This is a genomic window from Streptomyces sp. NPDC059371 (genome assembly GCF_042751995.1).
In the GTDB taxonomy this organism is placed as follows: domain Bacteria; phylum Actinomycetota; class Actinomycetes; order Streptomycetales; family Streptomycetaceae; genus Streptomyces.
The window spans coordinates 39,799-81,759 of the sequence record NZ_JBHYXD010000011.1 but is presented as its reverse complement, the minus strand read 5'-3'; the positions used below and the strand labels follow the sequence as shown (position 1 = coordinate 81,759).

Genomic DNA, 41,961 nt, shown 5'->3' with positions numbered 1-41,961 from the left:
GACGCGCCGGGCACCGGGGCGCCCATTTCTAGGCCCCGGCGGCGGTCGCCGCGTGGCCGCACGATATCCCCCCCCCCCGGATCTACCCGCCGGCCCACGGCCGCGCCGATGCCGGAACCGGCCCCGGTGATCACATGTGTAGCCATGGACGCCATGCTCGCATCACCGGGCGCCGGTCCCGAACCGCCTGCCCGGCACCTCGGCGGGTGCCGGTCCCGCGCCGCCCGCGAACACCTCAGCGGATGCCGGCGCTCTCCTCCAGGTAGGCCAGTGCCCCCACCGGCTCCTCGGCGAAGAACACCAGGTCGGTGAGGGGGCGCGGCAGGAAGCCCTCGGTGTCCATCCGCCGGAACTGCTCCTTGAGGCCGTCGTAGAAGCCGGCCGTGTTCAGCAGGACCACCGGCTTCTCGGTCTTCCCGTGCTTCTTCAGCTCCAGGATCTCGGTCGCCTCGTCGAGGGTGCCGGTGCCGCCGACCATGACGACCACCGCGTCGGCCTTCGCCAGGAGCAGCGCCTTGCGCTCGGCCAGGTCACGGGCGACGACCATCTCGTCGGCGCCCGGGCGGGCCCTGTCGGCCAGGAAGTCCACGGAGACGCCCACCAGCCGTCCGCCCGCCTGCTGCACCCCGTCGGCGACGACCTTCATCAGTCCGACGTCGGAACCGCCCCACACGAGGGTGTGGCCGCCCTTTCCGAGGAGTTCGGCGAACTCCCGCGCGGGGCGTGTGTAGCGGTCGTCGAGGTCGGCGGCGGAGAGGAAGACACAGATGTTCATGGCTTCACCGTACGCGGGAACGATTCGGGGCCCGCGAGCGCTTTCCCTGTATGGCTGAAGGACACACGATCACCATCGAGCAGAGCGCGCGGAGCCTCCGCGTCGTGCACGGCGGCCAGGTCCTGGCGGAGAGCGACCGCCCCCTGGTGCTGCGCGAGACGGGCTGTCCGGTGCGCTACTACATCCCGCCCGAGGACGTCCGACTGGACCTGCTGACGCCCTCCGACACCCACACGTACTGCCCGTTCAAGGGCACCGCGTCCTACTGGTCGCTTCCCGGCGCGGCCGATCTCGTGTGGGCCTATCCGGATCCCAAGCCCGATGTCGCCGAGATCAAGGACCATCTGTGCTTCTACGAGGTCGACGTGTCCTGAGATCCGGGCGGACGCGGGCGTGGTGACGCGATGAGTTCCCGGGCTGCGGGCAGTCTGTGGAGACATGGACAACAAGACCATCTCGCGCGACGGAACACCCATCGCCTACGAACGCCACGGTGACGGCCCGACGGTCGTCCTGGTCGGCGGTGCCATGTGCACCGGCGCGACGCTCGCGCCCCTCGCCGAGGCCCTCTCGGACCGCTTCGGCGCCGTCACCTACGACCGGCGGGGCCGCGGCGACAGCGGCGACACGGCGCCCTTCGCGGTGGCCCGGGAGATCGAGGACATCGCGGCGGTGATCGGGACCTTCGGGGGCAGCGCGGCGCTCTACGGCATCTCGTCGGGCGGCGCGCTGGCCCTGGAGGCGGCCATGAGCGGGCTGCCCGTCCGCGAAGTCGCCGTCTACGAGACGCCGTTCGCCGTCGACGACGTCGCTGGCAAACAGAGGGCCGAGTACACCGAACGGCTGACGGAACTGCTCGGACAGGACCGGCGGGGCGACGCGGTCGAGCTGTTCCTGACCCTCGTGGGCACGCCCCCGGAGATGATCGCCGGGGTGCGCATGTCCCACGCCTGGCCCGGCATGGAGGCCATCGCGCCGACCCTCGCGTACGACGACGCCGCGCTGGGCGCGAACCGGGTGCCCCGCGAACGGCTGGCCGCGCTGTCCCTGCCCCTGCTGTCCGTCGCGGGCGACGCGAGCCCCGCGTGGATGCGTGAGGCGGCGCGGAGCATCGCGGACGCCGCGCCGAACGGGTCGTACCGCACGCTGGAGGGGCAGAGCCACATGGTGGATCCCCGGGCGCTGGCGCCGGTGCTGGCGGAGTTCTTCGGCGCGGGCGGGTAAGCCGGGCCGCTTGAGCAGGCCGGGCCGGTCGGGCAGACCGCGCCGCTCGGGCAGACCGCGCCGGTCCGTCTAGACGTCCGCCGTCGCGCGCGTGGTCGTCGCGATCGTCGCCGACCCCACCACGCGGGTGCCGTCGTACAGGACGATCGCCTGGCCGGGTGCGACGCCGCGGACCGGCTCGGTGAAGGCCACCCGCAGCTCGCCGTCGACCAGGTCGGCGCTGACCTCGGTCTCGCCGCCGTGGGCGCGGAGCTGGGCGGTGTAGGTGCCGGGGCCGACCGGGGCGGCGCCGCACCAGCGGGGCTTGATCGCGGTCAGGGCGGACACGTCCAGGGAGGCGGCCGGGCCGACCGTGACCGTGTTGTTCACCGGCGAGATGTCGAGGACGTAGCGCGGCTTGCCGTCGGAGGCCGGGGTGCCGATGCGCAGCCCCTTGCGCTGGCCGATCGTGAAGCCGAACGCACCCTCGTGGGAGCCGATGACCGCTCCGGCCTCGTCGACGATGTCACCCTCGGCCTTGCCGAGCCGGCCCGCGAGGAAGCCCTGGGTGTCGCCGTCGGCGATGAAGCAGATGTCGTGCGAGTCCGGCTTCTTGGCGACCGCCAGGCCCCGGCGCTCGGCCTCGGCCCGGATCTCGCCCTTGGTGGTGACCGTGTCGCCGAGCGGGAACAGCGCGTGGGCGAGCTGGCGGTCGTCCAGGACACCGAGGACGTACGACTGGTCCTTGGCCATGTCCGAGGCGCGGTGCAGCTCGCGGGTGCCGTCCTCGCGGACGATCACCTGGGCGTAGTGGCCGGTGCAGACCGCGTCGAAGCCGAGCGCGAGCGCCTTGTCCAGCAGCGCGGCGAACTTGATCTTCTCGTTGCAGCGCAGGCACGGGTTCGGGGTGCGGCCGGCCTCGTACTCGGCGATGAAGTCCTCGACCACGTCCTCGCGGAAGCGCTCGGCGAGGTCCCAGACGTAGAACGGGATGCCGATGACGTCGGCGGCCCGGCGGGCGTCGCGCGAGTCCTCGATGGTGCAGCAGCCGCGCGCGCCGGTCCTGAACGATTGCGGGTTCGCCGAGAGGGCGAGGTGCACGCCCGTCACGTCGTGCCCGGCCTCGGCGGCACGGGCGGCGGCTACGGCGGAGTCCACTCCGCCCGACATGGCGGCGAGGACGCGGAGGGGGCGCTGCGAGGTGTCAGTCATAACCCCTCCAGGGTACGGGGCCGCGGGAACCGGAACCCGCGAGTATCCGTTGAAGATCGCATGGGGGCGAAAAAGGGGAATCCGGGAGCGTCGCGGAGCCGTGGAGCCGCGGCGGGAGCCGGGGACGGCGACAAGCCGGTCGGCCGCCGGGTGCTGCTGATCGGCGGTCTGGCGGCCGCCGTGAGCGCGGCCGGTCTCGCCCGGGAGGAGCTGTCGCACCTGTGGTGGCGGCTGCCCGGCGTGGAGAAGTCACGTGTGGCGGGGGCGGTGGACTTCCGGGGCGCGCGCTGGGTGGCGGCCTCCGCGGCGAACTGGCGGCGGGCCGACCGTCCCGACGACTACGGGATAGACCGGGTGGTCATCCATGTCACCCAGGGCAGCTTCGCGAGCGCGGTGCGGGTCTTCCAGGACCCGAAGCACGGGGCCGCCGCGCACTACATCGTGCGCAAGGACGGCCGTGTCACGCAGATGATCCGCGAGCTGGACGTGGCGTTCCACGCGGGCAACCGCTCGTACAACGAACGCAGTGTCGGCATCGAGCACGAGGGATTCGTCGACCGCCCCTCGTCGTTCACGGACGCGATGTACGAGGCGTCGGCGCGGCTGACGGCCGGGATCTGCGGGCGGTACGGCATCCCCGTGGACCGCGAGCACATCATCGGGCACGTCGAGGTCCCGGGCACGGACCACACCGATCCCGGACGGCACTGGGACTGGGACCGGTACATACGGCTCGTACGGCGGGCACACACGGCGACCGCCTGACGGGGCCCGCTCGGTCCCGCGTCGCCTTCCCGCCCGGGCCTTCCCGCCCGGGCCTTCCCGCCCGGGCCTCGCGGTCCCAGGCCTGGCGGTCCCAGGCCCTCGCGGTCCCAGGCCCTCGCGGTCCCAGGCCCTCGCGATCCCAGGCCTCGCGGTCCCGGGCCCCACCGGGTGAGGTCAGGTGAGACCCGCCCTGCGCGCCCGTTCCACCGCCGGACCGATGGCCCGCGCCACCGCGGCGACGTCCGCCCGCGTGGAGGTGTGGCCGAGGGAGAAGCGCAGGGTGCCCCGGGCGAGGTCGGGGTCGGTGCCGATGGCGAGGAGGACGTGGCTCGGCTGGGCCACCCCCGCCGTGCAGGCCGATCCCGTGGAGCACTCGATGCCCTGCGCGTCGAGCAGGAGGAGGAGCGAGTCGCCCTCGCAGCCGGGGAACGTGAAGTGCGCGTTGGCGGGCAGCCGGCCCCCGGGTGCCGGGTCGCCGCCGAGGATCGCGTCGGGCACGGCCTTGACGACGGCGTCGGCCAGGTCGTCGCGCAGGGCGCCGATCTCGCGGGCGAACCACTCCTGGCGCTCGGCGGCCAGCCGTCCGGCGACCGCGAAGGACACGACGGCGGGCACGTCGAGCGTGCCGGAGCGGACGTGGCGCTCCTGACCGCCGCCGTGCAGCACGGGCACCGGGCTGTACTCACGGCCGAGGAGCAGCGCGCCGATCCCGTAGGGACCGCCGATCTTGTGGCCGGACACCGTCATCGCGGCGAGGCCGGAGGCCGCGAAGTCGACGGGGACCTGACCGAAGGCCTGGACCGCGTCGGCGTGCAGCGGGATGCCGAACTCGGCGGCGACACCGGCCAGTTCGCGGACCGGCATGATGGTGCCGATCTCGTTGTTGGCCCACATCACCGTGGCGAGGGCGACGTCCTCGGGGTTGCGGGCGATGGCCTCGCGCAGCGCTTCGGGGTGGACGCGGCCGTAGGCGTCGACGGGCAGGTACTCGACCGTGGCGCCCTCGTGCTCGCCGAGCCAGTCGACCGCGTCGAGAACGGCGTGGTGCTCGACGGGGCTCGCCAGCACGCGGGTGCGGGCCGGATCGGCGTCTCTGCGGGACCAGTACAGGCCCTTCACCGCGAGGTTGTCGGCCTCGGTTCCGCCGGAGGTGAGGACCACCTCGCTGGGGCGGGCGCCGAGGGAGTCCGCCAGGGTCTCGCGGGCCTCCTCGACCGCGCGCCGCGCGGTGCGGCCGGCGGCGTGGAGGGAAGAGGCGTTGCCCGTGACGCTCAGTCGGGCGGTCAGTGCCTCTACTGCCTCGGGAAGCATGGGGGTGGTCGCGGCGTGGTCGAGGTAAGCCATGGTGGGCTCGATTCTACGGGCCCGCTCCCCCTCTCCCCGGCCCCCCGGTGCCCTGGCCGTCGCGGCGGCCTCAGAAGCTCCAGGACACCGTGTTGTCGACCTGCATGAAGGCGACCAGGACGACCAGGTCGGCGATCCCCAGACCGAGGCCGAGGAAGGCGCGGCCCCGGCGGGCCGTGCCGCGCCCGAGGGCGACGGAGGCGAGGACGATGGCGATGGGGCCCAGGAAGAGGTTCAGCACGAGCAGGCCGAGCAGGCCGAGGACGAAGGAGGCCACGGCCATGCCGTCGGCGTCCTTGACGCCGGTCCGGCGCGTGGCGCGGACGGTCTCGGTGGCGCTCTCGGTGCGTACGGCCTCGGCGGTGCGGTCGGCGCCGGTGGTGCGAGGCGCGGCGGCGGTGGGGGCCGTGCGGGTGGAGCGGGTGGTGCCGGTGGTGCGCGCGGTGAGTTCCATGACGTGAGTCAGCTCCCAACGGTCAGTTGGTGAAGGGGTTGGACCAACGGCCGGTCGGCAAAGGTGCGGGACCAACGGTCAGTTGGCGGAGGAGTGGCGTCGGCGGGCTCCGCGCTCGCGCAGCGCGAAGACGACCAGCCAGACGCCGATGACGGCCGCGGCGGCGAGGGTGAAGCTCAGCGGCGCGTGCGCCACGGAGCCCATCACAACGCCGAGCAGCAGGAGTGCGGCGACGAGGAACAGCATGAGATGCCTCTCGAAGAAGTCTCGAAGTCCGGTCCCGGAACGTCCGGCACCTCAACGGTGAGGGCCCGATGTTTCCGGGACTTGACGACTCAGTGAACGGTTGTAGTAACACTTGTTCACTGACTCTGGAGTCTAACGTGCTCCACGGCTTTTAAATTCCAGAGAACAGTTGTTAACTGCATGGCATGAGTCACACTCTCGGCATCCGCCAGGCGCAGAAGCAGAAGACCCGGCAGGCCCTGCTGGAGGCCGCGTTGGGGCTTCTGGAGGATCAGAGCCTGAGCAGCCTGGGGCTGCGCGAGGTCACCCGTGCCGTCGGAGTGGCCCCGACCGCCTTCTACCGGCACTTCCGCTCGACGGCGGATCTCGGGGCGGCGCTGGTCGAGGAGGCGCTCGGAAGCCTGCACCCGATGATCGAGGACACGCTGACCACGGCCGGGGACAGCGACGAACGCATCGCCCGCGCCGTGCAACTGATCGCCCATCACGTCGCGGCGCATCCGGCGCACGTCCGCTTCATCGCGCGCGAGCGGCACGGCGGGGTCGCTCCGGTGCGGGAGGCGATCCGCGAGCAACTGGCCCGGTTCGCCGAGGAGGTCAGGGACGCGCTGGCCGAGCACCCCGAGTCGGCGGGGTGGAGCGACGACGATCTGCTGATGCTGGCCGGCCTGTATGTCGACCACATGCTGATGGCGGCCTCGGCGTTCCTGGAGGCGCTGGACGGTTCCGAGGCGGAACGCGAACGGGTGGCCGGGGTGGCGAGCCGCCAGATGCGGCTGATCAGCATCGGCCGCCGCCACTGGCTCGGCTGACCGCCGGGGCGACCGGTCGGCGGCTGTGGCCCCGGGTACGAGTCCGGGGCGACCGGTCGGCGGCCCCGGCCCCCGGCACTGGGCTGCACCGCAAGGAGCCCCGAGCGGGGCTGGCCACGGTTCAGGGAGTGGCCCTGCCCGGGAATCGGCAAGGCGGGTGCAGGACCCATGGAGAAGCCCCGCCCGAGACTCCGCAAGGTCGGCGCGGGCCTGGGAGCGGCCCTGGCCGGGATCCGGCAAGGCCGGTGCAGGACCCGGGAAGCAGCCCCGCCCGCGACTCAGCCAGGTCGGCGCGGGCCTGGGAGCGGCCCTGGCCGGGATCCGGCAAGGCCGGTGCAGGACCCAGGGAGCAGCCCCGCCCGGGACTCCGCAAGGCCGGTGCGGGGCCAGGGAGCAACCCCGCCCGGGACTCCGCAACGCCGGTGCAGGGCCGGGGAGCCGGCTTCATGTGGCCGGCCCGCCCGCACCCTGGGCCCAATGCTCAGCCCTGGCCCTGGCCCTGGCCCATCTGGCCGCCTCCGGGGCCGCCGCAGCCGCCGCCCTGGCCACCGCCGGGGGCGCCGCTCGGCATGCCCGAGGGGAACCCGGAGGGCGCCTTCCCGGTGGGCTTGCCCGAGGGGGTGCCGGACCGCGAGGGCATGCCCGTGGGAGCGCCGCTGGGGCGGCCGCCCGGCCCGCCGCTCGGCATCCCGGACGGGCGGGTGCAGTTCTGCTCGCCGGAGGTGGTGCCGTCCGAGGACGACGAGTCACCGGAGCCGCAGGCCGCCAGGAGCGGCGAGAGCGCGAGGACGGCGACGAGGGGAACAAGTCGTGTACGACGGTTCATTGGGGCAACTCCCAGTCAAGTCACGTGGATCGGCCGACGAGAGCCGGACGAGCGGGAGACAGCGGACCAGATCCACGTAGGGCCGCGCTGTGCCGAAGCTGTGCCTTGCTGTGCGACGCGGTCCCGGCGCGGTCCCGGCGCCGGGTTCTCAATCCCCCTCGTACACCGCGCTGATGGCCGCGGCCGTCGCGGCCAGCTCCCGGCGCGCCTCGGCCGGAGCGAGGACCTCCAGCGCGTCCCCGAAGGCCAGCAGAGTGCGGGACTCGCGCACCGAGCCGAGCACGAGGCGCGCGGTCACCCACTCGCCGGCGCCGTCGTCCTCGGGCAGCTCGGCGAGGGAGGCCGCGTGGAGACGTACGAACATGTCGAGGCGGGAGCGCCGTACCCGAACCGTGACATCGACACCGCCCGGCCGCTCCTCGACCTGACGGCGCAGCACCTCCCAGGCGTCGGCGAGTTCGACGCCGGGACGGCGCCGCACCGGGTCCGGCAGCAGGGTGGCCGAGCGGACCCGGTCGGCGCGGAACAGTCGCGGAGCGCCGCGCCGGTCGGCGACCAGGTACCAGACACCGGCCTTGGAGACGAGGCCGTACGGGTCGACGGTGTAGGTGCGCGGTTCGGCGTCGCCGCCGTGGCGGTAGCGCAGCCGGAGGCGGCGGTCGGAGAAGACGGCGTCCTGCAACACGTCCAGATCGACGGCCCGCCGGGGACCGCCCCTCCAGCGGGTGGCGTCGACGAGGACCCGTCGGCCGGCGACCTCCGCGGCGGGTCTGAAGGGTGCGGGCAGCGCGGCCATCACCTTGCGCAGTGCCGAGCCGAGCGCCGAGTCCAGGCCGAGGGCGGCGTGCGCGCCCCGCGCGGCCAGGATGAACAGCGACCGGGACTCGTCCGCGGTCAGTCCCGTGACGTCCGTACGGAATCCGGCGAGCAGCTCGATGCCGCCGTGCCGCCCGCGTTCGGCGTAGACGGGGACGCCGGAGGCGGACAGTGCCTCGACGTCCCGGTAGACGGTGCGCACCGACACCTCCAGCCGGTCGGCGAGTTCGCGGGCCGGGACGCGGCCGCGTGTCTGGAGCAGCAGCAGGATCGAGAGCAGGCGGTCGGACTTCACGCGCCCAGGATCGCGCCCGCGCCGGGCCGTCACAAATGTTGACGGAAACTGTCAGGTTATGCGTCGAGAGTGAGGGCACACCGACACACGGAAGAGGTAGTCATGAACGCGATGGACCCCCGCCCTCTGTACGCCCGCGCCGCCGCTCAGATCGCGTCGCTGATCGCGGCCGTCCGGCCGGAGCAGTTGGACGGTGTCACTCCGTGCGCCGAGTTCGATGTACGTCTGCTGCTGTCGCACATGGTCGGCGGCACCCGGCGGATCGCCGTGATCGGGGCGGGCGGCGACGGGCTCGCGGTGCGGCCGTTCGCCGACGGCGTGCCGGACGACGGCTGGAGCGCCGCGTACGACGAGGCCGGGGAGCAGGTCCGCGCGGCATGGGCGGACGACGCGCGGCTGGACGCGGCGGTGCGGGTGCCCTGGGGCGAGGCGACCGGGCGGATCGCCCTCGCCGGATACGTCATGGAGGCGGTGACCCACACCTGGGACCTCTCGGAGGCACTGGGGCGGCCCCTCGAACTCGATCCGGAACTGGCCGAGTTCGCGCTCACGATCGCCGCCCGCGTGCTGCCCGACGAGGGACGCGAGGACCCCGGGCTGCCGTTCGGCACCGTGGTGCCGGCTCCCGAGGGCGCCGACGCCTACGGGCGGCTGGCGGCCTGGACGGGCCGCCGCCCACTGGTGACCGCCTGACGGCGCGGGACACCGCGCCGGGGGCATCCGGCAGGAGGGGTGCCCCGGGGACGGCGAGCGCGCCGCGGCGGACCCCCGCCGCGGCCGCGCTCACGGCTTCGGGCCGGTGCGCGGACGATCGTGACAGGTCAGCCGAGGCGGGCGCGGGCGAGCTGGCGGGACTGGGCGACCAGGCGGTCCTCGGTGTCCCAGACCTCCGCGTCCTCCTCCAGGAAGCCCCCGGCGAGGTTGCGGGTGGTGATCGACACGCGCAGCGGGCCGGGCGCCGGGCGGCACCGCACGTGCACGGTCAGCTCGACGGTCGGCACCCAGCCGGAGAGGCCGATCTCGAAGGCCGTCGGCGGCAGCGCGTCGACCGCGAGGAGCAGCGAGAGCGGGTCGGCGTCCCGGCCGTCGGCGAGTCCGAACCACGACCGCATCTCGCCCTTCCCGGACGGAGCGCCGAGCGCCCAGCCGAGGGTCGCGGGGTCGAGCTTGAGGAACAGCCGGTCGGTGATCGCCGAGCTGCCGGGGATGGGGGCGGGGGCGTCCTGCGGGCCGAAGCACTGGTCCATGGGCGGGATCGCCGGCGGCAGCGCGGTCGTGCGGACGTCGTCGGGCAGGGAGTCGAGGTCGCCGTAGGAGGCGAGCACGCGGATGCGCTCGATCTCGCGGCCCTCGTCGTCGTACTGGAAGAGGGAAGCCTGTCCGGTCGACAGCGTCCGGCCGGTGCGTACGACGTCCGTGCGGACGACCGCGGGGCCCGGCTGGGACGCGGTCAGATAGTGCGCGGAGACCGTGAAGGGATCGGAGTGCGGGAGGGCGTCGGCGAGCGCGCGGCCGAGGACGGCCAGCAGATAGCCGCCGTTGACGGCGCTGATGATCGTCCACCCGGCGGAGAGGTCGACGTCGTAGACCCCGTTCCCGCGCGGGGTGACGGCGGTGTCCCGGTCGAACTCGCTGTCGCCGATCGTGGCCCGTACGGCCTGTACCGAAGCTGCTTCTGGCATACATGAACGGTACAACAGGAAATTACTAAGCGGTAGCTTTCACTCGTTCAGGCGTACGGACACCACCGTAGTCCGGCCATCCAGGTGAGGATTCGGCAATTTCTTGTCAAGTGTCCGCAATCATCCGTGACCAATCGGTCCGGGTTCTCCTCTGATGGGACATGAGCCTCACCGGGACATCGTTCCTCCTGACCTCCTTCGTACTGTGCGCCGTCGCCCTCCTTCTGCCCCTGGCACTGTGGTCCCGGGTGCCCGGACCGGCGCCGGTTCGCGCCGCGGCCCGGCTCCTGATGCTGCTCTTCGTCCAAGGGACGGCGATCAGCCTGGTGTTCGTCCTCGTGAACAACGCCAACAACCTGTACGACGACTGGGCCGACCTCCTCGGCACGGGAAACCATGTCCAGCAGGCCGCCGACCTCGGCGCGGACGGCACCGGTGGGATCTCGCTGAAGGACCTGCCCCGGATGCGGCAGACCTTCCGTCCGGCCCAGGGGCCGCGCATGCGGCAGGCCGGCGGGGTGCGCGTCACGGACCTGAGGGGACGGGTGTCGGGGGTGAACGCCGAGGTCTACGTCTGGCTGCCGCCGCAGTACGACGAACCCGTTTACCGGCACCGGCTATTCCCCGTCGTGGAACTGCTGCCGGGATACCCGGGCTCCGCCAAGGCGTGGTTCGGGTCCCTGCGGGTGCACGAGCAGTTGCGGCCGATGATGCTGGACGGCCGGGTCGCGCCGTTCATCCTGGTCGCGCCGCGCACCAACCTGCTGGCCAGGGCGGACACCGGCTGCGCGAACATCCCGGGGACGGTGAACGCGGAGAGCTGGCTCAGCATCGACGTGCCGCGGATGGTCATGGACAACTTCCGCGCCGAGCCCGCCCCGCGCGGCTGGGCCGCGGCCGGATACTCGGCCGGGGCGCACTGCGCCACCAAGCTGGCCGTCGCCCACCCCGACCGCTACCGGGCCGCGGTGAGCATGTCCGGCTACAACGACCCCAAGGGCGAACGCAGTTCACTCGCCGGGCGGAGCCTCGAACTGCGCCGGCGCAACAATCCCTACCTGGTGCTACGCGCCGAGCGCGTCCACCCCCGGATCGCCCTCTACTTCTCCGGCGAGTCCGGTGACGGCTACCAGGCGGGCACGGCGATCCAGACGATCGCGAAGCCGCCGACGAGCGTGGACGTGGTGCTGCTGCCGCGCAGCGCGGGCGGTCACGACATGGGGCTGTGGCGGCCACAGCTCCCGGAGGTGTTCCGCTGGCTGACCGAGCAGTTCGACGGCGACAGGGGGAGCACCGCGGACGCCGGAGGCACCGCGGACGCGGCGGGCGTCAGGAAGTCTCTTCCTCCCGTACCGTCGAGCGGCGGTTCCACGCGCGCGGAGCTCGCCAGTGGTACCGCATCGCGAACAGGCGCAGAACGAAGGCCGTGACGATGGCGAGGCCGCTGGTGAACGGGGTGAGCGCGTCGTAGCGGATGCAGAGCACCACCATCGTGGCGCCGACCATCGCCGGGACCGCGTAGAGGTCACGGTCCCAGCGCAGCAGGGAGGGGACCTCGTTGGCGAGGACGTCACGCAGCACACCGCCGCCCACGGCGGTCGCGAGGCCGAGGGCGGCGGAGGCGGTCAGGCCGAGCCCGTAGTCGTACGCCTTGACGGTGCCGGTGACACAGAACAGCCCGAGCCCGGCCGCGTCGAAGACGTTCACGCCGACCTGGATGCGCTCCACCTGCGGGTGCAGGAAGAACACGAGCAGGGCGGCGACGAGCGGTGTGGTGAAGTACCCCAGGTCGGTGAAGGCGGCCGGGGGTACGGCACCGATGATGATGTCGCGCAGCAGCCCTCCGCCCAGCGCGGTGATCTCCGCGAGGACGGCGATGCCGAAGACGTCGAAGTTCTTGCGGACGGCCAGCAGAGCGCCGGAGATCGCGAAGACGAAGATGCCGATCAGATCGAGCGTGTGCTGGACGGAGGGGCTGAACAGTTGCTGGAACACCCCCACATTCTCACCTGTCGCGGGGTGTGCGCCTTACGAAGGAAGGTCTAGAGGGTCGGCTTGCCTGTGGTGAACAGCCAGGTCTGGAAGAGATCGTCGAGCTGCTGCCCGGAGATCTTCTCGGCGAGGGCGATGAAGTCGGCGGTGCTCGCGTTGCCGTACCGGTGCAGCTTCGTCCACGCGGGCAGCAGCTTGAAGAAGGCGGTGTCGCCGATGCGCTCGCGCAGCGTCTGGAGCGTCATCGCGCCCCGCTGGTAGACCGCCGAGGCGAACATCGTGTCGCGCTGCGGATCGCCGACCGTGGTCTGCCAGAAGGCGGATTCCGCGGGCCGCTGGTTGTACCCGGCGAGGAACGAGTCGTGCGCCGACCGGGTGCCCTTGTGCTCGGCCCACAGCCACTGGGCGTAGGTCGCGAAGCCCTCGTTGAGCCAGATGTCCTTCCAGTGCGCCACCGAGACCGAGTCGCCGAACCACTGGTGGGCCAGCTCGTGCACGATGGTCGTCTCCGACCGCACCGCCGAGTACGCGGGCTTCGACTGGACCTCCAGCGAGAAGCCCGCCTCGGGCATGTCGTCGACGATGGCGCCGGTCTCCTCGAACGGGTACGGCCCGAACACCTGCGACCAGTAGTCGGTCGCCTCGGCGGTGACGGCGTACACGTCGACGCTGTTGCTGTTGGCGAGCACCGGGTCGATCGCGACGTAGATCGGTGTCCCGCCCGGGGTGGTGCCGGTCTTCACGTCGAACGTCCCGATGGTCGCCGTCGCGAGATAGGTGGCCATGGGCCGGCTCTCGCGCCAGTGGGTGACCGTGGAGGCGCCCTTGTCGCGGGTCGATATCAGGCGTCCGTTGGAGACCGCCGTCAGGCCCTTGGGCGCCGTGATGCGGATGTCGTAGGTCGCCTTGTCGGAGGGGTGGTCGCTGGAGGGGAACCAGGTGGAGGCGGCGTTGGGCTCGCAGGCGACGAACACGCCGTCCGCGGTCTTCATCCACCCGTAGTCGGAGCCGAACACGATCGGGCCGTTGAGCGGCTCGGGGACCCCGCCGTAGGTGACGGTCACCGTGAAGTTCTTGCCCCTGGCCAGCGGGCCGCGCGGGGTGACGCGGATCTCGTCGCCCTCCCGCGTGAAGTGGGCCGTTCTGCCGTTCACCTCGACCTTCGTGACGTCCAGTTTCTGGAGGTCCAGGTCGAAGGAGGAGAGGTTCCGGGTGGCGCGGGCGGTGAGGGTCGTGACGCCGTCGAGGCGGTCGGTGCCGGGGTCGTACGCCACGTCGAGGGCGTAGTGGCGGGCGTCGAAGCCGCCGTTGCCGAGCTGGGGGAAGTAGGTGTCACCGATGCCGTCCGCGCCGGGGGTGGGGGCGGAGGAGGCGGCGACGAGGAAGAAGGAGGCCGCCGCTGTGGCGAGCGCGCCTAAACGTGCCGAACGGGAGAGTGCCATTTCGCGTCCCTTTCGTACGTGTGCCGATCGTTTCCGATCAGACGGTCACGCAGGACTCTGCACTCTCCCGCTCAGGCATGTTCATGACTTTGCCAAGTCGTCACGGCCTACTTGCCGGTTGACTCCTGACGATCGGCTTCCGCAACCGCGGAGTCCTTCGTCGAGCCGGCCGCGTCACCGGTGGCGGTGTCCGACGCCGTGCCGGCCTCGTCACCTTCGGCGGCGAGCTCGGCCGGAGCCTTGCCCGACACCTCGGCGGACTCCACACCGGACACCAGCTCGACCGCTTCGCGGGCGGCCGAGAGCAGGACGATGTCCTGCGGAGCCTGGTCCGGGGCGTTCTCCGGGTGGTGACAGGCGACGCGCTGACCGGGCTTCAGCTCGATGAGCGGCGGCTCGGTCGTCTTGCAGACCTGCGTGGCCTTCCAGCACCGGGTGTGGAACCGGCAGCCACTCGGCGGCGCGATCGGCGAGGGAACGTCGCCGCGCAGCAGGATCCGCTCGCTCTTGGCGCCCCGGCGCTTGGGGTCCGGCACCGGCACGGCCGACATCAGGGCCTTGGTGTACGGGTGCATCGGCGCCTGGTACAGCGAGGCGCGGTCGGAGAGCTCGACGATCTTGCCGAGGTACATCACCGCGATGCGGTCCGAGACATGGCGCACGACGGAGAGGTCGTGAGCGATGATCACGTACGTCAGACCGAGCTCGGACTGCAGGTCGTCCATCAGGTTCACGACCTGCGCCTGGATCGACACGTCGAGCGCCGAGACCGGCTCGTCCGCCACGACCAGCTTCGGCTTCAGGGCGAGCGCGCGGGCGATGCCGATGCGCTGGCGCTGGCCGCCGGAGAACTCGTGCGGGTAGCGGTTGTAGTGCTCGGGGCTCAGACCCACCAGCTCCAGGAGCCGCTGGACCTCCTTCTTCACACCGCCCTCGGGCTCGACGTTCTGGAGCCGGAAGGGCGCCGAGACGATCGAGCCGATGGTGTGACGGGGGTTCAGCGACCCGTACGGGTCCTGGAAGATCATCTGGATGTCACGGCGCAGCGGACGCATCTTCGAGGCGCTGAGACGGGTGATGTCCCGGCCCTCGAACTCGATGGAGCCGCCGGTCGGGTCCTGGAGACGGGTGATGACCCGGCCCATGGTCGACTTGCCGCAGCCGGACTCGCCGACGACGCCGAGCGTCTCGCCCTTGCGGACCTCGAAGTCGATGCCGTCGACGGCCTTGACCGCGCCGACCTGACGCTGGAGAACGCCCTTCCGGATGGGGAAGTGCTTCTGGAGCCCCTGGACCCGGAGGAGGACCTCACTGCTGTCCGAGGACTTCGCGCGGTGCGCGGGAGCCGCGGCCTGCTGCGGAATCACCGCGCCGGCGCCGTCCGTCTTGTTGTTCTCACTCACAGCTTCGGCGCAATCTCTTCGGTCCAGATCCGCGTGCGGTCCTCCTGCGAGAGGTGGCAGGCGGTGTAGTGACCGGTGCCAACGAGCTGCAGGTCGGGACGCACGGTGCGGGTGACATTGCCCTTGGGCAGGTCCGCGTACGGGCAGCGCGGGTGGAACGCGCAGCCCGAGGGGACGTTGATGAGGCTCGGCGGCTGGCCCTTGACGGGGATGAGCCGCTCTGACGTCTCACGGTCGATACGGGGCATCGAGCCGAGCAGACCCCAGGTGTAGGGGTGCTGCGGCTGCTCGAAGACCCGCTCGGCGGTGCCGCGCTCGACGCACCGGCCGCCGTACATCACGAGGACGTCGTCGGCGATCTCGGCCACCACACCCAGGTCGTGGGTGATGAGGACGACCGCGGAGCCGAACTCCTTCTGCAGGTCGCGGATGAGGTCGAGGATCTGCGCCTGGACGGTGACGTCGAGGGCGGTCGTCGGCTCGTCCGCGATGAGCAGCTCGGGGTTGTTGACGAGCGCCATCGCGATCATCGCGCGCTGGCGCATGCCGCCCGAGAACTCGTGCGGGTAGCTGTCGACGCGCTTGCCCGGCTCGGGGATGCCCACCCGGTCGAGCATCTCGATCGCCCGCGTGCGGGCGGTCTTCTTGCTGACCTTGTGGTGCGTGCGGTACGCCTCCACGATCTGGTTGCCGATCGTGTAGTACGGGTGCATCGCGGACAGCGGGTCCTGGAAGATCATCGCCATCTCGCGGCCGCGGAGCTTGCGCACCTCGTCCGGGTGGGCGTTGACCAGTTCCTTGCCGTCGAGCCAGATCTCGCCCGACATCTGGACGTTCTTGCCGCGCGCGCCGAGGCGGTGCAGGCCCATGATCGCCAGCGAGGTGACGGACTTGCCGGAACCCGACTCGCCCACGACGCAGAGGGTCTTGCCCTTCTCCACCGAGAAGCTGAGCCCGTCGACGGACTTGACCAGACCGTCGTCGGTCGGGAAGTGCACCTTGAGGTCGCGCACTTCGAGGAACGCCTTGGGAGCGTCCGAGGGTGAGGAGACGGGCTCGCCGACAGCGGCGCCGGTCTTGGAAAGTTCGGTCACGAGAGCCTCACCCGCGGGTCGGCGGCGGCGTACAGCAGGTCCACCAGAAGATTTGCCACGACGACGAAGGCCGCGGCGAGAAGAGTCACGCCGAGGATCTTCGGCAGATCGTTGTCGGTGATGCCCTGCACCGCGTACTGGCCGATGCCGTGCAGAGAGAAAACGGATTCGGTGATCACGGCACCGCCGAGCAGCAGACCGAGGTCCATGCCGAAGACGGTGATGATCGGGGTGAGAGCGGCGCGCAGTCCGTGCCGGACCACGACCTTGCTCTCGCGCAGGCCCTTGGCGCGGGCCGTGCGGATGAAGTCCTCGTTCATCGTCTCCAGCATGCCCGAGCGGGTGAGCCGCGCGTAGATGGCGGAGTACAGGAGAGCGAGAGAACACCACGCGGGGAAGAGGGTGTTGGCCCATTCCGCGGGGTTCTCGGTGAGCGGGACATAGGTGCGGCCGAAGATCGGCCAGTTGACGGTGAAGAGCAGCAGCGCCAGGTTGCCCGTGAAGAACATGGGCAGCGAGACACCGGCGAGCGCGATGCCCATGAAGGCGCGGTCGAAGATCGAACGCGGCTTGAGGGCGGAGATCACACCCGCGGCCACACCGGACAGCAGCCACAGCACCGCGGCACCCGCGGCGAGCGACAGGGTCACCGGCAGACGCGAGGTGAGGTCCGGCCACACGGCCTGGTGGGTCTTGAAGGAGTACCCGAAGCACGGCGCGTCACAGTGCGCCGTGGTGGGACCCAGGTCGTAGGTAGCGCCGCTGACGATCCCCTTGATGAAGTGCCAGTACTGGACGTAGACGGGCTGGTCCAGACCGAGGTTGTGCTTGACCGCGATGATGTCGGCCTTCGTCGGGCTCTTCCCGATGTACTGCTGCGCGAGCTGGTCGGGCGTCTGGCCGGCCAGTCTGGGCAGCAGGAAGAAGATGGCGAAGGTGACCGCGGAGACGACCAGGAGCAGGATCGCTGCCGCTGCCGTCCGACGGAGGATGTACGAAATCACGGGGATCGGCGCTGGTGCCCGCGGGCTGAGCCCGCGGGCACCAATGCCTTCACCTGCCTTCCGGGGCTACTTCTTCGTGGTGCCGATGTTGAGGTAGTCGTACTGACCGCTGAAGGCCGCCGTGGAGACCAGGTTGGTCGCGTACTGCGGGCGGGCCAGCAGAACCTTGAAGTAGGTCAGCGGCACGAGGACGGCGTCGTCCATGGTCTTCTTGTCGATCTGCGTGTACAGGGCGAGACGCGCGGCGTCGTCCTGCGTGCCGATCGCCTTCTCAAGGAGGGCGTTGACGTCCTTGTTGTTGTACTGCGACAGGTTGGTGTTACCGGAAGCACCGATCGCGGAACCGTTCAGGATCTGCTGCTGGAAGCCGTAGCCGGAAGGCCAGTCGGCACCCCACTGCATCATGATCAGACCGATGTTGTTCTTCTCGGTGAACTTCGGGACACCCGCGTAGTCGGTGAAGTACTTGCCCGACGGGTACTGCTTCAGGCTGGCGTTGATGCCGACCTTCTTCAGCGAGGCGATGATCGCCGTGGCGGCGTCGATCTCCTGCGGGCGGTCGCTGCGGGCGGAGATGTTGGTGTTGATGGTCTCCTTGCCACAGGCCTTGAGCTGCTCCTTGGCCTTGGCGGCGTCACCCTTGTTGCCGGCCGACGCGTAGACGTCCGACTTCTCGTAGCCCGGGATGTCCGGCGGGAGAACCGTGGAGGCGATGTCGCCGCGGATCGGGCCGCCCTCGGCCGTCTGGACCGAGACCTTGTCGATCGCGAACTGCACGGCCTTGCGGCACGCGACGTTGTCGAACGGCTTCACCTTGGTGTTGATCGCCATGTAGACGAGACGGCCACCGTAGGTGTTGTCCGTGTCGGCCTTCTTGGCGGCGGAGGTGAGCACGTCCGCCTGGGTCGCGGCCTGGACACCGCCACCACCGAGGTCGATCGCGTCGCCCGCGAGGACGTCCTTGTCGATCGTCTCGGCGTTGACCTTCAGGTTGACGACGATCTTGTCCGGGTACTGCTTGCGCAGCGGGTCGGTCGCCGCGTCCCAGTTCTCGTTGCGCACGAGGACGGCCTGCTTGCCGTCGGCGTAGCTCTGGAACTTGTACGAGCCCGAGGACACGATGTTCTTGACGTAGTCGACGCCGTTGTCCTTGGCCTGCGGGACCGGAGCCGTCTGCGGCGCGGCGACCAGGTAGTCGAACTCCTGGAAGGCCGTCTTCAGGTGGAAGACGACAGTGGTGTCGTCCGGGGTCTCGATGGACGAGAGGCCCTTGGCGCTCTTGTCCTTGTAGGGACCCTTGTACTTGTCGCCGCCCACGAGGAACTGCTGGAAGTAGTTCGGGCCGAGGGAGAGCACGTCACGCGCGAAGTTGGAGCGCTCGACCGCGTACTTGACGTCCTTGGACGTGATCGCGGAGCCGTCCTGGTACTTCAGGCCCGAACGCAGCTTGTACGTCCAGGTCTTGCCGCCGTCGCTCGGGACACCCTTGGAGGCCGCGAGGTCCGGGACAAGGGTGTTGCCCTTCTCGCCGGCACCGGGCTGGAACGTCATCAGCGGGCGCGCGTACAGGCGGCTGAGGTTGTACATGTACGCGTAGTACGTGTTGCCCGGGTCGAAGGAGTCCGGCACGTCCGAGTACTCGTACGTGACCGTGCCCCCCTTCTTGGTGGAGGCGTTGACGACGTCCTTGGTCGCTGCGTTGGCCCCAGCTGACTTCGTGTTGTCGGTGTTCTTGTTGTCATCGGCCTTGCTGCAGCCTGCAACGAGCAGACTCGCGGAGCCGATGGCCGCAATGGCGGCCAGCGTTGACCTACGCATGATGGGCGGGTTCCCCTCCATTGTCGGAAACTTGGTGATCTCTCGGTGTCCGTCAGGCATCAGCGGCTGCGCGGGTCGAGAGCGTCGCGGAGACCGTCGCCCAGAAGATTGAAGGCGAGGACGGTCACGAAGATGGCGAGGCCGGGCACGATCATGAACTGCGGGTCGACCTCGTAGTAGGTGACCGCTTCACGGAGCATGCCGCCCCAGGACGCCTGCGGGGGCTGGATACCGACCCCGAGGAAGCTGAGGGAGGCCTCGAAGAGGATGTTGGTCGGGATGAGCAGCGTCGAGTAGACGATGATCGGGCCGACCAGGTTGGGCAGCAGCTCCCGGAACAGGATGTACGGGCCCTTGGCGCCCATGCCCCGGGAGGCGTCCACGAATTCCCGCTCGCGCAGGGCCAGGGTCTGACCGCGCACGATCCGGCCCAGGTAGGGCCAGTTGAAGAAGCCGATCACGAAGATCAGCACGCTCAGGTGGAGCGGGAGCCCTTCGAGGCCGAAAGCGCCGCCCTGCAGGGTGGCGGAGATGGCGATCGCGAAGAGCAGGAGGGGGAAGGCGAGGAAGGTGTCCATCAGGCGGCTGATGATCGAGTCGACGCGCCCGCCGTAGAAGCCCGCGACGACGCCCAGGATCGCGCCGATCACGTTCGACAGGATGGTGGCGCCGAAGGCGACGACCAGCGACACCCAGGAGCCCTCCAGGAGGCGGGTGGCGAGGTCGCGGCCGAACTTCGGGTCCACACCGAGCGGGTGGTCCGCGCTCATGCCGCCCATCCCGCCCTTGGGCAGCGAGGTGTTGGCGTCGATCAGGTCCTGGTGGAAGGCGTTCGGGTCCAGTCCCAGCATCGACTGGATGGGCCGGGCGAGGACGGCCATCAGGATGAGCAGCACGACGATGACACCGCCGGCGACCGCCACCTTGTCGCGCTTGAAGCGCGTCCAGGCGATCTGTCCCAGGGAACGGCCCTCGATCCGCCCCTTGCCGGCTCCGGCAAGCACAGCCTCAGGCTGCGCTTCCGATGCCGCCGCGGTGGTCTCGATCGGTGCGGTCACAGTGACCCGACCCCTCTCGCCGGTGGTGACCGGCCTACGACTGCCGCTGTCTGCGGCTTGGTTCACTTGCGCGCCGGGAAGTTGACCGCAGGTGGTGCGGTCCGGTGACCCGGCTGATGATTCGGCTTGCACTCGCTCACAGGATCGACGACCCCGTGTCTGATGGGCGAGTCTTCAGTGCCGCCACGATCAGTTGCCAGGCCTCATGGAGAAACTATGCGCAACCGTGATGCTTGTTGGGGGATTCCGTTATCCGAACAGTGGGTAACGGGAGCCGGACGACTGCCAATTGAGCTCAAAGGCCTCGAAAGAGTCTTTTTGATCAGAAGTCCCGCCAAAACGGGACAATGGGCACATCTGTCCGCTTCCCCGCAGGTCAGCAAGATGGAACGCACGCCTCGTGAAGGCCGTGTGCAGAATCATGATGCCAGCCGTTCTCGCACTGGCATCCGACAGGTCCGGGATTCGGGACGCCCTCAGTAGCCGCCGCGGGCCGGCGGATAGCCGTAACCGCCCGCAATCGGCGCCTGCGCCGGAGCGGCGTGCGCCTCGCGGTCGTAGAACGGGCGGGCGTTCGCACGCAGCCACATCGCCACCGGGTCGAACTCGTCCGACATCGCGACGGTGGAGACGGGCAGGCCGTCCGGAACCGCGCCGATGGACTGCTGCATCATCGCCCGCACCGAGTCGACGGCGGGCGGCGAGGTGTCGTACACGTCAAGGCCGATGGCCAGATACGGCGCCCCGAGCGTGGGTTGGACCCAGGCTCGGCGCAACGACCGTACGGCCGGGGTCAGATGGGCGTTCTGCGTGATCAGGGCGTAGAACTGCGGGATCTCGATGGCCGGTTCGGACAGCCGCAGCGGGCCCGCGGGCTGCCGCTCCAGGCCCGTGGCGATCCGGCGCAGATCCAGCCACGGAATGCCGAGACCGCCGTTCGGGGCGTGCGGGTTGAGCCAGAGGCCGAAGTGGTCCGGGTACAGGGTGCGGGCGACGTCCAGCCCGTCCACGACCTCGTAACTGCGGTTCCAGCCACTGGCCGAGAGCTCCTGGGCGGAGGTGACGCAGGGCGCGTAACCGAAGCCGTCCACCTGCATGTTCCCGTACTGGGCGTCCGGGGAGCCGGCCTGGCCGTGCCACAGCAGCATCCACACCTGGCCGGACGACGGGGTCGCGAGCGCGCGAAGGAGCGCCTCGTAGGCGTCATAACGCCCGGGAGTCACCTGGCGCAGCATGTGCTCGACCTGCCCGGCCGCGGCCGTGCCCGACGCGCTCACCCTCAACCGCCCCTTCGCGAACAATTCACGACGAACTCATCCCTTACGCCCGAGGCACCGGTTACCGACATGCGTCAACACCTCGCCAGGCCATGAAACCAGCTTATGCGGCCATCGTGCTCCGCCGGGGAAGCAGTCCGGAGCCGGGAACCGCCGCGCGGGGCGGCCGGAGGCCCCGCGCGGCGGGCGTACGGTCCCGTGGGGCACCCCCGCCACCCGCGCCGTTCAGTGACCGTGCTGGTAGAAGGGCCGCACCGTCGCCCGCATCCAGTCGCCTACCGCGTCCTGCGCCACGTCGAGGAGAACCAGGTTCACCGGAATGTTCACCGGGACCCGGCCGAGGGCACGGCCCAGGGCGTCCAGGGGCAGGGTGCGCGCGTCACCCTCCCACACCGAGAGCTCGACGCCGATGAACATGACCGGCGCGTCGCCCTCGACGCTGGCCAGACAGCGCCGCGCGCTCAGGACCACACCGGTGGCGGCGAACTCCGCCGAGGCCGCGGCGAGGAAGTCCATCGGATCGTCCTGCCAGTCGGGCTCGAAGAGCCGCACGCGGCCGCCGCCGGCCGCCCCGTCCAGCTCGGACCGCCCGGCCCTGCACAGCTCGGCGACGGCGGGCGGCGGCAGCGGCACGCCGACCACGCCGTCCGGGTTCACCACGATGCCGGCCTGCGGGGGGAGCCCGCGGGCGAACTCCACGGCGGGCGCGATCGTGTACGACATGTGACCGCCGACGACCTGGCGGAACTGCTCCTCGGAGCTGAAGACGGGGACGTAGACCTGCCCGCCGATGTCCATCGTGGGCAGATCGAGCGGACCGCTCCGCGGACCGCCGCCGTTGGGCAGCGGCACCCACACGAAGCTGCGGCCGAGCACCTCGACGATGCGGGCGGCCGTCGAGGGCCCGGGCACGCCGAGGGACGCGGACAACACCTCCTCCAGCTCGTTGCCGGGCCAACCGCCGTGCGGATGGGGGTGCGCCTGTGCCGGAAAGTCCATCTGTCTACCGTCCGCTTCGAACCATTGTTCCGGCTGGTTAGGTTAATGGGCCACCACAGCCGGTCAGTGGCCGAAGTCGATCCCGCGGCACGCTGCCGCTCAAGGGCCGAAGTCGATCCTGTGCAGCACGTCCGCCGCGTCGCGGTCGATCAGCACCGCGGAGCCGCACCCCTCGGGCAGGTCTCCCCGCTCGGCGGACCGCAGCAGCCGGGCGACCCCGCCGCGATGGCGGGCGAAGGCGTAGCGCGAGACGCCCCGGCCGCGCTCGCGCTGGCCGTCCAGCGCGGCGCCGGGCGTGACGTCGAGCAGCAGCAGGTGCAGCGCCCCGCCGCGGCGCCGGGCCTCGCGGGCGAGCCAGCGGCGTACCCAGGCCTGCGTGCCGCAGTCGTGCACGACGACTCCCCCGCCCTCGCGCAGGGCGCGGCGCAGGCCGGCGTAGTGCGCGAGGCGGACGAGGGGGCGGTAGAGCGCGTACGGCAGGAGCCCGGACATCCGGCCGTCCCAGCGGTCGCGGGTGTCCTGGGAGTCGACGCGCGCGCCCAGCACGGCCCGCCGCATCAGCGTCGACTTGCCGCTGCCGGGCAGTCCGCTGACCACGATCACGTCGTGCGCCCCGAAGCGGAGACCGTGCGGACTGTGCCCGACCCGGTCGCGGAGGTCCCGCACGACGGCCGCGGGACGCGGTCCGCGGGCCTCCCGGGCCGGTGCGCCGGGCTGCTCGGGCAATGCGAGACCCGAGGTCGTCGCGTACGCCGTGGTCCTGTTCACCCTGGCCGTCCTCCCCTTCGATGTGGAGTCCCATCCCCGTCGAGTGTAAAGAGAAGGTAATGCCCGGCGCTTCCCCATTTCGTACGCGGACTGCCACAGCACGGTCACAGATGGCGGGCTGCCGTGATCCGGCAGCGCGTGCGATGATGGCCGCGCCAACTGCATACCGGCCGCTTGAATCCGCGCGGGAGAGTCCTGGGTACGTGTACCCGGGCGCCGAAGGAGCAAGTCCCTCCCTTGAATCTCTCAGGCACCGTTACCGCGCGGGCGAGGCACATCTGAAAAGCGGGCCGCTCCGTCGGCCCCACCCAAGGTGCAAGTCAGGACCACCGATTCGTGGGGTCTTGATGAACCTCTCAGGTTCCGATGACAGATGGGGAGGAACGACCTCGCCGTCATGCCTTGGGAGCCAGACCGATGAGCAGCAACGCACCCCGTCACACCGCGCTCGATGCCCTGCATCGTTCGCTCGGCGCGACCATGACCGACTTCGCGGGCTGGGACATGCCCCTGCGCTACGGCTCGGAGCGCGACGAGCACCTCGCCGTCCGCACGAAGGCCGGTCTCTTCGACCTCTCCCACATGGGCGAGATCACCGTCACCGGACCGCAGGCGGCGGCTCTCCTGAACCACGCGCTGGTCGGCAACATCGCCACCGTCGGCGTCGGCCGCGCCCGCTACACCATGATCTGCCAGGAGGACGGCGGCATCCTGGACGACCTGATCGTCTACCGGCTCGCCGAGAACGAAGCCGGTTCCCCGCACTACATGGTCGTCGCCAACGCCTCCAACGCCCAGGTCGTGCTGGACGCCCTGACCGAGCGCGCCGCCGGTTTCGACGCCGAGGTGCGTGACGACCGTGACGCGTACGCGCTGATCGCCGTGCAGGGCCCCGAGTCCCCCGGCATCCTCAAGGCGGTCACCGACGCCGACCTCGACGGCCTGAAGTACTACGCGGGCCTGCCGGGCACGGTGGCCGGCGTCCCGGCCCTGATCGCCCGCACCGGCTACACGGGTGAGGACGGCTTCGAGCTGTTCGTCGCCCCCGCCGACGCCGAGAAGGTGTGGCAGGCGCTGACCGACGCGGGCACCCCGGCCGGTCTCGTCCCCTGCGGTCTTTCCTGCCGCGACACGCTGCGCCTGGAGGCGGGCATGCCGCTGTACGGGCACGAGCTGACCACCTCGCTGACCCCGTTCGACGCCGGCCTCGGCCGGGTCGTGAAGTTCGAGAAGGACGGCGACTTCGTGGGGCGCGCGGCGCTCGAGGAGGCCGCCGCCCGCGCCGAGCAGAACCCGCCGCGGGTCCTCGTCGGCCTGATCGCCGAGGGCCGCCGTGTGCCGCGCGCCGGGTTCTCGGTCGTCGCCGGCGGCGAGGTGATCGGCGAGGTCACCTCCGGCGCCCCCTCCCCCACGCTGGGCAAGCCGATCGCGATGGCGTACGTCGACGCCGCGCACGCCGCGCCGGGCACGGCCGGTGTGGGCGTGGACATCCGGGGCAGCCACGAACCGTACGAGGTCGTGGCACTGCCGTTCTACAAGCGTCAGAAGTGACACTGGTCCGTAAGGGCCGGACATGACACGGACGCCTTCCGGGCGCCGCCACTGACGGATGTCCCCCCGGGCTTCGGCACTGACGGGCGCCCGCCGGGGCGCCGGACGTGACCCTGGGCACATCGGCCCGGTCACCCACGCTTCCCTCCATCAGCACTCCACCGCGTACAGGAGAATTCAGGTCATGAGCAACCCCCAGACGCTGCGTTACAGCAAGGAGCACGAGTGGCTGTCGGTCGCCGAGGACGGCGTCGCGACGGTCGGCATCACCGAGTTCGCGGCCAACGCGCTCGGCGATGTCGTCTATGCCCAGCTCCCGGCGGTCGGTGAGACGGTGACCGCGGGCGAGTCCTGCGGCGAGCTGGAGTCGACCAAGTCGGTCAGCGACCTGTACTCCCCGGTGAACGGCGAGATCACCGAGGCCAACCAGGACGTCGTGGACGACCCCGCGCTCGTGAACTCCGCCCCCTTCGAGGGCGGCTGGCTGTTCAAGGTGCGCGTCGCCGGCGAGCCCGAGGACCTGATGTCCGCCGACGAGTACACCGCCTTCACGGCCGGCTGAGGAGTCACCCGCATGTCGCTGATGAACACCCCCCTGCACGAGCTCGACCCCGACGTCGCCGCCGCCGTCGACGCCGAGCTGCACCGCCAGCAGTCCACGCTGGAGATGATCGCCTCGGAGAACTTCGCTCCGGTCGCGGTCATGGAGGCCCAGGGCTCGGTCCTGACCAACAAGTACGCCGAGGGCTACCCGGGCCGCCGCTACTACGGCGGCTGCGAGCACGTCGACGTGGCCGAGCAGATCGCCATCGACCGGGTCAAGGACCTGTTCGGCGCCGAGTACGCCAACGTCCAGCCCCACTCGGGTGCCTCCGCCAACCAGGCCGCGCTGTTCGCGCTGGCCCAGCCCGGCGACACCATCCTCGGCCTGGACCTGGCGCACGGCGGCCACCTGACCCACGGCATGCGCCTGAACTTCTCGGGCAAGCAGTTCAACGTGGTGGCCTACCACGTGGACGAGGCCGGCCTGGTCGACATGGCCGAGGTCGAGCGGCTCGCCAAGGAGCACCGCCCGAAGGTGATCATCGCGGGCTGGTCGGCGTACCCGCGTCAGCTCGACTTCGCCGAGTTCCGCCGGATCGCGGACGAGGCCGGCTCCCTCCTGTGGGTCGACATGGCCCACTTCGCGGGTCTGGTCGCGGCGGGTCTGCACCCGAACCCGGTCCCGTTCGCCGACGTGGTCACCTCCACCACGCACAAGACGCTCGGCGGCCCCCGCGGCGGCATCATCCTGGCGAAGAAGGAGTTCGCGAAGAAGCTGAACTCCTCGGTCTTCCCGGGCTTCCAGGGCGGCCCCCTGGAACACGTGATCGCGGCCAAGGCCGTCTCCTTCAAGGTCGCCGCCTCGGACGACTTCAAGGAGCGCCAGCAGCGCACGCTGGACGGCGCGCGCATCCTGGCCGAGCGTCTGGTCCAGGACGACGTGAAGGCCGTCGGCGTGGACGTCCTGTCCGGGGGCACGGACGTGCACCTGGTCCTGGTCGACCTGCGCGACTCCGAGCTGGACGGGCAGCAGGCCGAGGACCGCCTCCACGAGGTCGGCATCACGGTCAACCGCAACGCCATCCCGAACGACCCGCGCCCGCCGATGGTCACCTCGGGCCTGCGCATCGGCACGCCCGCCCTCGCCACCCGCGGCTTCACCGCCGAGGACTTCACCGAGGTCGCGGACGTCATCGCCGAGACGCTGAAGGCGCCCTCCCCCTTCGGGGCGGCCGAGGTGGAGGCCCTGAAGGCCCGGGTGTCCGCTCTGGCCGACAAGCACCCGCTGTACCCCGGCCTGAAGTAGTTCCGCAGGGTTTCTGTCCTGTGTTTTCACCCCGTACGGTTGTTTTCGTACGGACATCCGGGGCACCGCGCACACTGGAAGCAGAGCGCGGTGCCCCGTTCCATGCAGTCCCGCACCACCTCCGTCGGACAACGGCGTCCGGCGAAACCAGCAAGGAGTTCCCGTGGCCATCTCGGTCTTCGACCTGTTCTCGATCGGCATCGGCCCGTCCAGCTCCCACACGGTGGGTCCGATGCGCGCCGCGCGCATGTTCGCCCGGCGGCTGCGCAACGAGGACCTGCTGGCCCCGGTCGCGTCGATACGCGCCGAGCTGTACGGCTCCCTGGGAGCGACCGGCCACGGCCACGGCACCCCCAAGGCGGTGCTGCTCGGTCTGGAGGGCGCCTCGCCGCGGACGGTGGACGTGGAGGGCGCCGACGAGCGGGTCGAGCAGATCAAGACCTCGGGCCGGCTCCGGCTGCTCGGCGAGCACGAGATCGGCTTCTCCTTCGACGACGACCTGGTCCTGCACCGCCGCAAGGCCCTGCCGTACCACGCCAACGGCATGACGATCTTCGCGTACGACGCGTCGGGCGGACTCGTCCTGGAGAAGACGTACTACTCGGTGGGCGGCGGCTTCGTGGTCGACGAGGACGCGGTGGGCGAGGACCGCATCAAGCTCGACGACACGGTCCTGAAGTACCCGTTCCGCACGGGTGACGAGCTGCTGCGGCTCGCGAAGGAGACCGGTCTGTCGATCTCCGCCATGATGCTGGAGAACGAGCGGGCCTGGCGCACCGAGGAGGAGATCCGCGAGGGGCTTCTCGGGATCTGGCGCGTGATGCAGGCGTGCGTCTCGCGCGGCATCACCCGCGAGGGCATCCTGCCGGGCGGGCTGCGGGTCCGCCGCCGTGCCGCCCTCTCGGCCCGCCAGCTCCGTGCCGAGGGCGATCCGCTGGCCCACGCGATGGAGTGGATCACCCTCTACGCGATGGCGGTCAACGAGGAGAACGCGGCGGGCGGCCGGGTGGTCACCGCCCCCACCAACGGCGCGGCCGGCATCATCCCGGCGGTGCTGCACTACTACATCAACTTCGTGCCGGGCGCAGACGAGGACGGGGTCGTTCGGTTCCTGCTCGCGGCCGGGGCGATCGGCATGCTCTTCAAGGAGAACGCCTCCATCTCGGGCGCCGAGGTCGGCTGCCAGGGCGAGGTCGGCTCGGCCTGCTCCATGGCGGCCGGCGCGCTCGCCGAGGTGCTGGGCGGCAGCCCGGAGCAGGTCGAGAACGCCGCCGAGATCGGCATGGAGCACAACCTCGGCCTGACCTGCGACCCGGTCGGCGGTCTCGTCCAGATCCCCTGCATCGAGCGCAACGGCATGGCCGCGGTGAAGGCCGTCACGGCGGCCCGGATGGCGATGCGCGGCGACGGCTCGCACATGGTCTCCCTCGACAAGGTCATCAAGACCATGAAGGAGACCGGCGCCGACATGAGCGTGAAGTACAAGGAGACGGCCCGGGGCGGTCTCGCGGTCAACATCATCGAGTGCTGAGCGGGTAGGTCCCGGCGGCGGCCCGCGCCGGTCAGCCGGGGCGCTCGTCCTCCGGCGCGGGGGCCTGCACGGGGGCCGCTCCCGGGCCGACCAGGACGTCACTGTGGGCGGAACGGGCCTTGGGCGGCGGGGGCGCGGCCGGTCCCGGGGCGTCCGCGGTGTCCGGGTAGAGCAGGCCGTGACGCCTGCGCGCCTCGGCCGCGGCCTCCGGTCGCGGCACCACGGTGTGTTCGGCCCGGCCGTCCGCCCGCAGGGTGGTGACCAGGCACAGGCCGTCGAGGAGGCGCGCGGTGCGCATGTGCCGGGCCGCGCCCCGCGCCCCGGCCGGCACCGCCAGACACACCTCGTCCGGGGTCTCGAACTCGGTGACCGTCAGGCCCTCGGCCCGCAGCCGTCCGCCCACCGACCGGCGTTCCCGTCCGGACCGGAAGGACCACACGTCGCTGTCCTTGAGCACGACGACCGCGGCCGCCGCCGGACCCGCCCCGACGGCCGTCCCGGCTTCCGGAACCCGGCTCCAGGGGAAGGGGCGGCACAGCAGCCGCACCCCTTCGCGCTCGGCCCAGTCCACGGCGCGCTCGTGGACGACCTTGGCGCCGTGGCGGGACATCCGGCGCACTCCCTCGTAGCTGATCCGGGTCAGGGTGCGCGCCTCCGGCACGAGGTGGGGGTCGGCGGTACACACGCCGGGCACGTCGGAGAAGAGCTCGCACGTGTCCGCGCCCAGCGTCGCGGCGGTCGCCACCGCCGAGAGGTCCGAGCTGTTGCGGCCCAGCATGACGGTCCGCCCGGCCGCGTCGACGGCCTGACCGCCGGGAACCACCGCGATCGGGCAGTCGGCCAGGGCTCTGGAGAGCGCCTCGGGACTGGCCGAGACCAGCTCCGCCCGGTCGCCGGGCCCCTCGGCGAGGAGCCCGGTGGCCGCCGCGGGCAGCGGGCAGCCGGGCACGCCCGCGGCGTCGAGCGCGGCGGCGAGCAGGGCGACGCTCACCGTCTCGCCGGCGGTCAGGAGCATCGCCGCGGCCGGGGCGGGCGGGTCGGCGGCCAGCGCGTCCAGGGTCTGCTGGAGTCTGCCCGTCGTACCGGACATCGCGCTCACCACGACGACCACCGGGCGCTCCTCCTCGGTCCCGCGACGCACCGCGTACCGGGCCACGCGGCGGTAGCCGTCGAGGTCGGCGAAGGCGGAGCCGCCGAACTTCAGCACCAGCGGCCGGGGGGCCGGGGCGCGACGGCCCGTCATCCCAGCCATCCGTTCTTCGCGGCGAGCTCCACGATCTGGAGCGCGTTCAGGGCTGCGCCCACCCACAGGTTGTCGGCGACGACCCAGAGCGCGAGGGCGCGGTCGTCCTCCGGCTCGACGCGGACACGGCCGACGTGGACCAGCGCCCGGTCCTCGCGCCGGGCGAAGACGGTGCGGGGCATGGGGTACGAGGGACTGTGGGAGCGGCGGTGGACGCGCAGGCCGGGTGTCGCGGCCAGTGCCTCCTCGACCGCCACGGCGGTGACGGGCTCGCGCAGGGCGATGTGCACCGCCTCGGAATGGCAGTCGAAGACCGGCACCCGTACCGCGGTGGCGCTCACCCGCAGGTCCGGCAGTCCGAGGATCTTGCGGGGTTCGCGCACGAGTTTGCGTTCCTCGTGCGTGCTGCCGTGTCCGTCCGGGAGCCCGATCTCGGGCACGAGGTTGAAGGCCAGCGGCTGCCCGAAGCGCCCGCCGGGGGCGCCCTGCGCGCGAGGGTCGTCCAGGACGGCCCTGGACTCCTCCGCCAGTTCCCGCAGGCCGCGCACACCGCCGCCGGAGGCCGCCTGGTAGGTCGCCACCACGACGCTCCGCAGACCGGCCAGTTCGTGCACCGGGTGCAGGGCGCGCACGAGCTGGATGGTCGAGCAGTTGGGGTTGGCCACGAGGCCGGACGCCGGCCGGTCGTCGAGCGCGGCGGGGTTGACCTGGGGCACCACGAGCGGGACGTCCGGCCGCATCCGGAACGCCGAGCTGTTGTCGACGACCAGCACGCCGGCCGAGGCCAGCCGCTCGGCCTCCCGGCCGCTGATCTCCGCGCCCGCGGAGAAGACGGCGACGTCCAGGCCGCGGGGGTCGAGTTCGTCGAGGGTGACCAGGTCCGCCAGGGGCAGGGACAGGCCCAGTTCACGGCCCAGGTCCCGGCCGACGCTGCGCGCCGATCCCACGGGCACCACCTGTTCCACGGGCACGATCCCGCCGTCGAGCAGGGCCAGGCATTCCCGGCCCACCGCTCCGGTGGCGCCGACTACCGCGATGCGCAGCATTCCCGTCCTCCTGTCGCCCCGTCCGGGGCTCAGTACCTGGTCGCGTCCGGTAAGCGGCCCCGGAAGGCCCGCCGGTACGCGTGGGGGGTGGTGCCGAGGAAGTGCACGAACTGGTAGCGCAGGGCGGCCGCGTTGGCGAATCCCGTACGGGCGGCCACGGCCTCCATCGTCTCGTCGGTGTTCTCCAGCAGCCGCTGTGCGCTCAGCACCCGCTGGGCCAGCAGCCACCGGTAGGGCGTGGTCCCGGTCTCCGCCCGGAAGCGGCGGGCGAACGTGCGCGGCGACATGCAGGCGCGGGCGGAGAGCTGCTCGACGCTGATCTCCTGGTCCAGGTGCTGTTCGGCCCAGGTCAGCACCTCGCGCACCCCGTCCTCCCCGTACTGCGCGACCGGCCGTTCGATGTACTGCGCCTGGCCGCCCTCGCGGTGCGGGGGTACGACCATGCGCCGGGCGATGGCGTTGGCGACGTCGCTGCCCTGGAGCTTGCGCACGAGGTGGAGGCAGGCGTCGATCCCGGCGGAGGTGCCGGCCGAGGTGAGGATCGGGTCCTCGTCGACGTACAGCACGCCCGGTTCGACATGGGCCTTCGGATAGCGCTCGGTGAGTGCCTCGGCGTACCGCCAGTGCGTGGTGCAGCGGCGTCCGTCGAGCAGCCCGGCCGCGCCCAGGACGAAGGCGCCGACACAGACGCTGACCACCCGGGCGCCGCGGGCCACCGCCTGGCGCAGGGCCTCCAGCAGGGCGGGCGGAAACTCCCGGGTGTGGAAGTCGTCCCCCACCGGTATGGCGATGAGGTCGGCCTCCTCCAGCCGGTCGAGGCCGTAGGGCGTGCTGATGGTGAATCCGGGCACCGCCCGCACCGACGGGGATTCCGCGGCGACGAGCGCGAAGTCGTAGGCGGGCAGCCCCTCTTCACGGCGGTCGATCCCGAATACCTCACATACGACACCCAGCTCGAAGGGATGGACGTTGTCGAGCAGGACCGCGGCTACGTTCTTCAGCATGTTTTCCAATGTGGCAGTAATACATGGTGTTCTGACAGTCCCTCCGCTGTCGCTTGGCCGGATCAGCCCTCATACTCACGGCATGGACCCGGAAGCGCGTCGGGATTCACCCGCCGGCGCTCATGGGTGGGACACATCGTCGACGGGCTGGCCGATGGACACGATCCCGCTGCGGATACCCATGACGACGGCTTGCGTCCGATCGGACGCGCCGACCTTCATGAAGACCGCGGACAAATGGTTCTTCACCGTCTTCTCGGATATGCCGAGTGCCTTCGCCACACGCCGATTCGAATTCCCCTGGGAGATGAGGACGAGAATTTGACGTTCGCGGGCCGTCAGCACGGCGAGGGCCTGTCGTGTCCCGGTCGCCTCCGGGGAGGGCGGCTGGGCGGGGACGGCGCCGCGGCGGCCGTCGGCCCGTAAGTCCTCGATCAACTGCTCCTGGGCCTCGAGGGCGTCCTGCGCCTCACCCAGGGCCTTGTGGACCTTGGCGACACCTTCGGCCAGGGCCGTCACGGGCTGCGCCGGTGCCCCGCAGACCGCACAGCACTGCCGGGTCCCCAGTTCCTCGACCGACCCGCGCACAACAGGCGACATCAGATGAACTCCCTCCACCGAGGTGAATTGACCGGACCGCTCTTCTCCGTAGGGCCGAAATCGTGCGAAGGAAACCCGGGTACCGCGTCAGGAAGGAAGCTGCGCGTGGATCGCCACCGTCTTGCACCGCGTGTATTCACGCAGCGCCTCCAGGCCCTTCTCGACTCCGATTCCCGAGCGCCGGTAGCCGCCGAACGGCAGCTCGACTCCCCCGGCCGCGCTGTAGTTGTTCACGAACACCTGCCCCACCCGGAGCCGCGCGGCGAGCCAGTGGGCCCGGGTCACGTCGGACGTCCACACTCCGGCGGCCAGCCCGTACGTGGTGTGTTCCGCGAGGGCGACCGCTTCCTCCAGCGAGTCGAAGACCGAGACGCACAGGACGGGACCGAATATCTCCTCGTTGAACACCCGGTGTTCCGGGGTGACCTGATCGAGGATGGTGGGCTCCACGAAGAAGCCCTCGGCACAGGCCTTCCCCCGGGGGACACCACCGCCCGTGCGGAGAACGGCGTCGCGCCGGCCGCCGGCCAGGTGGCCGAGCACCCGCTCGCGCTGTCCCGCGGAGATGAGCGGCCCCATGTCGGGATCGGCCGCTCCCGGCCCGATGGTCAGGGCGCGGAACCGCTCGACGAGCGCGTCCACCAGTTCACGGTGGACGGACCGGTGGACGAGCAGCCTGCTGCCGGCCGAGCAGTTCTGCCCCGCGTGCTCGGTGATCGACTCCACGATCTGCGGCACCGCGCGTTCGGCGTCGAAGTCGGGGAGCACGAGGTGCGGGGACTTCCCGCCGAGCTCCAGGGTGACCGGCACGATGGTGCGCGCCGCCGCGGTCATCACGGCCTCGCCGACCTCCCGCGAGCCGGTGAAGGCCAGCCGGTCCAGGCCGGGATGCGCGGCGAGTGCGGCGCCGGCCTCCGTTCCGTAGCCCGGTACGACGTTCAGGGCGCCCGCCGGAAGTCCCGCCTCCTCGGCGATCTCCACCAGCCTGAGCGAGGTCAGCGGCGCGTCCTCGGCGGGCTTGAGGACACAGCAGTTTCCGGCCGCGAGGGCGGGTGCCAGGGTCCTGGCCGCTATCTGGAGCGGGTAGTTCCAGGGGATGATGTGCCCGCACACGCCGTAGGGCTCGCGCAGGGTGAAGGCCGGCCGGTCCGGCCGGTGCTGGATGGTCTCGCCGCCGAGGCTCTCCACGGCGTTGGCGTAGAACTCGAAGTAGCGGGCGGCGATGTCGGCGTCGGTGAGCGACTGGCGCAGCGGCTTGCCGGTGTCGAGCGTCTCCAGTGCGGCGAGTTCGCCGCGCCGGGAGCGCAGGGCCTCGGCGATGCGGTGGCAGATCCGGGAGCGCTCGACCGGTGTGGCGAACCGCCAGGCCGTCTCATGGGTGTGCCGGGCCGCTTCCACCGCCGCCCCGATCTCGGCCGGGCCGCAGCGGGCGACGCGGGCGACGGTGCGGGCGTCCGACGGATCGAGGACGTCGATCCACCGGTCCGTGGGAACCTGCTTCCCCGCGATGACGGCCGGGTGTTCCGGTATTGATGCATCACTCACGGGTGCATCCAGCTCCTTGGCGTGGGGGCGCACTTCTTCGGTGGGTCAGTGGGTCATCGAACCGGCGATGACCCGCTCGAGATCACGTGAGGCGACGTCACGCGGGCAGCACACCAGCAGCCGCCGCTGTTTGAGGGCGCCCTCGACGAGGCCGGGGAGGTCTTTGGCGGAGTAGCCGAAGTCCCGCAGCCCGGTGGGTCCCCCGGTGTCCGCGACGATGCTCAGCAGGGTGGCCGACAGCACGTCCGAACCGTTCGCCGCCGTCACCCCGTTGAGGTTCGCGCCGAGCAACTCGGCCGCGCGCAGGTGGCGTTCGGGAGAGGTCGGGTAGGTGAACTCGAAGGCCGCGGCCGCGGTGGAGACGACGGCCGCCCCGTGCGGCACCATGGCGTGGTCGACCTCGTACCCGTCGGGCCGGTAGTCGCGCACCATCCCCGCCACGGGGTAGGCGCAGGCGTGCGGGATGTGTGTGCCCGCGTTGCCGAATCCCATGCCCGCGAAGCTCGCGGCCCGGCTCATTCCCGTACGGGCCTCCAGGTCGTCGGGGTTGAGCACGGCGCGCCGGAGATGGCGGCCGACCAGTTCCAGCGCCTGTTCCGCCCATACGTCGCTGATCGGGTTGGCGCCGATGTACAGCGGCCGGTCGGCGGGCGTGGGATACGGGGGGCGCCGGTCGTAGGCGCGGGCCGTGTACGACTCGCAGGCGTGGGTCAGGACGTCGTAGCCCGAGGAGGCGGTGACGGCCGGGGGCAGCGTCAGGGTGTTGGCCGGGTCGACGAGCGCCAGGGACGGCATCAGCCGCAGGTCGCTGATGCCCGTCTTCACGTTCAGGTCCGTCACCCCGAGGGCGACCATGGCGGTGCACTCGCTGCCGCTGCCGGCGGTGGTGGGCACCGCGACCAGGGGCTTGAGCGGGCCCGGGACCGGGGCTCCGGCGCCGATCGGGGCGTTCAGGTAGTCGCGTACCGGGCGGCCGGGGTGACTGAGCAGCAGGTTCAGCATCTTGGCGGTGTCGATCGAGCTGCCGCCGCCGAGCCCGACGTAGCCGTCCACCTGGAGGGCTTCCAGCTCACGGGCCGCCTCGGCGACGCTCGTGTCGGTGGGTTCGACCCGGGCCCGGTCGAAGAGCGTGACCGAGATCCCCTCCTGCTCGATCTGCTTGGCGACACGGGCCGGCAGGCCGAGCCCGGCGAGGACGGGATCGGTCACCAGCAGCACCGAGGCGACACCCGCTCTGCGCAGTTCGTGTCCGAGGTCCCCGGTGGCGCCGACCCCGAATTTCAGCGGCGGGGCCTGCCAGGCCACTATTCGTTCGTGTTCCGGCGTCCGACCGCCCCACCCGAGCGATTCCACAGTCCGTCCCCGCCTTCATCGACTTGACTCGGAATTCCGACCGAGAAATTGCATGACGAACGGCGACGCGCACCCAGACGTCTCGGCCGACTCGGCGAATCGACGTCACCTTCACACAGAATTTCGACCAGGCGTGGGCCACAGTAGCCAGTCGGCCTGAGTCCCGCCATAGGTCCCTTGCCCTATGACAGAAACGGCTCAATCACAACCACCGGCACATATCGGAAGTCAGCGGATCAACACCCCGGTCCGCGCCCCCGCACCGGCCCGGCGGGGCGCCGGCCCACGGGGCGCCGCTGGCAGTAAATCGTGGTTGCGTGTCAGTTCCGCCACTGTCGCCGGAGCCGTCCCGGCCAGCAGAGTTGAGTCATGAAGTCCACTGGGCGGCGGTACGTGATCGTCGTAGACGGCTACCACATCAGGGACGGCGACGACCGGGGCTTCGCCAGCGCCTTCCGGGCCCGGGGCGTGCTGCCGGTCACCGTCATGAGCACCCCACAGCCACTGGCGAAATTCGTCAAGAAGAACATCTGGTACCCCGACGACTTCGAAGCCGTGCATTATTACGACGGCGACTTCGAAGCAATGGCAAAGCTTGTGGAATCTTATGACCCGGTGGGGATCGTCACCGGCAACGAGAGCGGAGTCGAATTCGCCGCGCGGCTCGTGGAACGTCTGATGCCACAGTTCCAGAACGTACCCGGCACCGCCAAATACCAGCGCCACAAAGGCGAGATGGCACTCGCCCTGGAGCGCGCCGGAGTGCCCGGTCCGCGCACCCTGTCGACCGCCGACCCCGCCGAGGCCGCCGCGTGGATCGAGTCGAGCGGCCTCACCGGCCGGCCTCTCATCCTGAAGCCGCCGCACAGCGCCGGGACCGACAACGTGCACTTCGTGCCGGCCGGCGGCGAGTGGCTCGGCCACTTCACCCACATCCTCGGCCAGGTCAACGGCTTCGAGCTGCGCAACGACACCGTGATCGTGCAGGAGTTCCTGGAGGGACCCGAGTACATCGTCGACCTGTACTCGGTGGACGGGCGGCACGGCCTGGTCGACACCTGCGTCTACGCCAAGCACGACCGGGGGCCCCGCTACGGCATCTACGACGTCGCCGACTTCCTGGCCCCCGACCACCCCGACGTGACGGTCCTCGCTCCCTACGTGATGCGCGCCGCCGACGCCGTCGGCATCCGCAACGGCTCCACGCACGCCGAGGCGATCATGACGCCGGACGGCCCCCGCCTGGTGGAGCTGGCCGCCCGCTACTCGGGGAGCTGCATGATGATCTCCGGGTCCCTGGCCACCGGCGACAACCAGATCGAGCGGACCGTCCGGCACGTCCTCGACGGGGAGTTCGTGCCGTCGTTCGAGCTCGTCAAGGAGGTCCGCACGCTCTGGCTCTGCTCGGACCTGGCGGGACCGGTGCACAACATGGAGATCCTCCGGGCGATCGCCGACCTGCCCACCACCTACTCCATGTCGATCCCGCCCGAGGGCCGGGACATGCCGCTCACCAACGACGTGACCACCAGCCTGGGCTGGGTCATCCAGGGCGCCGACGACTGGGGCGCCATCGAGAAGGACTCGGCCCGCATCCGGGAGCTGGAACGGACGTGGAACGCGGTACGCGTCGAGGACGCGGCCGGCGATGGGGGGACCGCCTGACATGCCGGGCCAGTCGTTCGGGGCCCACGTACCCCACCTCCTGCTCATCTGTCCCCGCCACGACATCCTGGGCAAGTTCGTCGGCCTGCCGGTCGCCCTCACCGTGGTCCACCGCCCCGGCGGGGACCGGGAGCTGGAGGAATCCCTCGCCCTCGCGGTGGTCGACGCCGACTTCACCGACCCGAAGGCGCTGCTCGCCGTCGCCCGCGAGGTGCACGCCAGACGTCCCGTGGACGCGGTGCTCGGGCTCACCGAGCTCTCGCTGCGCCCGGCGAGCGTGGTGGCCGAGGCGCTCGGGGCGCGCGGCAACTCGCCCGCCACGCTCGCGCTGACCCAGGACAAGGCCGCCATGCGCGCGCATTTGCGGGACCGCGGCCTCGGCACGGTGGCCCACCGGGTGTGCTCCACCGTCGAGGAGGTCCGGGCCCTGCTCCGCGGCGCTCCCGCCGGGGTGATCCTCAAACCGGTCGAGGGCAACGGCGGAACGGGCGTGCATCTCGTGCGCACGGAGGCGGAGCTGGACCGGGCGTGGGCCTGGACCAGCGGCGCCCGGACCGGTTTCGCCTGGCCGCAGGGCGCGTCCGCGTCCACCGTGCTGGCCGAGGAGTTCCTCACCGGCCAGGAGTTCAGCGTCGAGTCGCTGTCGGCCGCCGGGCGCCACCAGGTGCTCGCCGTCACCCGGAAGCACACCTCGGGTGCCCCGCACTTCGTGGAGACCGGCCACGACCTGCCCGCGCCGCTGCCGCCGGACCGGCACCGGACGGTCGTCGACGCGGCGGTGAAGGCCCTGGACGCCGTCGGCTACGCCTGGGGCCCCTGCCACACGGAGGTGATGCTCGCCGAGGACGGCGAGCGCGCCACCGTCGTCGAGATCAACGCCCGGCAGGGCGGCGACCAGATCTGGGAGCTGGTCCACCACGTCACGGGCGTCGACATGCTCCAGGGCGCCGTCCTCGCGCTCGCCCACGGCGTCCTGCCAGGGCCGGCCACGGGTCACGCGGGCGGCGCCTCGATCCGCTACCTCACCCCCCGGCCCGGCCGGGTCGCCGAGGTGACGGGCGTGGCGGAGGCCCTGGCCATGGAAGGCGTCATCCGCGTCGGCGAACTCCCCTCGGCGGGCGACGACCTGGTGGCGCTCGGCGACTCCTGGAACCGGGCCGGGCACGTCGTCGCCGCGGGCCCCGACCCCAAGACCGCCGCCGACGCGGCCGACGCGGCGGCCGCACGGATCGTCGTCCGCACCGACGAGGAGGGGGCTCGGTGACCTCCGAGAAGGGAGACGGGGTGACGCTCGCCGGGAACCACGGGCCCCGGGCCGAGCGCGCCCCGGGGACGCGGCCCGGCCGTTTCCTCACGGGCCGGGGTCCGGCGTACGTCGTCATCCTCGGCCGCTTCACCACCAACATCGGCTTCTTCATGGTCGTGCCGTTCCTCGCGGTGCACCTGACCAAGGACGAGGGGCTGAGCAGCTTCCAGACCGGTCTGCTCTTCGCCGTCATGGAGTTCACCCGGCGTGGGCTCGGCATCCCGTCCGGCTGGGTCAGCGACCGCTTCGGCGCCGCCCGGATCCTGAGCCTCGGGCTCGCCGTCGAGGCGGGCGCGTACGTCGTGTTCACCGTGGCGGGCGGCAGCTTCGCCGTCTGGGGCGCGGCCGTCGCGCTGCTCGGCGTCGGCGGCTCCCTCAACAACAACGGCGCGCGCAGCGTCCTCGCCTCCAGCAAGTCCGGCGGGGTCGCGGCCAACCTCAGCCGCTACTACGTGTCGATCAACGGGGCGGCCCTGATCGGCCCGTTGATCGGCACCGCGCTGATGGCGGCCGACGCGATGAAGGCCGGGTTCCTCATCGCCGCCGCGCTGCACCTGGGATTCGCCGTGACCTCCGCGGTGCTGCTGCGCGGGCTGCACGCCACGAACGCGGCGCCCATCAGACCCGCCGCCATGGCCGAGGCGCTGCGCGACCGGCCGCTGATGATCTTCTGCTCGCTCGCGGTCGGCGGCTGGTTCCTCATCACCCAGTACCGGGTCGCGCTGCCGCTGACCGTCGTCCACCAGAAGCTCGACTCCGACCTGGTCGGCCTGCTCACCGCGGGCAACGCCGTCGTGGTGATGCTGACCGTGTGGCTGATCGGCTCACGCGTCGAGAAGCGCTCCACGATCGGCCGCCTGGACCTGTTCGCGGCGTCCGGGGTGCTGCTCGGCGGCGGCTGGCTGCTGTGCTCGGTCGACGGGATCAGCCCCGTCGTCGCCGCCGTGATCGTCACCTCGATCGGCGAGTCGCTCTTCTGCGGGGTGGTCGACGCGGTCGTCGCGGGCCTGGCGACCGAGGGCCGTACCGGCCTCTATCTGGGCTACTCCACGATGGCCTGGGGCGTCGGCGGCATGCTGGGCGGCTTCGTCGGCGGCGGCTTCGACCTGGCCGCCGGCCATGGCGCGCTGTCGCTGTTCTGGCTGGTGCTGGCCCTCGTGGGAGTCGGCTACGGGGTGGGCACCCGCGTGGTGCGCCGCCCGCTCGCCGAGGCGGTGGACCGGCGCCGGACCGCCGGGGCCGCGCCGGCCGGCCCACCGTCCCCGTCCGGCTGACCGGCCCGGACCGGACCGCCCGCCCCGTCCGGGTCCGGACGCCTGGAACCGGCCCGGACCACGAACCGGCCGGACCGCCCGGTCCGGGCGCCTCCGACGCTCGTGCACGACGACCCGGAACACACCCCCGAACACCGACCGAGAAGGAGGCCGCATGCCGCCCAAGGCGTTGCGCGCACAGGTGCGCGAACTGATGGGCCGGGCTCAGGAGGACCTGCGGGACCTGGTCGCGCACCGGTCCGTCGCCGACCCCCGGCAGTATCCGGTGGAGGAGTGCGAGAGTGCCGCGACCCTGGTCGCACGGCTGTTCGCCGGAGCCGGCGTCCCCGGGACGCGGCTGCTGGACACCCCGGACGGCAGCAAGGCGGTGTACGGGCATCTGCCGGCCGCCCCCGGCTTCCCCACCGTCCTCCTCTACAGCCACTACGACGTCCAGCCGCCGCTCGACGAGCCCGCCTGGACCACCCCGGTGTGGACCCTGACCGAGCGCGCCGACGGCCGCTGGTACGGGCGCGGGGCCGCCGACTGCAAGGGCAACATCGTCATGCAGCTCACCGCGCTGCGGGCGCTCGGCGACCTGACCGGGCTCGGGGTGGGCGTCAAGGTCATATCCGAGGGCGCCGAGGAGCAGAGCACCGGTGGCCTCGCCACCCTGATCCGGGAGAACCCGAAGCTCCTGTACGCCGACACCGTGCTCGTGTGCGACACCGGCAACTCCGCCGCCGGGCTGCCGACAGCCACCACCGACCTGCGGGGCGTCGTGCACGCCACCGTCACCGTCCGCTCGCTGGCCGGGCCGGTGCACTCGGGCTCCTTCGGCGGCCCCGCCCCCGACCCGCTCAACGCGCTGATCGCGATGCTCGCCACCCTGCACGACGCCGCCGGGAACACGACCGTCGACGGCCTCGACAACAGCGGGCGCTGGCAGGGCGCGGAGTATCCCGCCGAGCGCTACCGCCACGACATCGGGGCGCGCGACGGCGTCCGGCTGCTGGGCGACGGCAGTGTGGCGGACATGCTGTGGGCCAGGCCCGCCCTCACCGTCGTCGGCATCGACTGCCCGCCGGTGGTCGGATCCGCCCCCGCCGTGCTCGGCGAGGTCACGGCCAAGCTCAATCTGCGCATCCCCTACGGAACCGAGCCGGACGCCGCCTGGGAGGCGCTGAAGGCGCATCTGGAGCGGGCGGCCCCCTGGGAGGTCGAGGTGGAGACCGTCCGGCTCTCCTCCAGCCGCCCCTTCCGGGCCCGCACCGACGGCCCGGCCTACGCGCATCTGGCCGAGGCGATGCGGGAGGCGTTCGGGCGGGAGCTGACGACGGCGGGGCAGGGCGGCTCGATCCCCACCTGCGACGCGCTGCAGGAGACCTTCCCGGACGCGGAGATCGCGCTGATCGGGGTCGAGGAGCCGCAGTGCCTCATCCACGCGCCCGACGAGAGCGTGGACCCCGAGGAGATCGAACGCATGGCGCTCGCCCTCGCACTGTTCCTGGAGTCCGTGGGAGAGCGGTCGTGACCGGACTGGCGGGACGTCATGTCACGTTCGGCGAGGCGGACATGGCGGATCACCTGGACCGGCTCGGCCGGGCGGCTCCCGATCTGCACGCGTGCGTCGACCCGGAACGGGCCCGGGCCTGGGCCCGCCTGGCCGAAGCCGACGACTTCAAGGACGACTTCGGCGCGGACGGGGCCGGCGGCCGGGGCTCCTCGTACATCCGCGCGCAGGCCCGCAACCTCACCGCACGGGCGCAGGGCATCCACCATCTGCTCTCGCTGGTGCCGGCCCGGACCGACCGGCGGCCCGCCGTCGTCGTGGACGTGCTCGGCGGCGACGGCCTGGTCCGCAGGGTCGCGGACGCCCGGGGCCTGACCGGCCTGTCCGTGCTGACGTGCGACGCCTCCCCGTACATGGTGCGCGCCGCCTGGGCGGCCCACTGTCCGGCGCTGGTGCAGCGCGCCGACCGGCTGCTGATGCGCGGCGGCAGTGTCGACGCGGTCCTCGTCGCCTACGGGTCGCACCACATCGCCGCCGAGGACCGCGCCGAACTCGTCCACGAGGCGTACCGGGTGCTGCGGCCCGGCGGGGTCCTGCTGCTCCACGACTTCCTCGTGGGGTCCCCGATGGAGACCTGGTTCCAGGACGTGGTCGACCCGTACTCGCGGACGGGCCACGCCTTCGATCACTTCACCCGGGAGGAGATGGGGGGCTACCTGACGAAGGCGGGCTTCGAGTCGGGTGAGGTGACCGAGATGGCCGACCCGTACGTGGCGACGGCGGCCACGGCCCGGGAGGCCGAACTGGAGTTGGGGCGCTACCTGCTGGACATGTACGGCCTCGCCGCGATCGAGCGGCGGCACGCGGCGGACGCGGCCCGTCACACCGTCGAGCTGGCCAAGTCGGTCTTCCGCGAACGGCGCGCCGACGGGTCCCTGGAGTCGTTCTCGGCCGCGTACGACCCGTCCGCCCGCTCATGGACCTGCACACTGCCGAGAACGGCCGTCCTCGCGATCGGCCGGAAATCCCCCTGAGGCGGCACCGTGACGGAACCGGACCGGCGCACGCGGCCGGTCCGGGCCGGCGCGGTTCGGTGCGGGCCGACGCGGCCCGACGCGACCCCGACCGGCGGCGTTCGGCGATCGGTGTGCGGCGGGCGAGTCGGCCGGTGGGGTCGGGGTGACATGGCGGGGGGCCCCCCCCCGGGTGGGCCCCGG

General features: G+C 71.4%; 39 protein-coding genes and 1 riboswitch. Of the genes, 15 read left to right on the top strand and 24 right to left on the bottom strand.

Annotated features, from left to right (window positions below; translation table 11 throughout):
- Positions 1-235: 235 nt before the first annotated feature.
- Positions 236-775, bottom strand: coding sequence for a TIGR00730 family Rossman fold protein (locus ACFXGX_RS09485; RefSeq protein WP_384787129.1), 540 nt, complete (start codon positions 773-775; stop codon positions 236-238).
- A gap of 50 nt (positions 776-825) precedes the next feature.
- On the opposite strand from ACFXGX_RS09485, the gene ACFXGX_RS09480 reads away from it, so the two are divergent.
- Together ACFXGX_RS09480 and ACFXGX_RS09475 are read left to right on the top strand one after the other, a co-directional pair.
- Positions 826-1,149, top strand: coding sequence for a DUF427 domain-containing protein (locus ACFXGX_RS09480; protein WP_384787126.1), 324 nt, complete (start codon positions 826-828; stop codon positions 1,147-1,149).
- A 64-nt stretch (positions 1,150-1,213) separates the two neighbouring features.
- Positions 1,214-1,999: an alpha/beta fold hydrolase gene (locus ACFXGX_RS09475; RefSeq protein ID WP_384787123.1), complete on the top strand. Its 786-nt coding sequence runs from the start codon at positions 1,214-1,216 to the stop codon at positions 1,997-1,999.
- Between the two features lie 69 nt (positions 2,000-2,068).
- Here the strand turns inward: ACFXGX_RS09475 and mnmA are convergent, their stop codons facing one another.
- A complete protein-coding gene (mnmA, locus tag ACFXGX_RS09470) occupies positions 2,069-3,190 on the bottom strand; it encodes a tRNA 2-thiouridine(34) synthase MnmA (RefSeq protein ID WP_384787120.1) in 1,122 nt (373 codons plus the stop codon).
- 60 nt (positions 3,191-3,250) lie between these two features.
- On the opposite strand from mnmA, the gene ACFXGX_RS09465 reads away from it, so the two are divergent.
- Positions 3,251-3,955, top strand: a complete 705-nt coding sequence (locus tag ACFXGX_RS09465) for an N-acetylmuramoyl-L-alanine amidase (RefSeq protein WP_384787117.1) — start codon at positions 3,251-3,253, stop codon at positions 3,953-3,955.
- Positions 3,956-4,129: 174 nt separating this feature from the next.
- Here the strand turns inward: ACFXGX_RS09465 and ACFXGX_RS09460 are convergent, their stop codons facing one another.
- The 3 genes from ACFXGX_RS09460 to ACFXGX_RS09450 form a co-directional block, all read right to left on the bottom strand.
- Positions 4,130-5,299: a cysteine desulfurase family protein gene (locus ACFXGX_RS09460; protein WP_384787114.1), complete on the bottom strand. Its 1,170-nt coding sequence runs from the start codon at positions 5,297-5,299 to the stop codon at positions 4,130-4,132.
- A 70-nt stretch (positions 5,300-5,369) separates the two neighbouring features.
- Positions 5,370-5,582, bottom strand: coding sequence for a DUF4190 domain-containing protein (locus ACFXGX_RS09455; RefSeq protein WP_384787270.1), 213 nt, complete (start codon positions 5,580-5,582; stop codon positions 5,370-5,372).
- Positions 5,583-5,831: 249 nt separating this feature from the next.
- On the bottom strand, positions 5,832-5,999 hold the full coding sequence (locus ACFXGX_RS09450) for a hypothetical protein (protein WP_384787111.1): 168 nt from the start codon (positions 5,997-5,999) through the stop codon (positions 5,832-5,834).
- Between the two features lie 185 nt (positions 6,000-6,184).
- Between ACFXGX_RS09450 and ACFXGX_RS09445 the strand changes: the two genes are divergently transcribed.
- Positions 6,185-6,811 (top strand): TetR family transcriptional regulator, encoded by a 627-nt coding sequence (locus tag ACFXGX_RS09445; protein ID WP_384787108.1) that lies wholly within the window; start codon positions 6,185-6,187, stop codon positions 6,809-6,811.
- Between the two features lie 481 nt (positions 6,812-7,292).
- On the opposite strand, the gene ACFXGX_RS09440 is transcribed toward ACFXGX_RS09445, so the two are convergent.
- Together ACFXGX_RS09440 and ACFXGX_RS09435 are read right to left on the bottom strand one after the other, a co-directional pair.
- Positions 7,293-7,637: a hypothetical protein gene (locus ACFXGX_RS09440; RefSeq protein WP_384787105.1), complete on the bottom strand. Its 345-nt coding sequence runs from the start codon at positions 7,635-7,637 to the stop codon at positions 7,293-7,295.
- Between the two features lie 148 nt (positions 7,638-7,785).
- Positions 7,786-8,748 (bottom strand): helix-turn-helix transcriptional regulator, encoded by a 963-nt coding sequence (locus tag ACFXGX_RS09435; RefSeq protein ID WP_384787102.1) that lies wholly within the window; start codon positions 8,746-8,748, stop codon positions 7,786-7,788.
- Between the two features lie 102 nt (positions 8,749-8,850).
- Between ACFXGX_RS09435 and ACFXGX_RS09430 the strand changes: the two genes are divergently transcribed.
- Entirely contained in the window at positions 8,851-9,441 is a 591-nt protein-coding gene (locus tag ACFXGX_RS09430; protein ID WP_384787099.1) for a TIGR03086 family metal-binding protein, read from the top strand.
- Between the two features lie 128 nt (positions 9,442-9,569).
- On the opposite strand, the gene ACFXGX_RS09425 is transcribed toward ACFXGX_RS09430, so the two are convergent.
- Positions 9,570-10,430: a thioesterase family protein gene (locus tag ACFXGX_RS09425; protein ID WP_384787096.1), complete on the bottom strand. Its 861-nt coding sequence runs from the start codon at positions 10,428-10,430 to the stop codon at positions 9,570-9,572.
- A 161-nt stretch (positions 10,431-10,591) separates the two neighbouring features.
- Between ACFXGX_RS09425 and ACFXGX_RS09420 the strand changes: the two genes are divergently transcribed.
- Positions 10,592-11,860: an alpha/beta hydrolase gene (locus ACFXGX_RS09420; RefSeq protein WP_384787093.1), complete on the top strand. Its 1,269-nt coding sequence runs from the start codon at positions 10,592-10,594 to the stop codon at positions 11,858-11,860.
- Here the strand turns inward: ACFXGX_RS09420 and ACFXGX_RS09415 are convergent.
- The 10 genes from ACFXGX_RS09415 to ACFXGX_RS09370 form a co-directional block, all read right to left on the bottom strand.
- Positions 11,760-12,425: a trimeric intracellular cation channel family protein gene (locus tag ACFXGX_RS09415; RefSeq protein ID WP_355767789.1), complete on the bottom strand. Its 666-nt coding sequence runs from the start codon at positions 12,423-12,425 to the stop codon at positions 11,760-11,762. The genes ACFXGX_RS09420 and ACFXGX_RS09415 overlap by 101 nt on opposite strands.
- 47 nt (positions 12,426-12,472) lie before the next feature.
- Positions 12,473-13,864: a M1 family metallopeptidase gene (locus tag ACFXGX_RS09410; RefSeq protein ID WP_384787089.1), complete on the bottom strand. Its 1,392-nt coding sequence runs from the start codon at positions 13,862-13,864 to the stop codon at positions 12,473-12,475.
- A 107-nt stretch (positions 13,865-13,971) separates the two neighbouring features.
- Complete coding sequence (locus ACFXGX_RS09405) at positions 13,972-15,267, bottom strand: ABC transporter ATP-binding protein (RefSeq protein ID WP_384787086.1); 1,296 nt, start codon at positions 15,265-15,267, stop codon at positions 13,972-13,974.
- Positions 15,264-16,361 (bottom strand): ABC transporter ATP-binding protein, encoded by a 1,098-nt coding sequence (locus ACFXGX_RS09400; protein WP_384787083.1) that lies wholly within the window; start codon positions 16,359-16,361, stop codon positions 15,264-15,266. The genes ACFXGX_RS09405 and ACFXGX_RS09400 overlap by 4 nt, the downstream gene beginning before the upstream one ends.
- Complete coding sequence (locus ACFXGX_RS09395) at positions 16,358-17,365, bottom strand: ABC transporter permease (protein ID WP_384787080.1); 1,008 nt, start codon at positions 17,363-17,365, stop codon at positions 16,358-16,360. Before ACFXGX_RS09395 ends, ACFXGX_RS09400 begins: the two co-directional genes overlap by 4 nt.
- Positions 17,366-17,431: 66 nt before the next feature.
- Complete coding sequence (locus tag ACFXGX_RS09390) at positions 17,432-19,204, bottom strand: ABC transporter substrate-binding protein (RefSeq protein ID WP_384787077.1); 1,773 nt, start codon at positions 19,202-19,204, stop codon at positions 17,432-17,434.
- Positions 19,205-19,242: 38 nt separating this feature from the next.
- Positions 19,243-20,241 carry an ABC transporter permease gene (locus tag ACFXGX_RS09385; RefSeq protein ID WP_355767803.1) on the bottom strand — a complete coding sequence of 333 codons (999 nt, stop codon included), beginning with the start codon at positions 20,239-20,241 and terminating at the stop codon, positions 19,243-19,245.
- A gap of 476 nt (positions 20,242-20,717) precedes the next feature.
- Positions 20,718-21,518, bottom strand: a complete 801-nt coding sequence (locus tag ACFXGX_RS09380; RefSeq protein WP_355767806.1) for an enhanced serine sensitivity protein SseB C-terminal domain-containing protein — start codon at positions 21,516-21,518, stop codon at positions 20,718-20,720.
- 225 nt (positions 21,519-21,743) lie between these two features.
- Entirely contained in the window at positions 21,744-22,517 is a 774-nt protein-coding gene (locus tag ACFXGX_RS09375; protein WP_384787074.1) for an enhanced serine sensitivity protein SseB, read from the bottom strand.
- A 99-nt stretch (positions 22,518-22,616) separates the two neighbouring features.
- On the bottom strand, positions 22,617-23,285 hold the full coding sequence (locus tag ACFXGX_RS09370; protein WP_384787071.1) for an AAA family ATPase: 669 nt from the start codon (positions 23,283-23,285) through the stop codon (positions 22,617-22,619).
- A 175-nt stretch (positions 23,286-23,460) separates the two neighbouring features.
- A riboswitch (glycine riboswitch) is annotated at positions 23,461-23,557 on the top strand.
- Positions 23,558-23,702: 145 nt separating this feature from the next.
- Between ACFXGX_RS09370 and gcvT the strand changes: the two genes are divergently transcribed.
- From gcvT to ACFXGX_RS09350, 4 genes are all read left to right on the top strand, one after another.
- Entirely contained in the window at positions 23,703-24,836 is a 1,134-nt protein-coding gene (gene gcvT / locus ACFXGX_RS09365; protein WP_384787068.1) for a glycine cleavage system aminomethyltransferase GcvT, read from the top strand.
- 184 nt (positions 24,837-25,020) lie between these two features.
- Positions 25,021-25,398 carry a glycine cleavage system protein GcvH gene (gcvH, locus tag ACFXGX_RS09360; protein ID WP_384787065.1) on the top strand — a complete coding sequence of 126 codons (378 nt, stop codon included), beginning with the start codon at positions 25,021-25,023 and terminating at the stop codon, positions 25,396-25,398.
- A gap of 12 nt (positions 25,399-25,410) precedes the next feature.
- Positions 25,411-26,685 carry a serine hydroxymethyltransferase gene (gene glyA / locus ACFXGX_RS09355; RefSeq protein ID WP_384787062.1) on the top strand — a complete coding sequence of 425 codons (1,275 nt, stop codon included), beginning with the start codon at positions 25,411-25,413 and terminating at the stop codon, positions 26,683-26,685.
- Between the two features lie 163 nt (positions 26,686-26,848).
- Positions 26,849-28,216, top strand: coding sequence for an L-serine ammonia-lyase (locus tag ACFXGX_RS09350; RefSeq protein ID WP_384787059.1), 1,368 nt, complete (start codon positions 26,849-26,851; stop codon positions 28,214-28,216).
- 31 nt (positions 28,217-28,247) lie between these two features.
- Here the strand turns inward: ACFXGX_RS09350 and ACFXGX_RS09345 are convergent, their stop codons facing one another.
- The 6 genes from ACFXGX_RS09345 to ACFXGX_RS09320 form a co-directional block, all read right to left on the bottom strand.
- Positions 28,248-29,459 carry a hypothetical protein gene (locus ACFXGX_RS09345; RefSeq protein ID WP_384787056.1) on the bottom strand — a complete coding sequence of 404 codons (1,212 nt, stop codon included), beginning with the start codon at positions 29,457-29,459 and terminating at the stop codon, positions 28,248-28,250.
- Positions 29,456-30,505: an aspartate-semialdehyde dehydrogenase gene (locus tag ACFXGX_RS09340; RefSeq protein ID WP_384787053.1), complete on the bottom strand. Its 1,050-nt coding sequence runs from the start codon at positions 30,503-30,505 to the stop codon at positions 29,456-29,458. The genes ACFXGX_RS09345 and ACFXGX_RS09340 overlap by 4 nt, the downstream gene beginning before the upstream one ends.
- 29 nt (positions 30,506-30,534) lie before the next feature.
- Positions 30,535-31,509, bottom strand: a complete 975-nt coding sequence (locus tag ACFXGX_RS09335; RefSeq protein ID WP_384787050.1) for a GlxA family transcriptional regulator — start codon at positions 31,507-31,509, stop codon at positions 30,535-30,537.
- Positions 31,510-31,629: 120 nt separating this feature from the next.
- Positions 31,630-32,109, bottom strand: coding sequence for a response regulator transcription factor (locus ACFXGX_RS09330; protein WP_384787047.1), 480 nt, complete (start codon positions 32,107-32,109; stop codon positions 31,630-31,632).
- Between the two features lie 87 nt (positions 32,110-32,196).
- The gene (locus tag ACFXGX_RS09325) at positions 32,197-33,654 is read right to left on the bottom strand and encodes an aldehyde dehydrogenase family protein (protein ID WP_384787044.1); all 1,458 of its coding nucleotides are present in this window, start codon (positions 33,652-33,654) and stop codon (positions 32,197-32,199) included.
- A 45-nt stretch (positions 33,655-33,699) separates the two neighbouring features.
- Positions 33,700-34,959: a hydroxyacid-oxoacid transhydrogenase gene (locus ACFXGX_RS09320; protein ID WP_384787041.1), complete on the bottom strand. Its 1,260-nt coding sequence runs from the start codon at positions 34,957-34,959 to the stop codon at positions 33,700-33,702.
- Positions 34,960-35,376: 417 nt separating this feature from the next.
- On the opposite strand from ACFXGX_RS09320, the gene ACFXGX_RS09315 reads away from it, so the two are divergent.
- From ACFXGX_RS09315 to ACFXGX_RS09295, 5 genes are all read left to right on the top strand, one after another.
- Positions 35,377-36,672 carry an ATP-grasp domain-containing protein gene (locus tag ACFXGX_RS09315; protein WP_384787038.1) on the top strand — a complete coding sequence of 432 codons (1,296 nt, stop codon included), beginning with the start codon at positions 35,377-35,379 and terminating at the stop codon, positions 36,670-36,672.
- Complete coding sequence (locus ACFXGX_RS09310) at positions 36,656-37,936, top strand: ATP-grasp domain-containing protein (protein ID WP_384787036.1); 1,281 nt, start codon at positions 36,656-36,658, stop codon at positions 37,934-37,936. Before ACFXGX_RS09315 ends, ACFXGX_RS09310 begins: the two co-directional genes overlap by 17 nt.
- On the top strand, positions 37,933-39,252 hold the full coding sequence (locus ACFXGX_RS09305; RefSeq protein ID WP_384787033.1) for an MFS transporter: 1,320 nt from the start codon (positions 37,933-37,935) through the stop codon (positions 39,250-39,252). The genes ACFXGX_RS09310 and ACFXGX_RS09305 overlap by 4 nt, the downstream gene beginning before the upstream one ends.
- A gap of 154 nt (positions 39,253-39,406) precedes the next feature.
- Positions 39,407-40,765: a dipeptidase gene (locus ACFXGX_RS09300; RefSeq protein WP_384787031.1), complete on the top strand. Its 1,359-nt coding sequence runs from the start codon at positions 39,407-39,409 to the stop codon at positions 40,763-40,765.
- Positions 40,762-41,778 carry a class I SAM-dependent methyltransferase gene (locus ACFXGX_RS09295; protein WP_384787028.1) on the top strand — a complete coding sequence of 339 codons (1,017 nt, stop codon included), beginning with the start codon at positions 40,762-40,764 and terminating at the stop codon, positions 41,776-41,778. Before ACFXGX_RS09300 ends, ACFXGX_RS09295 begins: the two co-directional genes overlap by 4 nt.
- The last annotated feature ends 183 nt before the right edge of the window (positions 41,779-41,961 follow it).

Coding starts and splice junctions, on each gene's coding strand:
- ACFXGX_RS09440 (WP_384787105.1), bottom strand. CDS start 7,637: ATGAACCGTCGTACACGACTTGTTCCCCTCGTCGCCGTCCTCGCGCTC.
- gcvT (WP_384787068.1), top strand. CDS start 23,703: ATGAGCAGCAACGCACCCCGTCACACCGCGCTCGATGCCCTGCATCGT.
- ACFXGX_RS09430 (WP_384787099.1), top strand. CDS start 8,851: ATGAACGCGATGGACCCCCGCCCTCTGTACGCCCGCGCCGCCGCTCAG.
- ACFXGX_RS09425 (WP_384787096.1), bottom strand. CDS start 10,430: ATGCCAGAAGCAGCTTCGGTACAGGCCGTACGGGCCACGATCGGCGAC.
- ACFXGX_RS09345 (WP_384787056.1), bottom strand. CDS start 29,459: ATGACGGGCCGTCGCGCCCCGGCCCCCCGGCCGCTGGTGCTGAAGTTC.
- ACFXGX_RS09375 (WP_384787074.1), bottom strand. CDS start 22,517: ATGGACTTTCCGGCACAGGCGCACCCCCATCCGCACGGCGGTTGGCCC.
- ACFXGX_RS09335 (WP_384787050.1), bottom strand. CDS start 31,509: ATGCTGAAGAACGTAGCCGCGGTCCTGCTCGACAACGTCCATCCCTTC.
- glyA (WP_384787062.1), top strand. CDS start 25,411: ATGTCGCTGATGAACACCCCCCTGCACGAGCTCGACCCCGACGTCGCC.
- ACFXGX_RS09450 (WP_384787111.1), bottom strand. CDS start 5,999: ATGCTGTTCCTCGTCGCCGCACTCCTGCTGCTCGGCGTTGTGATGGGC.
- ACFXGX_RS09460 (WP_384787114.1), bottom strand. CDS start 5,299: ATGGCTTACCTCGACCACGCCGCGACCACCCCCATGCTTCCCGAGGCA.
- ACFXGX_RS09310 (WP_384787036.1), top strand. CDS start 36,656: ATGGGGGGACCGCCTGACATGCCGGGCCAGTCGTTCGGGGCCCACGTA.
- ACFXGX_RS09300 (WP_384787031.1), top strand. CDS start 39,407: ATGCCGCCCAAGGCGTTGCGCGCACAGGTGCGCGAACTGATGGGCCGG.
- ACFXGX_RS09485 (WP_384787129.1), bottom strand. CDS start 775: ATGAACATCTGTGTCTTCCTCTCCGCCGCCGACCTCGACGACCGCTAC.
- gcvH (WP_384787065.1), top strand. CDS start 25,021: ATGAGCAACCCCCAGACGCTGCGTTACAGCAAGGAGCACGAGTGGCTG.
- ACFXGX_RS09390 (WP_384787077.1), bottom strand. CDS start 19,204: ATGGAGGGGAACCCGCCCATCATGCGTAGGTCAACGCTGGCCGCCATT.
- mnmA (WP_384787120.1), bottom strand. CDS start 3,190: ATGACTGACACCTCGCAGCGCCCCCTCCGCGTCCTCGCCGCCATGTCG.
- ACFXGX_RS09480 (WP_384787126.1), top strand. CDS start 826: ATGGCTGAAGGACACACGATCACCATCGAGCAGAGCGCGCGGAGCCTC.
- ACFXGX_RS09420 (WP_384787093.1), top strand. CDS start 10,592: ATGAGCCTCACCGGGACATCGTTCCTCCTGACCTCCTTCGTACTGTGC.
- ACFXGX_RS09315 (WP_384787038.1), top strand. CDS start 35,377: ATGAAGTCCACTGGGCGGCGGTACGTGATCGTCGTAGACGGCTACCAC.
- ACFXGX_RS09465 (WP_384787117.1), top strand. CDS start 3,251: ATGGGGGCGAAAAAGGGGAATCCGGGAGCGTCGCGGAGCCGTGGAGCC.
- ACFXGX_RS09410 (WP_384787089.1), bottom strand. CDS start 13,864: ATGGCACTCTCCCGTTCGGCACGTTTAGGCGCGCTCGCCACAGCGGCG.
- ACFXGX_RS09340 (WP_384787053.1), bottom strand. CDS start 30,505: ATGCTGCGCATCGCGGTAGTCGGCGCCACCGGAGCGGTGGGCCGGGAA.
- ACFXGX_RS09445 (WP_384787108.1), top strand. CDS start 6,185: ATGAGTCACACTCTCGGCATCCGCCAGGCGCAGAAGCAGAAGACCCGG.
- ACFXGX_RS09455 (WP_384787270.1), bottom strand. CDS start 5,582: ATGGCCGTGGCCTCCTTCGTCCTCGGCCTGCTCGGCCTGCTCGTGCTG.
- ACFXGX_RS09475 (WP_384787123.1), top strand. CDS start 1,214: ATGGACAACAAGACCATCTCGCGCGACGGAACACCCATCGCCTACGAA.
- ACFXGX_RS09330 (WP_384787047.1), bottom strand. CDS start 32,109: ATGTCGCCTGTTGTGCGCGGGTCGGTCGAGGAACTGGGGACCCGGCAG.